Annotated in this window: 50 protein-coding genes, 2 tRNA genes, 2 other RNA genes and 4 pseudogenes (1 of these 58 running past the window's edge); 31 read left to right on the top strand and 27 right to left on the bottom strand. The window is 49.1% G+C overall.

What is annotated here, in order from left to right:
• The 4 genes from dauA to lolB form a co-directional block, all read right to left on the bottom strand.
• Positions 1-1,412, bottom strand: partial view of a C4-dicarboxylic acid transporter DauA gene (gene dauA, locus A7Z29_RS14390; protein ID WP_105290397.1) — the 5' portion only. It extends 268 nt beyond the left edge of the window; 1,412 of the gene's 1,680 nt are visible here — the first part of the coding sequence; the start codon lies at positions 1,410-1,412; its stop codon lies off the left edge, out of view.
• A gap of 124 nt (positions 1,413-1,536) precedes the next feature.
• The gene (prs, locus tag A7Z29_RS14380; protein WP_001298109.1) at positions 1,537-2,484 is read right to left on the bottom strand and encodes a ribose-phosphate diphosphokinase; all 948 of its coding nucleotides are present in this window, start codon (positions 2,482-2,484) and stop codon (positions 1,537-1,539) included.
• Positions 2,485-2,634: 150 nt separating this feature from the next.
• Positions 2,635-3,486 carry a 4-(cytidine 5'-diphospho)-2-C-methyl-D-erythritol kinase gene (gene ispE, locus A7Z29_RS14370; RefSeq protein WP_105290396.1) on the bottom strand — a complete coding sequence of 284 codons (852 nt, stop codon included), beginning with the start codon at positions 3,484-3,486 and terminating at the stop codon, positions 2,635-2,637.
• The gene (gene lolB / locus A7Z29_RS14365; protein WP_001130680.1) at positions 3,486-4,109 is read right to left on the bottom strand and encodes a lipoprotein insertase outer membrane protein LolB; all 624 of its coding nucleotides are present in this window, start codon (positions 4,107-4,109) and stop codon (positions 3,486-3,488) included. The genes ispE and lolB overlap by 1 nt, the downstream gene beginning before the upstream one ends.
• Positions 4,110-4,322: 213 nt before the next feature.
• Here lolB and hemA point away from each other — a divergent pair, with 213 nt between their 5' ends.
• Genes hemA through kdsA form a run of 6 tightly spaced genes read left to right on the top strand, consistent with a single transcriptional unit; the run spans position 4,323 to position 9,627 of the window.
• Positions 4,323-5,579, top strand: coding sequence for a glutamyl-tRNA reductase (gene hemA, locus A7Z29_RS14360; protein ID WP_010346781.1), 1,257 nt, complete (start codon positions 4,323-4,325; stop codon positions 5,577-5,579).
• Between the two features lie 40 nt (positions 5,580-5,619).
• A complete protein-coding gene (gene prfA / locus A7Z29_RS14355) occupies positions 5,620-6,702 on the top strand; it encodes a peptide chain release factor 1 (RefSeq protein ID WP_000804726.1) in 1,083 nt (360 codons plus the stop codon).
• The gene (gene prmC / locus A7Z29_RS14350) at positions 6,702-7,535 is read left to right on the top strand and encodes a peptide chain release factor N(5)-glutamine methyltransferase (RefSeq protein ID WP_000456438.1); all 834 of its coding nucleotides are present in this window, start codon (positions 6,702-6,704) and stop codon (positions 7,533-7,535) included. Before prfA ends, prmC begins: the two co-directional genes overlap by 1 nt.
• Positions 7,532-7,924, top strand: coding sequence for an invasion regulator SirB2 (sirB2, locus tag A7Z29_RS14345; protein ID WP_000200410.1), 393 nt, complete (start codon positions 7,532-7,534; stop codon positions 7,922-7,924). The genes prmC and sirB2 overlap by 4 nt, the downstream gene beginning before the upstream one ends.
• A gap of 3 nt (positions 7,925-7,927) precedes the next feature.
• Positions 7,928-8,737 carry an invasion regulator SirB1 gene (gene sirB1 / locus A7Z29_RS14340; RefSeq protein WP_001257033.1) on the top strand — a complete coding sequence of 270 codons (810 nt, stop codon included), beginning with the start codon at positions 7,928-7,930 and terminating at the stop codon, positions 8,735-8,737.
• Between the two features lie 35 nt (positions 8,738-8,772).
• Positions 8,773-9,627: a 3-deoxy-8-phosphooctulonate synthase gene (gene kdsA / locus A7Z29_RS14335; RefSeq protein ID WP_000811058.1), complete on the top strand. Its 855-nt coding sequence runs from the start codon at positions 8,773-8,775 to the stop codon at positions 9,625-9,627.
• 148 nt (positions 9,628-9,775) lie between these two features.
• On the opposite strand, the gene A7Z29_RS14330 is transcribed toward kdsA, so the two are convergent.
• Complete coding sequence (locus tag A7Z29_RS14330; protein WP_000170955.1) at positions 9,776-9,883, bottom strand: type I toxin-antitoxin system toxin Ldr family protein; 108 nt, start codon at positions 9,881-9,883, stop codon at positions 9,776-9,778.
• A gap of 406 nt (positions 9,884-10,289) precedes the next feature.
• Entirely contained in the window at positions 10,290-11,390 is a 1,101-nt protein-coding gene (chaA, locus tag A7Z29_RS14320) for a sodium-potassium/proton antiporter ChaA (protein ID WP_000180147.1), read from the bottom strand.
• 268 nt (positions 11,391-11,658) lie between these two features.
• On the opposite strand from chaA, the gene chaB reads away from it, so the two are divergent.
• Both chaB and chaC read left to right on the top strand, forming a co-directional pair.
• The gene (gene chaB / locus A7Z29_RS14315; protein WP_001146436.1) at positions 11,659-11,889 is read left to right on the top strand and encodes a putative cation transport regulator ChaB; all 231 of its coding nucleotides are present in this window, start codon (positions 11,659-11,661) and stop codon (positions 11,887-11,889) included.
• Between the two features lie 157 nt (positions 11,890-12,046).
• Positions 12,047-12,742 (top strand): glutathione-specific gamma-glutamylcyclotransferase, encoded by a 696-nt coding sequence (chaC, locus tag A7Z29_RS14310; RefSeq protein WP_010351803.1) that lies wholly within the window; start codon positions 12,047-12,049, stop codon positions 12,740-12,742.
• A gap of 55 nt (positions 12,743-12,797) precedes the next feature.
• Here the strand turns inward: chaC and ychN are convergent, their stop codons facing one another.
• Positions 12,798-13,151 carry a DsrE/F sulfur relay family protein YchN gene (gene ychN / locus A7Z29_RS14305; RefSeq protein WP_001169665.1) on the bottom strand — a complete coding sequence of 118 codons (354 nt, stop codon included), beginning with the start codon at positions 13,149-13,151 and terminating at the stop codon, positions 12,798-12,800.
• 183 nt (positions 13,152-13,334) lie between these two features.
• On the opposite strand from ychN, the gene A7Z29_RS14300 reads away from it, so the two are divergent.
• A complete protein-coding gene (locus tag A7Z29_RS14300; protein WP_105290395.1) occupies positions 13,335-14,729 on the top strand; it encodes a YchO/YchP family invasin in 1,395 nt (464 codons plus the stop codon).
• Here the strand turns inward: A7Z29_RS14300 and narL are convergent, their stop codons facing one another.
• Entirely contained in the window at positions 14,730-15,380 is a 651-nt protein-coding gene (narL, locus tag A7Z29_RS14295; protein ID WP_000070495.1) for a two-component system response regulator NarL, read from the bottom strand.
• Positions 15,373-17,169: a nitrate/nitrite two-component system sensor histidine kinase NarX gene (narX, locus tag A7Z29_RS14290; protein WP_000918092.1), complete on the bottom strand. Its 1,797-nt coding sequence runs from the start codon at positions 17,167-17,169 to the stop codon at positions 15,373-15,375. The genes narL and narX overlap by 8 nt, the downstream gene beginning before the upstream one ends.
• A gap of 338 nt (positions 17,170-17,507) precedes the next feature.
• Between narX and narK the strand changes: the two genes are divergently transcribed.
• The 5 genes from narK (at position 17,508) to narI (ending at position 25,954) form a co-directional block, all read left to right on the top strand.
• Positions 17,508-18,899 (top strand): nitrate transporter NarK, encoded by a 1,392-nt coding sequence (narK, locus tag A7Z29_RS14280; RefSeq protein WP_016158408.1) that lies wholly within the window; start codon positions 17,508-17,510, stop codon positions 18,897-18,899.
• Positions 18,900-19,291: 392 nt separating this feature from the next.
• Positions 19,292-23,035, top strand: a complete 3,744-nt coding sequence (locus A7Z29_RS14275) for a nitrate reductase subunit alpha (protein ID WP_105290394.1) — start codon at positions 19,292-19,294, stop codon at positions 23,033-23,035.
• A complete protein-coding gene (gene narH, locus A7Z29_RS14270; RefSeq protein ID WP_105279369.1) occupies positions 23,032-24,570 on the top strand; it encodes a nitrate reductase subunit beta in 1,539 nt (512 codons plus the stop codon). Before A7Z29_RS14275 ends, narH begins: the two co-directional genes overlap by 4 nt.
• A complete protein-coding gene (gene narJ / locus A7Z29_RS14265) occupies positions 24,567-25,277 on the top strand; it encodes a nitrate reductase molybdenum cofactor assembly chaperone (RefSeq protein ID WP_000571678.1) in 711 nt (236 codons plus the stop codon). Before narH ends, narJ begins: the two co-directional genes overlap by 4 nt.
• Positions 25,277-25,954 carry a respiratory nitrate reductase subunit gamma gene (gene narI, locus A7Z29_RS14260; protein ID WP_001160110.1) on the top strand — a complete coding sequence of 226 codons (678 nt, stop codon included), beginning with the start codon at positions 25,277-25,279 and terminating at the stop codon, positions 25,952-25,954. The genes narJ and narI overlap by 1 nt, the downstream gene beginning before the upstream one ends.
• Before the next feature lie 152 nt (positions 25,955-26,106).
• Here narI and A7Z29_RS14255 read toward each other — a convergent pair.
• The 6 genes from A7Z29_RS14255 to A7Z29_RS14230 form a co-directional block, all read right to left on the bottom strand.
• Positions 26,107-26,238: non-coding RNA, RtT sRNA (locus A7Z29_RS14255), on the bottom strand.
• A gap of 43 nt (positions 26,239-26,281) precedes the next feature.
• Positions 26,282-26,366 (bottom strand) — tRNA-Tyr (locus A7Z29_RS14250).
• Positions 26,367-26,399: 33 nt separating this feature from the next.
• Positions 26,400-26,531, bottom strand: a non-coding RNA gene (locus tag A7Z29_RS14245) — RtT sRNA.
• A 43-nt stretch (positions 26,532-26,574) separates the two neighbouring features.
• Positions 26,575-26,659 (bottom strand) — tRNA-Tyr (locus tag A7Z29_RS14240).
• Positions 26,660-26,818: 159 nt separating this feature from the next.
• Positions 26,819-27,661: a formyltetrahydrofolate deformylase gene (gene purU, locus A7Z29_RS14235; protein ID WP_000555850.1), complete on the bottom strand. Its 843-nt coding sequence runs from the start codon at positions 27,659-27,661 to the stop codon at positions 26,819-26,821.
• A gap of 49 nt (positions 27,662-27,710) precedes the next feature.
• Positions 27,711-28,169 (bottom strand): YchJ family protein, encoded by a 459-nt coding sequence (locus A7Z29_RS14230; RefSeq protein WP_016158404.1) that lies wholly within the window; start codon positions 28,167-28,169, stop codon positions 27,711-27,713.
• Between the two features lie 112 nt (positions 28,170-28,281).
• Between A7Z29_RS14230 and rssA the strand changes: the two genes are divergently transcribed.
• The 3 genes from rssA to galU all read left to right on the top strand — a co-directional run bounded on the left by rssA (position 28,282) and on the right by galU (position 31,403).
• Positions 28,282-29,193, top strand: a complete 912-nt coding sequence (gene rssA / locus A7Z29_RS14225) for a patatin-like phospholipase RssA (protein ID WP_010344798.1) — start codon at positions 28,282-28,284, stop codon at positions 29,191-29,193.
• Positions 29,194-29,279: 86 nt separating this feature from the next.
• Positions 29,280-30,293, top strand: a complete 1,014-nt coding sequence (rssB, locus tag A7Z29_RS14220; RefSeq protein WP_000193438.1) for a two-component system response regulator RssB — start codon at positions 29,280-29,282, stop codon at positions 30,291-30,293.
• 201 nt (positions 30,294-30,494) lie between these two features.
• A complete protein-coding gene (gene galU / locus A7Z29_RS14215; protein ID WP_000718987.1) occupies positions 30,495-31,403 on the top strand; it encodes a UTP--glucose-1-phosphate uridylyltransferase GalU in 909 nt (302 codons plus the stop codon).
• A gap of 146 nt (positions 31,404-31,549) precedes the next feature.
• On the opposite strand, the gene hns is transcribed toward galU, so the two are convergent.
• Positions 31,550-31,960, bottom strand: coding sequence for a histone-like nucleoid-structuring protein H-NS (hns, locus tag A7Z29_RS14210; RefSeq protein ID WP_001287384.1), 411 nt, complete (start codon positions 31,958-31,960; stop codon positions 31,550-31,552).
• A 602-nt stretch (positions 31,961-32,562) separates the two neighbouring features.
• Here hns and tdk point away from each other — a divergent pair.
• On the top strand, positions 32,563-33,180 hold the full coding sequence (gene tdk / locus A7Z29_RS14205; RefSeq protein ID WP_024165082.1) for a thymidine kinase: 618 nt from the start codon (positions 32,563-32,565) through the stop codon (positions 33,178-33,180).
• A 302-nt stretch (positions 33,181-33,482) separates the two neighbouring features.
• On the opposite strand, the gene adhE is transcribed toward tdk, so the two are convergent.
• Positions 33,483-36,155, bottom strand: coding sequence for a bifunctional acetaldehyde-CoA/alcohol dehydrogenase (gene adhE, locus A7Z29_RS14200; protein WP_000301666.1), 2,673 nt, complete (start codon positions 36,153-36,155; stop codon positions 33,483-33,485).
• Positions 36,156-36,634: 479 nt separating this feature from the next.
• Here adhE and ychE point away from each other — a divergent pair, with 479 nt between their 5' ends.
• The 7 genes from ychE (at position 36,635) to oppF (ending at position 43,603) form a co-directional block, all read left to right on the top strand.
• Positions 36,635-37,282 carry an NAAT family transporter YchE gene (gene ychE, locus A7Z29_RS14195; RefSeq protein ID WP_000616769.1) on the top strand — a complete coding sequence of 216 codons (648 nt, stop codon included), beginning with the start codon at positions 36,635-36,637 and terminating at the stop codon, positions 37,280-37,282.
• Positions 37,283-37,573: 291 nt separating this feature from the next.
• Entirely contained in the window at positions 37,574-37,789 is a 216-nt protein-coding gene (locus tag A7Z29_RS23405; protein WP_137325876.1) for a hypothetical protein, read from the top strand.
• 228 nt (positions 37,790-38,017) lie between these two features.
• Positions 38,018-39,649 (top strand): oligopeptide ABC transporter substrate-binding protein OppA, encoded by a 1,632-nt coding sequence (gene oppA / locus A7Z29_RS14185; protein ID WP_000182038.1) that lies wholly within the window; start codon positions 38,018-38,020, stop codon positions 39,647-39,649.
• An 84-nt stretch (positions 39,650-39,733) separates the two neighbouring features.
• Positions 39,734-40,654 carry an oligopeptide ABC transporter permease OppB gene (gene oppB / locus A7Z29_RS14180; RefSeq protein WP_000911117.1) on the top strand — a complete coding sequence of 307 codons (921 nt, stop codon included), beginning with the start codon at positions 39,734-39,736 and terminating at the stop codon, positions 40,652-40,654.
• Between the two features lie 14 nt (positions 40,655-40,668).
• The gene (gene oppC, locus A7Z29_RS14175; protein WP_000979659.1) at positions 40,669-41,577 is read left to right on the top strand and encodes an oligopeptide ABC transporter permease OppC; all 909 of its coding nucleotides are present in this window, start codon (positions 40,669-40,671) and stop codon (positions 41,575-41,577) included.
• Positions 41,578-41,588: 11 nt separating this feature from the next.
• On the top strand, positions 41,589-42,602 hold the full coding sequence (gene oppD, locus A7Z29_RS14170; RefSeq protein WP_000110959.1) for a murein tripeptide/oligopeptide ABC transporter ATP-binding protein OppD: 1,014 nt from the start codon (positions 41,589-41,591) through the stop codon (positions 42,600-42,602).
• Positions 42,599-43,603: a murein tripeptide/oligopeptide ABC transporter ATP-binding protein OppF gene (gene oppF / locus A7Z29_RS14165; RefSeq protein ID WP_000994883.1), complete on the top strand. Its 1,005-nt coding sequence runs from the start codon at positions 42,599-42,601 to the stop codon at positions 43,601-43,603. Before oppD ends, oppF begins: the two co-directional genes overlap by 4 nt.
• A gap of 51 nt (positions 43,604-43,654) precedes the next feature.
• Here the strand turns inward: oppF and A7Z29_RS14160 are convergent, their stop codons facing one another.
• Positions 43,655-43,984: an HI1450 family dsDNA-mimic protein gene (locus tag A7Z29_RS14160; protein WP_000366958.1), complete on the bottom strand. Its 330-nt coding sequence runs from the start codon at positions 43,982-43,984 to the stop codon at positions 43,655-43,657.
• Between the two features lie 34 nt (positions 43,985-44,018).
• Complete coding sequence (cls, locus tag A7Z29_RS14155; RefSeq protein WP_000214525.1) at positions 44,019-45,479, bottom strand: cardiolipin synthase; 1,461 nt, start codon at positions 45,477-45,479, stop codon at positions 44,019-44,021.
• A 142-nt stretch (positions 45,480-45,621) separates the two neighbouring features.
• Here cls and A7Z29_RS23270 point away from each other — a divergent pair, with 142 nt between their 5' ends.
• Complete coding sequence (locus A7Z29_RS23270) at positions 45,622-45,795, top strand: YciY family protein (RefSeq protein WP_001309467.1); 174 nt, start codon at positions 45,622-45,624, stop codon at positions 45,793-45,795.
• Between the two features lie 53 nt (positions 45,796-45,848).
• Here A7Z29_RS23270 and kch read toward each other — a convergent pair whose 3' ends face one another.
• Positions 45,849-47,096, bottom strand: a complete 1,248-nt coding sequence (gene kch, locus A7Z29_RS14145; protein ID WP_105290393.1) for a voltage-gated potassium channel protein — start codon at positions 47,094-47,096, stop codon at positions 45,849-45,851.
• Positions 47,097-47,396: 300 nt separating this feature from the next.
• On the bottom strand, positions 47,397-47,693 hold the full coding sequence (locus tag A7Z29_RS14140; protein ID WP_000967595.1) for a YciI family protein: 297 nt from the start codon (positions 47,691-47,693) through the stop codon (positions 47,397-47,399).
• A 223-nt stretch (positions 47,694-47,916) separates the two neighbouring features.
• On the opposite strand from A7Z29_RS14140, the gene tonB reads away from it, so the two are divergent.
• Complete coding sequence (gene tonB / locus A7Z29_RS14135; protein ID WP_105290416.1) at positions 47,917-48,636, top strand: TonB system transport protein TonB; 720 nt, start codon at positions 47,917-47,919, stop codon at positions 48,634-48,636.
• Between the two features lie 39 nt (positions 48,637-48,675).
• Here the strand turns inward: tonB and yciA are convergent, their stop codons facing one another.
• From yciA to A7Z29_RS14120, 3 genes are all read right to left on the bottom strand, one after another.
• The gene (gene yciA / locus A7Z29_RS14130) at positions 48,676-49,074 is read right to left on the bottom strand and encodes an acyl-CoA thioester hydrolase YciA (RefSeq protein ID WP_000108165.1); all 399 of its coding nucleotides are present in this window, start codon (positions 49,072-49,074) and stop codon (positions 48,676-48,678) included.
• Between the two features lie 104 nt (positions 49,075-49,178).
• Complete coding sequence (locus tag A7Z29_RS14125) at positions 49,179-49,718, bottom strand: septation protein A (RefSeq protein WP_000808667.1); 540 nt, start codon at positions 49,716-49,718, stop codon at positions 49,179-49,181.
• 29 nt (positions 49,719-49,747) lie between these two features.
• A complete protein-coding gene (locus A7Z29_RS14120) occupies positions 49,748-50,491 on the bottom strand; it encodes a YciC family protein (protein WP_000028528.1) in 744 nt (247 codons plus the stop codon).
• Positions 50,492-50,845: 354 nt separating this feature from the next.
• On the opposite strand from A7Z29_RS14120, the gene ompW reads away from it, so the two are divergent.
• A complete protein-coding gene (gene ompW / locus A7Z29_RS14115) occupies positions 50,846-51,484 on the top strand; it encodes an outer membrane protein OmpW (protein WP_000737249.1) in 639 nt (212 codons plus the stop codon).
• Positions 51,485-51,529: 45 nt separating this feature from the next.
• Here the strand turns inward: ompW and A7Z29_RS23500 are convergent.
• Positions 51,530-52,505: pseudogene (locus A7Z29_RS23500) on the bottom strand (tyrosine-type recombinase/integrase); the annotation flags it as partial.
• On the opposite strand from A7Z29_RS23500, the pseudogene A7Z29_RS14105 reads away from it, so the two are divergent.
• Both A7Z29_RS14105 and A7Z29_RS14100 read left to right on the top strand, forming a co-directional pair.
• Positions 52,458-53,168: pseudogene (locus A7Z29_RS14105) on the top strand (hypothetical protein). The pseudogenes A7Z29_RS23500 and A7Z29_RS14105 overlap by 48 nt on opposite strands.
• Positions 53,169-53,340: 172 nt before the next feature.
• Positions 53,341-53,557, top strand: a pseudogene (locus tag A7Z29_RS14100) (TrmB family transcriptional regulator).
• 502 nt (positions 53,558-54,059) lie between these two features.
• Here A7Z29_RS14100 and A7Z29_RS14090 read toward each other — a convergent pair.
• On the bottom strand, positions 54,060-55,019 hold the full coding sequence (locus A7Z29_RS14090; RefSeq protein ID WP_105290415.1) for a lipid A deacylase LpxR family protein: 960 nt from the start codon (positions 55,017-55,019) through the stop codon (positions 54,060-54,062).
• Positions 55,020-55,502: 483 nt separating this feature from the next.
• Positions 55,503-55,829 carry an anti-adapter protein IraM gene (iraM, locus tag A7Z29_RS14085; protein WP_105290391.1) on the bottom strand — a complete coding sequence of 109 codons (327 nt, stop codon included), beginning with the start codon at positions 55,827-55,829 and terminating at the stop codon, positions 55,503-55,505.
• 331 nt (positions 55,830-56,160) lie between these two features.
• Here iraM and A7Z29_RS23775 point away from each other — a divergent pair.
• A pseudogene (locus A7Z29_RS23775) lies at positions 56,161-57,671 on the top strand (DUF1737 domain-containing protein); the annotation flags it as partial.

Raw genomic sequence — 57,671 nt, 5'->3', positions numbered from 1 at the left:
GCAAAAAACAGCGGACCAATAACGCGCAGAACCAGTACATCCTCAGGAACATCTACCGCCACGGGTGCCAGACGAGTCATACGGGCGATACGGCGCATAAACAGCAGCGATGCCAGTACGATACCCACACTGATGGCAATAACCATATCAAACAGCACGGTCAGCGACATGCAAAGCAGCATGACGATGATGTCATCTTTCGGCGCATGGCGCAGCAAGTCGACCACTTTGTGCGCTTCACTCATGTTCCACGCCACCATCAATAGCAGGGCAGCCATGGCGGAAAGCGGCAGCCAGGAGAGCAGCGGTGCCAGTACCAGCAGAGCGAGAATAACCAGAATAGAGTGGATCACCGCCGAGATAGGGGAAGTTGCACCGGCACGGACGTTAGCGGCAGAACGCGCGATGGCAGCTGTAGCGGTAATACCACCAAAGAACGGAGCGATGATATTCCCCAGCCCCTGACCGACCAGTTCGCTGTTCGCCTTGTGTTTCGTCCCGGTCATGCCATCCAGTACCACCGCGCAGAGCAGAGATTCGATTGCGCCGAGCATTGCCATTGAGAATGCCGCAGGCAGCAGTGTGCGAATAGAATCCCAGGTTAGTGTGAATTCTGAATCGGGGAGATCCCACGGCAGTACCAGTTGCGGCAGCAGTTGCGGAATACCATTACCCTGGGAACCATCGGCCAGAACGTAGTGGAATTGCGAGCCGATGGTAGCAACGTGTCCACCGAGCAGGTTAACAATGCCCATCACCGCACAACCAGCCAGCAAGGCCGGAAGATGACCTGGTAAACGAATGCCCAGACGCGGCCAGAAAACCAGAATGCCAAGCGTCACAATGCCAATGGCAGCATCACCCACATTAATGGTGGGCAGCGCCATAAATAATGCGCCGACTTTTTGCAGATAATGTTCCGGGACATATGCCATTTGCAGACCGAGAAAATCTTTAATCTGCATCGTACCGATGGTGATCCCGATACCCGAAGTGAAGCCTAAGGTAACGGAAACCGGGATATACTCAATCAAGCGCCCGAAGCGCGCCAGCCCCATCAGGATCAAAAAGATCCCCGACAACAACGTCGCAACCAGCAGGCCTGCCAGTCCAAACTGTTGCGAAACGGGATAGAGAATTACCACAAATGCCGCAGTTGGACCGGAAACGCTAAAACGCGACCCCCCCGTCAGAGCAATGACAATCCCTGCAACAGCAGCGGTATATAAACCGTACTGTGGAGCCACGCCACTACCAATTGCCAACGCCATCGCCAGCGGAATAGCAATAATCCCGACGGTAATCCCGGCAATCAGGTCACGGGTAAACCGTGCGGCAGTGTATTTTTCTTTCCAGCAAGCGTCGATCAGAGCGCGGAAAGGCATCACATGTGAGGAGAATATTTTGTTCACAATAATGTTTCATCCGTGAGCGCATCATCTGTCAACTAAATGGCAGGTGAAGGAGGCATAGGTCATACAAATGGATATTACAGACAAAAAAACCCGCCGCAGCGGGTCTTTGAGCCGGGTTCGATTAATGTTCGAACATAGCAGAGATCGATTCTTCGTTGCTGATACGACGAATCGCTTCGGCCAGCATACCTGACAGAGTCAGAGTACGCACGTTCGGCAGTGATTTGATTTCATCGCTCAGCGGAATGGTATCGCAGACAACGACTTCATCAATTACAGAGTTACGCAGGTTGTTCGCCGCGTTGCCAGAGAAGATCGGGTGAGTCGCGTATGCAAATACACGTTTAGCACCACGTTCTTTCAGAGCTTCAGCAGCTTTACACAGCGTACCGCCAGTGTCGATCATATCATCGACCAGTACGCAGTCACGACCTGCAACGTCACCGATGATATGCATCACCTGGGAAACGTTCGCACGCGGACGACGTTTATCGATGATTGCCATATCGGTATCGTTCAGCAGCTTAGCGATAGCGCGGGCACGCACAACGCCGCCGATGTCCGGAGAAACCACAATTGGGTTATCCAGATTCAGCTGCAGCATGTCTTCCAGCAGGATCGGGCTACCAAATACGTTATCAACCGGAACGTCGAAGAAACCCTGAATCTGTTCAGCGTGCAGATCCACTGTCAGCACACGGTCAACACCGACGCTGGAGAGGAAATCTGCAACCACTTTCGCAGTGATTGGCACACGAGCGGAACGGACGCGACGGTCCTGGCGCGCATAGCCAAAGTAGGGGATAACAGCGGTGATACGACCTGCGGAAGCACGACGCAGGGCATCAACCATCACGACTAATTCCATCAGGTTGTCGTTAGTAGGGGCACAAGTGGACTGGATGATGAAAATATCACCACCGCGTACATTTTCATTGATTTGTACACTGACTTCGCCGTCGCTAAAGCGACCTACAGCGGCGTCGCCGAGTGAAGTGTACAGGCGGTTGGCAATACGTTGTGCTAGTTCCGGGGTGGCGTTACCAGCAAAAAGCTTCATATCAGGCACGAGAAGAACCTCAGGCATGCGTCCATTGGTGGAAAGAATCTGCCGAAAACTGTGCGGGCCAGGCAATATTCTTTCCAGGCGGTGTATTAAAGAGCGCGATGCAACGTCTGGAACAAGGTGACGTTGTCACCGAAACTCAGCTTGCCCGGCTTAAAGCATGGCTCTGTGCAATGGGGAAAGATTAACACCTTTCGCCACAAAGCCATTGAGCCATTCCGGGGCTTGCTCTAGCACCTGGCGGGCTTCAGACTCTGTATCAAATTCAGCAAAGACACAGGCTCCTGTCCCAGTCAGGCGCGACGGGGCGTATTCTAACAGCCAGGAAAGCACCGCATCAACCTCGCGAAAACGTTTTCTTGCGATAACCTCGCAATCATTACCGAATTCACATTTTAGCAACGTATCAATTGACCTGTTCGGCGTGTTGCGCGGGAGTTCAGGATCTTTAAAAATCACCGGTGTCGGAATACTTACACCAGGGTGTGCCACCAGATACCATTTCTCCGGTGGATTCACTGGCGTTAATATTTCGCCAACCCCTTCAGCAAACGCGGCATGACCGCGTACAAAGACAGGAACATCTGCGCCCAACGTCAGACCCAGTTCCGCCAGTTCATCAATACTTAGCCCGCATTGCCAGAGATGATTTAACGCCACCAGCACAGTCGCGGCATTCGATGAACCACCGCCCAGGCCGCCGCCCATCGGCAAACGCTTGCCAATGCTGATATTTGCACCGCTCCCCGCCGGAAGACGCCCGCTGTCTGCCGCTGTTTTCATCAACAACCGTGCTGCGCGAACGATCAGGTTATCTTCGTGCTCCACGCCTTCAACGGGCGTTAACAGACGAATATCCCCATCGTCACGAAGTTCAATGCTGATGGTGTCGCCGTAATCAAGAAACTGAAACAGCGTTTGCAGCGTGTGGTAACCGTCCGCTCGCTGACCGGTAATGTATAAGAACAGATTAAGTTTTGCCGGAGAGGGCCACTGTGTCCGCATTATTTCACTATCCAGTTATCCATTTTTAACTTGATGCGCTGACCACCGTCGGTGAGTTCCATATTGGCTGGCATCGCAGGTTGCGTTTTGGTGTCATAACCACCGTATACGACTTTCCAGTTTTTGCCGTTCTGGCTGTAGGTGATTTCGCTCAGGCGGTACTGGTCGTCCAGTTTGTAGTCGGTTGCATCACCAGGCAAACCTAAAATCCACTGGCGCAAACTGTTGAGCGGAATCGGCATTCCTGTCAATTTGCCAATCATCTCTTCGGCGTCATCGGCGGTGTAACGCTGACCTTTGTTATCTACCAGCTGCACGTTACCCGGCTGAGCATTCAGCTCCAGTTCGGTGCTTCCCAATGGGTTGGTCAGCAGCAGACGGTAGCGATCCTGGCCAGTTTGCTGCCAGAAGAAGCGGGCATACACTTTCTGCTGGTCAGAAATATACGCAAATGCACCGCGTGTCTGATACTGGTTGAGGTTACGAACCTCTTGCTGATGCTGACGCCACTGCGGGGAGTCCGGGCTTTTGCCGGGGCCTTTTGGTGTGGTAACGGAACAGGCAGTGAGCACGAGGGCAGCCAGCGGTAGCAGGCGGATAAAGCGAAAATCGGGCAGGGGCATGATAATGACAAGTCCTTGAGATACGTTGCAGTTATAACCCTTAATGCTAGCGTTACCGTCCGCTATCGTCTATGTTCAAGTTGTCTTAATTGCCAGAATCTAACGGCTTTTGGCAATTACTCCAAAAGGGGGCGCTCTCTTTTATTGATCTCACGCATCCTGTATGATGCGAGCAGACTAACCATATCAACGTTGGTATTATTTCCCGCAGACATGACCCTTTTAGCACTCGGTATTAACCATAAAACGGCACCTGTATCGCTACGAGAACGTGTATCGTTTTCGCCGGACAAGCTCGATCAGGCGCTTGACAGCCTGCTCGCGCAGCCGATGGTGCAGGGCGGCGTGGTGCTGTCGACGTGTAACCGCACAGAACTTTATCTTAGCGTTGAAGAGCAGGATAACCTGCAAGAGGCGCTCATTCGCTGGTTGTGCGATTACCACAATCTCAACGAAGAAGATCTGCGTAATAGCCTCTACTGGCATCAGGATAACGACGCGGTTAGCCATTTAATGCGTGTTGCCAGTGGCCTGGATTCACTGGTTCTGGGGGAGCCGCAGATCCTCGGTCAGGTTAAAAAAGCGTTTGCCGATTCGCAAAAAGGCCATATGAAGGCCAGCGAACTGGAACGCATGTTCCAGAAATCTTTCTCTGTAGCGAAGCGCGTTCGCACTGAAACGGATATTGGCGCCAGTGCTGTGTCTGTCGCTTTTGCGGCTTGTACGCTGGCGCGGCAGATCTTTGAATCGCTTTCTACGGTGACGGTATTGCTGGTTGGTGCGGGCGAAACCATCGAACTGGTGGCGCGTCATCTGCGCGAACACAAAGTGCAGAAGATGATTATCGCCAATCGTACTCGCGAACGAGCCCAAATCCTGGCAGATGAAGTCGGCGCAGAAGTGATTGCATTGAGCGATATCGACGAACGTCTGCGCGAAGCCGATATCATCATTAGTTCCACTGCAAGCCCGTTACCGATTATCGGTAAAGGTATGGTGGAGCGCGCATTAAAAAGCCGTCGCAACCAACCGATGCTGTTGGTGGATATTGCCGTTCCGCGCGATGTCGAACCGGAAGTCGGAAAACTGGCGAATGCCTACCTTTATAGCGTTGACGATCTGCAAAGCATCATTTCGCATAACCTGGCGCAGCGTAAAGCCGCCGCAGTTGAAGCGGAAACTATCGTCGCTCAGGAAACCAGCGAATTTATGGCGTGGCTGCGCGCACAAAGCGCCAGCGAAACTATTCGCGATTATCGCAGTCAGGCAGAGCAGGTTCGCGATGAGTTAACCGCCAAAGCGTTAGCAGCCCTTGAACAGGGCGGCGACGCGCAAGCCATTATGCAGGATCTGGCATGGAAACTGACTAACCGCCTGATCCATGCGCCAACGAAATCACTTCAACAGGCTGCCCGTGACGGGGATAACGAACGCCTGAATATTCTGCGCGACAGCCTCGGGCTGGAGTAGCAGTACATCATTTTCTTTTTTACAGGGTGCATTTACGCCTATGAAGCCTTCTATCGTTGCCAAACTGGAAGCCCTGCATGAACGCCATGAAGAAGTTCAGGCGCTGCTGGGTGATGCGCAAACCATCGCTGACCAGGAACGTTTTCGCGCATTATCTCGTGAATATGCGCAGTTAAGTGATGTTTCGCGCTGTTTCACCGACTGGCAACAGGTTCAGGAAGATATCGAAACCGCACAGATGATGCTCGACGATCCTGAAATGCGTGAGATGGCGCAGGATGAACTGCGTGAAGCTAAAGAAAAAAGCGAACAACTGGAACAACAACTTCAGGTTCTCTTGCTGCCAAAAGATCCTGATGACGAACGCAACGCCTTTCTCGAAGTGCGTGCCGGAACTGGTGGTGATGAAGCCGCATTATTTGCAGGCGATCTGTTCCGTATGTATAGCCGTTACGCAGAAGCCCGTCGCTGGCGCGTGGAAATCATGAGCGCCAGCGAGGGCGAGCATGGTGGCTATAAAGAGATCATCGCCAAAATCAGTGGCGATGGTGTGTATGGTCGCCTGAAATTCGAATCTGGCGGTCATCGCGTGCAGCGTGTTCCTGCTACGGAATCGCAAGGTCGTATTCATACTTCTGCTTGTACCGTTGCGGTAATGCCAGAGCTGCCTGACGCAGAACTGCCGGACATCAACCCGGCAGATTTGCGCATTGATACTTTCCGCTCTTCAGGGGCAGGGGGGCAGCACGTTAACACCACCGATTCGGCAATCCGTATTACTCACTTACCAACCGGTATTGTTGTTGAATGTCAGGACGAACGTTCACAACATAAAAACAAAGCTAAAGCACTTTCTGTACTTGGTGCTCGCATCCACGCAGCAGAAATGGCAAAACGCCAGCAGGCGGAGGCGTCTACCCGTCGTAACCTGCTGGGCAGTGGCGATCGCAGCGATCGTAATCGTACCTACAACTTCCCGCAGGGGCGCGTCACTGACCACCGTATCAACCTGACGCTCTACCGTCTGGATGAAGTGATGGAAGGTAAGCTGGATATGCTAATTGAACCGATTATCCAGGAACATCAGGCTGACCAACTGGCGGCGTTGTCCGAGCAAGAATAATGGAATATCAACACTGGTTACGTGACGCAATAACCCAACTTCAGGCGAGCGAAAGCCCACGGCGCGATGCTGAAATCCTGCTGGAGCATGTTACCGGCAAGGGGCGTACTTTTATTCTCGCCTTTGGCGAAACGCAGCTGACTGACGCGCAGTGTGAGCAACTCGACGTACTGCTTGCGCGTCGTCGTGCAGGTGAACCTATTGCTCATTTAACCGGTGTGCGTGAATTTTGGTCGTTGCCGTTATTTGTTTCGCCAGCGACCTTAATTCCCCGTCCTGACACGGAATGTCTGGTGGAGCAGGCACTGGCTCGGTTACCTGAACAGTCTTGCCGTATTCTCGATCTCGGTACGGGCACCGGGGCGATTGCGCTGGCGCTGGCCAGCGAGCGTCCAGATTGCGAGGTAACCGCCGTTGACCGAATGCCGGATGCCGTTGCCCTTGCGAAGCGTAATGCGCAGCATCTGGCGATTAAAAATATCCATATCCTGCAAAGCGACTGGTTTAGTGCGCTTGGCGAGCAGCAGTTTGCGATGATTGTCAGCAATCCGCCATATATCGACGAGCAGGATCCCCATCTTCAACAAGGCGATGTCCGCTTTGAGCCGCTGTCGGCATTGGTGGCGGCAGACAGCGGTATGGCGGATATCGTGCACATCATCCAAAAGTCACGTAACATGCTAATATCTGGCGGATTTCTGCTTCTGGAACATGGCTGGCAGCAAGGGGAAGTGGTTCGACAGGCATTTATTCAGGCGGGTTATCGTGATGTCGAAACCTGCCGGGACTACGGTGATAACGAGCGCGTGACGCTTGGTCGCTATTATCGATGACTAGTTTTACTACGCTGCTTAGCGTTCATCTCATTAGCGTTGCGCTTTCTGTTGGGCTATTAACCTTACGTTTCTGGCTACGTTATCAGGAGCATCCTCAGGCATTTGCTCGCTGGACGCGCATTGCGCCGCCGGTTATTGACACGGTGTTATTGTTAAGCGGCGTGGCGCTAATGGCTAAAGCGCACATCCTGCCATTTTCCGGGCAGGCACAATGGCTGACTGAAAAGCTGTTTGGAGTTATCATTTATATCGTTTTGGGTTTTATTGCTCTCGATTATCGTCGGGTGCACAGTCAGCAGGTGCGCATTATTGCCTTCCCGCTGGCGCTGGTGGTGCTGTACATCATCATTAAACTCGCCACCACAAAAGTACCGTTACTGGGGTAAGTCATGAGATCGTTAGCTGATTTCGAATTTAATAAAGCGCCGCTGTGCGAAGGCATGATCCTGGCTTGCGAAGCAATCCGCCGCGATTTTCCCTCGCAAGATGTATACGACGAACTGGAGCGTCTCGTTAATCTGGCGAAGGAAGAAATTAGCCAGCTTCTGCCTTTAGAAGAGCAGCTGGAAAAATTGATCGCGCTGTTTTACGGCGAATGGGGATTTAAAGCCTCACGCGGTGTTTATCGTCTTTCCGATGCACTATGGTTGGATCAGGTGTTAAAAAATCGGCAGGGCAGTGCGGTATCATTAGGCGCCGTTTTGGTGTGGGTCGCTAATCGTCTCGATTTGCCGCTGATGCCGGTGATTTTCCCGACGCAGCTTATATTGCGCATTGAATGTCCGGATGGCGAAATTTGGTTGATTAACCCTTTTAACGGTGAATCGTTAAGCGAACATATGCTGGATGTATGGTTAAAGGGAAATATCAGCCCGTCGGCGGAACTGTTTTATGAAGACCTGGATGAAGCCGATAACATTGAGGTTATCCGCAAACTATTGGATACGCTGAAAGCGTCGCTGATGGAAGAAAATCAGATGGAACTGGCATTACGCACCAGCGAGGCCTTATTACAGTTCAACCCTGAAGATCCGTATGAAATTCGCGATCGTGGGTTGATTTACGCGCAACTGGATTGCGAACACGTTGCGTTAAATGATTTAAGTTATTTCGTTGAACAGTGTCCGGAAGACCCGATCAGCGAAATGATTCGTGCGCAAATTAATAACATCGCGCATAAACATATTGTGCTGCATTAATTAATCGACATTTTACTTAAGATTAAGGCGATCCTATGAAACAAAAAGTGGTTAGCATTGGCGACATCAACGTAGCAAATGACCTGCCGTTCGTGCTGTTTGGCGGTATGAACGTGCTGGAATCTCGCGATCTGGCGATGCGCATTTGCGAACACTACGTAACCGTGACCCAGAAACTGGGTATCCCTTACGTGTTCAAAGCCTCTTTTGACAAAGCCAACCGCTCCTCTATCCACTCTTATCGTGGACCGGGCCTGGAAGAAGGGATGAAAATCTTCCAGGAATTGAAGCAAACTTTTGGCGTGAAAATTATCACCGACGTTCACGAACCAAGCCAGGCACAGCCAGTTGCTGATGTTGTGGATGTGATCCAGTTACCGGCATTTCTCGCTCGTCAGACTGACCTGGTGGAAGCCATGGCGAAAACCGGTGCGGTAATTAACGTCAAAAAACCGCAGTTTGTCAGCCCGGGTCAGATGGGTAACATCGTTGATAAATTCAAAGAAGGCGGCAACGATAAAGTGATTCTTTGCGATCGCGGCGCTAACTTTGGCTATGACAACCTGGTTGTCGATATGCTGGGTTTCAGCATTATGAAGAAAGTGTCTGGTAACTCGCCGGTGATTTTCGACGTGACCCACGCACTGCAATGCCGCGATCCGTTTGGCGCAGCTTCCGGCGGTCGTCGTGCTCAGGTGGCTGAGCTGGCACGAGCCGGTATGGCGGTAGGTCTGGCGGGGCTGTTTATTGAAGCTCATCCGGATCCGGAACATGCGAAATGTGATGGCCCATCCGCGCTGCCGCTGGCTAAACTGGAACCGTTCCTCAAGCAGATGAAAGCGATTGATGATCTGGTGAAAGGTTTCGAAGAACTGGATACCAGCAAGTAATCTTTTTTGCTTGAAAAATAAAGTCTTAGCGTTCTGCGTTAAGACTTTTTTCATGGGTGCCAGATACAAAAAAGGCCACAGGCTGTTACCCCTGCGGCCGGTTTCGGGCGCATATTGCCATCACGGCAGCCTGACGCCCGTATTCGCCTTACTTCCGGTTACGCCACCAGCTGACAATCGCTGCGGTAATAATTCCCGCCAGGATCGGTGCTGCCAGGTCGTGCCAGAAAATCATGGCAAACTGCGCGAGCGTCATATAGCCGCCTTGTTGTAATGACAACATTTTGCGGCTATTCTTGAATTGTTGATGGTTCAAGATTAGCCCCCGTTCTGTTGTCAGGTTTTACCTCTCAACGTGCGGGGGTTTTCTCTTTCCAGCAACCAATGCCACCAGGGATAAAGCCCCCGCAACATTGCGCCTCACCGGATAACGCCGGCTTGGTGTGGATACTACGTCTCAAGCCTTCTTTACTTCACCACTGAAACGTTCGTAATGAAGAGTACATTCCAGCTTTTCATCAACTGTTGCAGTGCTTTCTTGCATGTTGTGGTGCAGGCTCGCAATTATGTCTGACGAATTGTTCAGAATAACTGAAGAAAGGAACCGGGCAGGTATTTTTATTATCTCCCCCAGCTTCCGCCGCCAGGGGGAGATATCAATGTCAGGCAAATATTGTCATCAAATAGGCGGCAAAGAGAGCCAGATGTGCCGCGCCGTTGAGTACGTTAGTACGTCCGGTGGAGAAGGAGATATGGCACAGCACCAAAGAGGCTACCATTACCACCATTTCTGGCGCACCAAGCGCAAACTGCAATTCATTGCCTGTCATAAAGGCGATCAGCGTGACGACAGGTACGGTAAGTGAAATGGTTGCTAACACCGAACCAAAGAACAGATTCATCGCGCGCTGGACCTGGTTGTTTAATACCGCTTTTAACGCCCCTAAGCCTTCCGGCGAAAGAATCAATAGCGCCACCAGGAAACCGGTAAAGGCCACCGGAGCATTCATGCTGGTGAGCAGTGTTTCCAGCGGACTGGCGTTCATTTTGGTAACCGCTATCACCGCAATTAAATGGATAATCAACCAGACGGCATGCCACAGGCTGCTATGGGCAGACGGTTTACCATGGTGCGGATCGTCATCATCACTGTCATCTTCATGTTCATAGACAAACAGACTCTGATGCGTTTTGGTCTGAATTAGCAAAAATACGCCGTACATTGCTGCGGAAATTAATGCCACCAGCAACGCCTGACCAGTTGAAAAATTCGCTGCAGGCAGAGCCATCGGGAATACCAGCACAATAATTGCCAATGGAAACAGGGCGATTAAATACTGTTTAATACCAAACAGATTCATATATTGGGTGGCAAATTTGCGCCCGCCCAACAGTAATGAAAAACCAACCAGTCCACCAGTAACAATCATAATGATTGAATAGAGTGTATCTCGCATTAACGTCGGCGCCGCATCGCCGGTCGCCATTAAGGCTGATATCAAACTGACTTCAAGAATAACCACGGAAAGGCTAAGAATAAGAGAGCCATAAGGTTCCCCCAGTCGATGGGCTAATACGTCCGCATGACGGACAACACTAAAGGCGCTGCTTAAAATACCAATAAGCGCAAGAAGATTGATGCCTATGACCACTGGTAGTGTTTGACTGCTTCCCCACAGGAACAGCACTACCAGCGCCAGAACCGGGAAAATAAGCGAGGTCTCCTTGTGGCGGGTTTTTACCGCCTCGTGAGCATTTGTCATTATGGTTATCCTTTGCAGATGAATTTGTCGAAAATGTAATAAATAGGCAGAAAAAATAACAGAAAGTGTCTGGATATCGGTAACATTTTACGAAATTTTACCCCGCTGTCGCTTTTTTACTCTTTGGGGTATAAAAATAATCAACGTGTTTAGACAATGTTTGTATTAGCACCTCTTAAGAAGAGTCTGACGTGAAAAGTCTTATATGCTGGCAAGCGTGGATATTGTTGACCACACTTAAAGTTCACCTTTAAAAAAGGAGTCAACAATGCCGTATAAAACAAAAAGCGATCTGCCGGAAAATGTAAAACACGTTCTACCGTCCCATGCCCAGGATATCTATAAAGAGGCATTCAACAGCGCCTGGGATCAATATAAAGATAAAGAAGATCGGCGTGATGATGCCAGTCGGGAGGAGACAGCGCATAAAGTGGCCTGGGCAGCAGTGAAACATGAATATGCTAAAGGAAGTGATGATAAATGGCATAAAAAGTTATAACTCCCGGTGATGAGTTAAAGCTATTCGTGCGGCGTCGCCTTGCAAGTGGTCTGCAGATTGCATATTGTCCCGGTAATGGTTCCAAAATGAGCAGTAAAAATGTCTGGAAGACACCAAAAAGTTGTCGCAGGGAAGTATGCAGTGGCGGAGGTATAAGGTGATAACGCGGGATTTCTTGATGAATGCCGATTGTAAAACGGCATTTGGCACTATTGAAGAATCACTCTTATGGTCGGCAGAACAGCGGGCAGCCTCGCTGGCAGCTACGCTGGCTTGTCGTCCTGATGAGGGGGCGGTGTGGATCTTCGGTTATGGATCGTTGATGTGGAATCCGGCGCTGGAGTTTATCGAGTCCTGTACCGGTACGCTGGTTGGGTGGCACCGGGCGTTCTGTCTGCGTCTGACCGCCGGAAGGGGGACGGCACACCAGCCGGGAAGAATGCTTGCTCTGAAAGAGGGCGGCCGCACCACGGGAGTGGCGTATCGCTTGCCGGAAGAGACGCTGGAGCAGGAACTGACCTTGCTGTGGAAGCGGGAGATGATTACCGGCTGCTACCTGCCAACCTGGTGTCAGCTTGATCTTGATGACGGGCGCACAGTCAACGCGCTGGTGTTTATTATGGACCCGCGCCATCCTGAATATGAGTCCGATACCCGAGCTCAGGTGATTGCTCCGTTGATTGCTGCGGCGAGTGGTCCGCTTGGAACCAATGCACAGTATTTATTTTCTCTGGAACAAGAGCTCAACAAACTGGGGATGCAGGATGACGGGCTGAATGATTTACTGGTGTCGGTGAAAAAACTGCTGGCGGAGAATTTCCCGGATGGTGTCTTACGGCCCGGTTTTGCCTGATGAAACTGTTATCACAGCGGGGCGTTTCTGTAACCTTGAGCGCCCCATACTGCAATTAAAACGTGAGCACTTTATCGGCAACCAGCGTCCATTGCGCCAGTTCGACCAGTGTGCCAATTTCAACTCCATCAATCAGCGGAAGTGGGCTGATACCGCGACCATCGGTGCAGGTTTTGCACAATTTCACAGGTACATTTTGCGCAGTGAGGATCTCGAGCATTTGCTGAATATTGTAGCCTTCCCCCGGTTTTTGTCCGCGTAATCCGGCAGTTACCGCATCAGACATCAGGAACAGACGCAGATCCAGGTTGCTCTCCTGCTCCCGTAGCGCAATGGCCAGCCGCAGGCTATTAAATAAGGATTCGCTCCCGTAGGGCGCGCCATTGGCAACGATCACGATTTTTTGCATTACTCACTCCAGTATTCAGATAATTAGATTTTCGACTTCTATCTTACTGCTTTTACGCTGTCTGACCAATTTGCCACATTTTTAGGATTTTCCATAAAGCATGAGAAAGTACGAGAAAAGTTACCAGTAATCGTTATTCTATAAAGTAATGGGTGTTCATTTTTATCGGAAATTACTGACGTTTTGAGCCGTATCGTCTCTCGTGTTACCCCACTTTATTTACTCTTGCTGCTGGCAGGCGGTATAGCTAGCGCACAGCCATCCGTTGAGCAGCAATCGGTAAATCCTTTTGATAACGATAAGGATGGTCTGCCGGACTTAGGAATGGCACCGGAAAATCATGACGGTGAAAAACACTTCGCCGAAATCGTGAAAGATTTTGGTGAAACCAGTATGACTGATAACGGTCAGGATACAGGTGAGCAGGCAAAAGCCTTTGCGCTGGGAAAAGTTCGTGATGCGCTCAGTCAGCAGGTTAATCAACATGTGGAGTCCTGGCTTTCGCCGTGGGGGAACGCCAGTGTTGACGTCAAAGTGGATAACGAAGGGCATTTCACCGGCAGCCGGGGGAGCTGGTTTGTACCGTTGCAGGATAACGAGCGTTATCTCACATGGAGCCAACTTGGACTCACCCAGCAGGACGATGGCCTGGTAAGTAACCTTGGCGTTGGTCAACGCTGGAGGCATGGCACATGGTTGATGGGATACAACACGTTTTATGACAACTTGTTAGATGAAAATCTTCAGCGGGCAGGGTTTGGCGCTGAAGCATGGGGAGAATATCTACGCTTGTCGGCAAATTATTACCAGCCTTTTGCCTCATGGCATGAACAGACTGCCTCGCTCGAGCAGCGTATGGCGCGTGGTTATGATCTGACTGCCCGGATGCGAATGCCGTTTTACCAGCATCTCAACACCAGTGTCAGCCTCGAACAATATTTTGGTCAGCGTGTCGATCTGTTTAATTCTGGCACGGGTTACCATAATCCTGTCGCCATGAGTCTGGGGCTTAATTACACCCCTGTTCCACTCGTTACTATGACCGCTCAGCATAAACAAGGCGAAAGTGGAGAAAGCCAAAATAATCTCGGGCTGAATATTAACTACCGCTTTGGGGTGCCACTAAACAAACAACTTTCTGCTGGCGAAGTTGCTGAGAGTCAGTCGTTGCGAGGCAGTCGCTATGACAATCCGCAGCGGAATAATCTGCCGGTCATTGAGTATCATCAGCGTAAAACCTTAACGGTATTTCTGGCGACGCCCCCCTGGGATCTTAAACCTGGTGAAACGGTGCCGCTGAAATTACAAATCCACAGTCGTTACGGTATTCGACAATTGATCTGGCAAGGGGATACACAGATGTTAAGTCTGACATCGGGAGCCACAGCCAATAGTGCGGATGGCTGGACGCTGATCGTGCCGGACTGGCAAAGTGGAGAAGAGGCGACCAATCGATGGCGCTTGTCGGTGGTGGTGGAAGATAACCAGGGACAGCGTGTCTCTTCCAATGAGATCACGCTAACGCTTGCCGAACCTTTCGATGAAATGGCAAAGGACGAACTGCGCTGGGAACCATAATCAGAAAATACGTTCCTGATGCACCCATACTGCGGCTTCCACACGAGATTTAAGCTTCATTTTTTTCAGCATGTGCTTCACGTGCACTTTGACCGTGCTTTCAGTGATGTCCAGGCGACGGGCGATCATCTTATTCGGTAAGCCCTGAGCAATCAGTTTCAGAATATCGCGCTCGCGCGGCGTTAACTGGTTGACGTCGCGTTCAGTCGTGGCGCGGTTAGCACGCAGGCTGGCGGCCAGAACAGGGGTTAACGCCTCGCTTAATACCATTTCGCCAGCTGCAGCCTGGTGCAACGCTTTTAACAGATCTTCCGGCTCCATATCTTTTAACAGATAGCCATCTGCGCCGCGTTTCAGCGCGGTGACGACGTCCTCTTCATGGTTCGAGACGCTGAATACCACAATGCGGCCGGATAAAGATTTTTCGCGCAGTTTATCCAGCGTTTCCAGACCGTTCATGCCGGGCATATTCAGATCAAGCAGAATCAGATCAGGATCGAGAGATTCCGCAAGTAAAATACCCTGCTCGCCATTGCTCGCTTCGCCAACCACAGTGATATCGGGGGCCATGCTGATAAGCTGTTTTACGCCAGTTCGCAGCATCGGGTGATCGTCGATCAGCAGGATAGTAGCCGGTTCCTGATTACTCATGGATATCTCCTTGGACGTCTGTGAAAGTTTTTTCGGGAATAAAAGTGACCACCACTTCGGTGCCACCTGATTCACGACGGCGGACGCGACAGTCGCCACGCAGACTTTGCGCACGGTCACGCATAATTATCATGCCGTAGTGATTGCTGCGGATGGCATTTTCAGGCACCCCGCAGCCGTTATCCTGGACGGTCAGTTTGACCTGATTATCGTTTTGCGCCACCGTCACAACGACCTCGCTCGCTTGCGAATGTTTGAGGGCGTTACTTAATGCCTCACGGGCAATTTGCAACAGATGGATTGCCTGATGCGAGGGCACCAGACGCGGTGGCAACTGGTAATCCAGCTTCACCGGGAAGCCAAATTTGGCGCTGTACTCTTCACAACTTGCCTCCAGTGCCGGGCGTAATCCCGGTTCTGTGAGCTGCAAACGGAATGTGGTGAGCAACTCACGCAACTGCGCCCATGACGCATTCAGTTCGTTACGGATCTGGCTTAACAGTTCGCGGCTGCTTTCTGGCAGTGCGTCGCCTTGCATCTGTAAACAACTCACCTGCATCTTCATACAAGAGAGAGATTGGGCAATAGAATCATGTAGTTCGCGCGCAATGGTGGCACGCTCTTCCATCACGATCAACTGCTGCTGGCGTTCCTGATGGCGATCCAGCGCCAGAGTGGCGGTTAATTGTTCAACCAGCGTATCCACCAGTTGCTGTTGATCATGGCTCAGATGGCGTCCCTGAGGCAGGGTCGCCAGCAAAATGCCGTACTGCATATGGGAATCTGCCAGTCGCCATTTCAGGGTAGTGCCGCGATCACCAACGGGTAATACCCCGCGTGGGCAGAGTTGGCAGCCTTTGTCGTCGCAGGTCATATCCGGCTGGCAGGTAAACTCCTGATGATTCTCTTCATCTTCAGTGTCATATACACGCAGTTCGATATCACGCAGCAGGGTTAAATTTTGCAATCCATTGAGTACAGGTGACAGGCGTTCACACAGTGGGGCGCGAGAATGCAAACGACGGTTAGCCTGCCACAAAAACGAGAGTATTTGATTTTTATGCTCCAGCCCGGCGGTTTTCTCCTGTACCCGATGCTCAAGTACGGCATAACTTTCGGCCAGTTCTGCAGACATATTGTTCAATGCCGTTCCAAGCATCGCCATTTCGTTGCGCCCGCTGATATTCGCCCGCTGGGTAAAATCGCGATGGCTGACGGCACTCGCCATCGCCAGCAATTGCCGCCACGGCTGTAGCAGCCGTGCCCGCAGCCATATGATGGTAAATACCAGCAGAAGTGCCATAAACACAGCCATCACCCGATGAACCAGTACGACCGTCTCAATGCGCATTTCTGTGGTGCGGTCAAAACCAGACACCAACTGATCAAGCCCGGCGACAAACTGGCTGACGTCAGCCGACACCGTTTCGCGGCTTTGTGCGTGTAGCAGCGCAGGAATCAGCTCATGGCGCCAGTAATCCTGCAACCCCTGTAATTGCGCCAGTTGCCCGTCTCGTTCTGCTGCTCGAGTTAATTCGGTGCTAAATGCCGTTTGTTCCATCTCTTTGATTAAGGGCTTGTCTTTCTCGCTTAATGGTACTGCCGCCAGTAGCCGGTAAGTTTGCATACGCAGCGATCCCGCTTTGTTAATAGCATGGGCGCTGCCCTGAACGCCTTGTACCAGCCAGCCAGAAACCGCCATCCCCGCCAGTCCAATAGCGGTAGAAAGCAAAACAATAAGCGCAACCTGATTAACCAGGGTGAGCGGAGAGAGACAACGTTTAAGCATGTAAACCTCTTCCTTCAGGCTTTGAATGAGCAATAACCTTAATGAATGTGACGATACATTCTGGAATGGCGTTATTCTCGGCTATTGGCTGAAGTATACCCATACCTGGAAAGAGTTACTCCTTATTTGCCGTGTGGTTAGTCGATTTACATCAGTAAGGGTAGGGATTTTACAGTACTGTGAAAAATCTCATAATTTTTATGAAATCTCCGTACTCACTATGGGTAATCATAAATATCAATGATAGATAAAGTTATCTTATCGTTTGATTTACATCAAATTACCTTTGGCTACAGACACTAAGGTGGCAGACATCGAAACGAGTATCAGAGGTGTCTATGAGTCACTCATCCGCCCCCGAAAGGGCTACTGGAGCTGTCATTACTGATTGGCGACCGGAAGATCCTGCGTTCTGGCAACAGCGCGGCCAGCGTATAGCCAGCCGCAATCTGTGGATTTCCGTTCCCTGTCTGCTACTGGCGTTTTGTGTATGGATGTTATTCAGTGCCGTCGCGGTAAATTTACCGAAAGTCGGCTTTAATTTTACGACCGATCAGCTGTTTCTTTTGACCGCACTACCTTCGGTTTCTGGCGCATTATTGCGTGTGCCATACTCCTTTATGGTTCCAATCTTCGGTGGTCGTCGCTGGACGGCGTTCAGCACCGGCATTCTCATTATTCCTTGCGTCTGGCTGGGTTTTGCCGTGCAGGACACCACTACGCCATACAGCGTATTCATCATTATTTCTCTGCTGTGCGGCTTTGCTGGCGCGAACTTCGCATCCAGTATGGCAAACATTAGCTTCTTCTTTCCCAAGCAGAAGCAGGGTGGTGCACTGGGGCTGAATGGTGGTCTGGGCAACATGGGCGTTAGCGTCATGCAGCTGGTTGCTCCGCTGGTGGTATCACTGTCAATTTTTGCTGCATTTGGCAGCCAGGGCGTAACACAGCCGGATGGCACCGAGTTGTATCTGGCTAACGCGTCCTGGGTATGGGTGCCGTTCCTCGCCATCTTCACCATTGCAGCGTGGTTTGGCATGAACGACCTTGCTACCTCGAAAGCCTCTATCAAGGAGCAGTTGCCAGTACTCAAACGGGGTCATCTGTGGATTATGAGCCTGCTGTATCTGGCAACCTTCGGTTCCTTCATCGGTTTCTCTGCGGGTTTTGCCATGCTGTCAAAAACGCAGTTCCCGGATGTACAGATCCTGCACTACGCCTTCTTTGGGCCGTTTATTGGCGCACTGGCGCGTTCTGCGGGGGGAGCATTGTCTGACCGTCTCGGCGGTACTCGGGTCACGCTGGTGAACTTCGTGCTGATGGCGATTTTCAGTGGCCTGCTGTTCCTCACCTTACCGACTGACGGGCAAGGCGGAAACTTCATGGCATTCTTTGCGGTCTTCCTGGCGCTGTTCCTGACGGCGGGGCTGGGTAGTGGTTCCACCTTCCAGATGATTTCCGTGATCTTCCGTAAACTGACGATGGATCGCGTGAAAGCAGAAGGCGGTTCTGACGAACGTGCCATGCGTGAAGCGGCAACCGACACTGCGGCGGCGCTGGGCTTCATCTCCGCGATTGGCGCTATCGGTGGCTTCTTTATCCCGAAAGCGTTCGGTAGCTCACTGGCATTAACAGGGTCGCCAGTCGGTGCAATGAAAGTATTTTTGATTTTCTATATCGCCTGCGTAGTAATTACCTGGGCGGTATATGGTCGGCATTCTAAAAAATAAATCGTAATATTTGATTATCCTTTGCGCGGCATAATGTCGCGCTTTTTTTATTTGTCATTTAGTTACAACATACTTATAGAGAGATGATTATTTCAACGGCGTCAATTAAGCACCATTAATATGTCATCCATGGGGGATACTCCTTAATACCCATCTGTATAAAAATCCGAAGTGATTAAATGACATTGGATGTAAAAAACATTAATTTACAATAAGTTGGATAATAAATATTAATTACCCCAAAGAGGTATATTAGGAATTTACTTTATTTTTCATCCCCACCACTCTTGATCGTTATCAATTCCCACGACGTTTCAGAGCGTTACCTTCGTTTTAAACATTAGCAATGTCGATTTATCAGAGAGCCGACAGGCTCCCACAGGAGAAAACCGATGAGTAAATTCCTGGACCGGTTTCGCTACTTCAAACAGAAGGGTGATACCTTTGCCGATGGGCATGGCCAGCTTCTCGATACCAACCGTGACTGGGAGGATGGATATCGCCAGCGTTGGCAGCATGACAAAATTGTCCGCTCTACCCACGGGGTAAACTGCACCGGCTCCTGCAGCTGGAAAATCTACGTTAAAAACGGTCTGGTGACCTGGGAAACCCAGCAGACTGACTATCCGCGTACTCGTCCGGATCTGCCAAACCATGAACCTCGCGGCTGCCCGCGCGGTGCCAGCTACTCCTGGTATCTCTATAGCGCCAACCGTCTGAAATACCCGATGATGCGCAAACGCCTGATGAAAATGTGGCGTGAAGCGAAGGCGCAGCATAGCGATCCGGTTGAGGCATGGGCTTCTATTATCGAAGACGCCGATAAAGCGAAAAGCTTTAAGCAGGCGCGTGGACGCGGTGGTTTTGTTCGTTCTTCCTGGCAGGAAGTGAACGAACTGATCGCCGCGTCTAACGTTTACACCATCAAAAACTACGGCCCGGATCGTGTCGCTGGCTTCTCGCCAATTCCGGCAATGTCGATGGTTTCTTACGCATCAGGTGCTCGCTATCTTTCGCTGATTGGCGGTACTTGCTTAAGCTTCTACGACTGGTACTGCGACCTGCCTCCTGCGTCTCCGCAAACCTGGGGCGAGCAAACTGACGTACCGGAATCCGCTGACTGGTACAACTCCAGCTATATCATCGCCTGGGGCTCTAACGTTCCGCAGACCCGTACCCCGGACGCTCACTTCTTTACCGAAGTGCGTTACAAAGGCACCAAAACCGTTGCCGTCACGCCGGACTACGCTGAAATCGCCAAACTGTGCGATCTGTGGCTGGCACCGAAACAGGGCACCGACGCAGCAATGGCGCTGGCAATGGGTCACGTGATGCTGCGTGAATTCCATCTCGATAACCCAAGCCAGTATTTCACCGATTATGTGCGTCGCTACACCGACATGCCGATGCTGGTAATGCTGGAAGAGCGCGACGGTTATTACGCTGCGGGTCGTATGCTGCGTGCCGCCGATCTGGTTGATTCGCTGGGTCAGGAAAACAACCCGGAATGGAAAACCGTCGCCTTTAATACGCAAGGTGAAATGGTTGCGCCGAACGGTTCTATTGGCTTCCGTTGGGGCGAGAAGGGCAAATGGAATCTTGAGCAGCGCGATGGCAAAACCGGCGAAGAAACCGAACTGCAACTGAGTCTGCTGGGTAGTCAGGATGAGATTGCCGAAGTGGGCTTCCCGTACTTTGGCGGCGACGGCACGGAACACTTCAACAAAGTGGAGCTGGAAAACATTCTGCTGCACAAGCTGCCGGTAAAACGCCTGCAACTGGCTGATGGCAGCACCGCACTGGTGACCACCGTTTATGATTTGACGCTGGCAAACTACGGCCTGGAGCGTGGTCTGAACGACGTTAACTGCGCAACCAGCTATGACGACGTGAAAGCCTACACCCCGGCCTGGGCCGAGCAGATCACCGGTGTTTCTCGTAGCCAGATTATCCGCATTGCCCGTGAATTTGCCGACAACGCTGATAAGACGCACGGTCGTTCAATGATCATTGTTGGTGCCGGTCTGAACCACTGGTATCACCTCGATATGAACTATCGCGGTCTGATCAACATGCTGATTTTCTGCGGCTGCGTTGGTCAGAGCGGTGGCGGTTGGGCACACTACGTAGGTCAGGAAAAACTGCGTCCGCAAACCGGCTGGCAGCCGCTGGCGTTTGCCCTTGACTGGCAGCGTCCGGCGCGTCACATGAACAGCACTTCTTATTTCTATAACCACTCCAGCCAGTGGCGTTATGAAACCGTGACTGCGGAAGAACTGCTGTCGCCGATGGCGGATAAATCCCGTTATACCGGACACCTGATCGACTTTAACGTCCGTGCAGAACGCATGGGCTGGCTGCCGTCTGCACCGCAGTTAGGCACTAACCCGCTGACTATTGCTCGCGAAGCAGAAAAAGCGGGCATGAATCCGGTGGACTATACGGTGAAATCCCTGAAAGAGGGTTCAATCCGTTTTGCTGCGGAACAGCCGGAAAACGGCAAAAACCATCCGCGTAACCTGTTTATCTGGCGTTCTAACCTGCTGGGCTCTTCCGGTAAAGGTCATGAGTTTATGCTCAAGTACCTGCTGGGGACGGAACACGGTATCCAGGGTAAAGATCTGGGGCAGCAGGGCGGCGTGAAGCCGGAAGAAGTGGACTGGCAGGATAACGGTCTGGAAGGCAAGCTGGATCTGGTGGTGACGCTGGACTTCCGTCTGTCGAGCACCTGTCTCTATTCCGACATCATTTTGCCGACGGCGACCTGGTACGAAAAAGACGACATGAATACTTCGGATATGCATCCGTTTATTCACCCGCTGTCTGCGGCGGTCGATCCGGCCTGGGAAGCGAAAAGCGACTGGGAAATCTACAAAGCTATCGCGAAGAAATTCTCCGAAGTGTGCGTTGGTCATCTGGGTAAAGAAACCGACATCGTTACGCTGCCAATCCAGCACGACTCCGCCGCCGAACTGGCGCAGCCGCTGGATGTGAAAGACTGGAAAAAAGGCGAATGCGATCTGATCCCAGGTAAAACCGCACCGCATATTATGGTGGTTGAGCGTGATTATCCGGCCACTTACGAACGCTTTACCTCTATCGGCCCGCTGATGGAGAAAATCGGTAACGGCGGTAAAGGGATTGCCTGGAACACCCAGAGTGAGATGGATCTGCTGCGTAAGCTCAACTACACCAAGGCTGAAGGCCCGGCGAAAGGCCAGCCAATGCTCAACACCGCAATTGATGCGGCAGAGATGATCCTGACGCTGGCACCGGAAACCAACGGTCAGGTAGCCGTGAAAGCCTGGGCGGCACTGAGCGAGTTTACCGGTCGTGACCATACGCATCTGGCGCTGAATAAAGAAGACGAGAAGATCCGCTTCCGTGATATTCAGGCACAGCCGCGCAAAATTATCTCCAGCCCGACCTGGTCTGGTCTGGAAGATGAACACGTTTCTTACAACGCCGGTTACACCAACGTTCACGAGCTAATTCCGTGGCGCACGCTCTCTGGTCGTCAGCAGCTGTATCAGGATCATCAGTGGATGCGTGATTTCGGTGAAAGCCTGCTGGTTTATCGTCCGCCGATCGATACCCGTTCGGTGAAAGAAGTGATGGGACAGAAATCTAACGGTAACCCGGAAAAAGCTCTGAACTTCCTGACGCCGCACCAGAAGTGGGGGATCCATTCCACTTACAGCGACAACCTGCTGATGCTGACTTTAGGTCGTGGTGGTCCGGTGGTCTGGCTGAGCGAAGCCGATGCTAAAGATTTGGGTATTGGCGACAACGACTGGATTGAAGTCTTCAACAGCAATGGTGCGCTGACTGCCCGTGCGGTTGTCAGCCAGCGTGTTCCGGCAGGGATGACCATGATGTACCACGCGCAGGAACGTATCGTTAACCTGCCGGGTTCGGAAATCACGCAGCAGCGTGGGGGGATTCATAACTCGGTCACCCGTATCACGCCGAAACCGACGCATATGATCGGTGGCTATGCCCATCTGGCATACGGCTTTAACTACTACGGCACCGTAGGTTCTAACCGCGATGAGTTTGTTGTAGTGCGTAAGATGAAGAACATTGACTGGTTAGATGGCGAAGGCAATGACCAGGTACAGGAGAGCGTAAAATGAAAATTCGTTCACAAGTCGGCATGGTGCTGAATCTCGATAAGTGCATCGGCTGCCACACCTGTTCAGTTACCTGTAAAAACGTCTGGACCAGCCGCGAAGGCGTTGAGTACGCGTGGTTCAACAACGTGGAAACCAAGCCGGGTCAGGGGTTCCCGACCGACTGGGAAAACCAGGAAAAATACAAAGGCGGTTGGATCCGTAAAATCAACGGCAAACTGCAACCGCGTATGGGTAACCGCGCGATGCTGCTGGGTAAAATCTTCGCCAACCCGCATTTGCCGGGGATCGACGATTATTACGAGCCGTTCGATTTTGATTATCAGAATCTGCATACCGCGCCGGAAGGCAGCAAATCGCAGCCGATTGCCCGTCCGCGTTCGCTGATTACTGGCGAACGGATGGCGAAAATCGAAAAAGGGCCGAACTGGGAAGATGACCTGGGCGGCGAGTTTGACAAACTGGCGAAAGACAAGAACTTCGACAACATCCAGAAGGCGATGTATAGCCAGTTCGAAAACACCTTCATGATGTATTTGCCGCGTCTGTGCGAACACTGCCTCAACCCGGCATGTGTGGCGACCTGTCCGAGCGGGGCTATCTACAAACGTGAAGAAGATGGCATCGTACTGATCGATCAGGATAAATGCCGTGGCTGGCGTATGTGCATCACCGGATGCCCGTACAAAAAAATCTACTTCAACTGGAAGAGCGGTAAATCTGAGAAGTGCATCTTCTGCTATCCGCGTATTGAAGCCGGTCAGCCGACGGTGTGCTCAGAAACCTGTGTGGGTCGTATCCGTTATCTTGGCGTGCTGTTGTACGATGCCGACGCCATTGAACGTGCAGCCAGCACCGAGAACGAGAAAGATCTCTACCAGCGTCAGCTGGAAGTGTTCCTCGACCCGAACGATCCGAAAGTCATCGAGCAAGCGATTAAAGACGGTATTCCGCTAAGCGTTATTGAAGCCGCACAACAGTCGCCGGTGTATAAAATGGCGATGGACTGGAAACTGGCGCTGCCGCTGCATCCGGAATATCGCACATTGCCGATGGTCTGGTACGTGCCGCCTCTGTCACCGATTCAGTCTGCGGCAGACGCGGGCGAACTGGGCAACAACGGCATTTTGCCAGACGTAGAAAGCCTGCGTATCCCGGTTCAGTACCTGGCGAATCTGCTGACCGCCGGTGATACCCAACCGGTACTGCTCGCGTTGAAACGTATGCTGGCAATGCGTCATTACAAACGAGCTGAAACCGTTGACGGTAAAGTTGATACCCGTGCGCTGGAAGAGGTCGGCCTGACCGAAGCCCAGGCACAGGAGATGTACCGTTATCTGGCGATTGCAAACTATGAAGATCGCTTTGTGGTGCCGAGCAGCCATCGTGAACTGGCGCGGGAAGCCTTCCCGGAGAAAAATGGTTGCGGCTTTACCTTTGGTGACGGCTGCCACGGTTCAGATACCAAATTCAATCTGTTCAACAGCCGTCGTATCGATGCCATCGACGTGACCAGTAAAACGGAGCCGCATCCATGATCGAACTCGTGATTGTATCGCGTCTCCTTGAATATCCGGATGCTGCCTTATGGCAGCATCAACAAGAGATGTTTGAGGCGATTGCCGCGTCGGAAAATCTGTCAAAAGAGGATGCCCATGCGCTGGGCATTTTCCTGCGCGATTTAACTGCGATGGATCCGCTGGACGCTCAGGCGCAGTACAGCGAACTGTTCGACCGTGGTCGTGCCACGTCGCTGTTACTGTTTGAACATGTGCACGGCGAATCCCGCGATCGTGGTCAGGCGATGGTGGATTTGCTGGCGCAGTACGAGCAGCACGGCTTGCAGTTAAACAGTCGTGAACTGCCGGATCATCTGCCGCTGTATCTGGAGTACCTGGCGCAGCTGCCGCAAAGCGAAGCCGTGGAAGGTTTGAAAGATATCGCGCCGATTCTGGCGTTGCTAAGTGCTCGTCTGCAACAGCGTGAAAGCCGTTATGCAGTGCTGTTTGATCTGCTGCTGAAACTGGCGAATACCGCTATCGACAGCGACAAAGTGGCGGAAAAAATTGCCGATGAAGCGCGCGATGATACGCCGCAGGCGCTGGATGCTGTCTGGGAAGAAGAGCAGGTTAAATTCTTTGCTGACAAAGGCTGCGGTGATTCGGCAATCACTGCTCATCAGCGTCGCTTTGCCGGTGCCGTCGCGCCGCAATATCTGAATATCACCACCGGAGGACAGCACTAATGCAATTCCTGAATATGTTCTTCTTTGATATCTACCCGTACATTGCCGGGGCGGTCTTCCTGATTGGTAGCTGGCTGCGCTATGACTACGGGCAGTACACCTGGCGCGCGGCGTCCAGCCAGATGCTGGATCGCAAAGGGATGAACCTTGCGTCTAACCTGTTCCATATCGGAATTCTGGGGATTTTTGTCGGTCACTTCTTCGGTATGCTGACGCCGCACTGGATGTATGAAGCGTGGTTGCCGATTGAAGTGAAACAGAAAATGGCGATGTTTGCTGGTGGTGCCAGCGGCGTGCTGTGCCTGATTGGCGGTGTGCTGTTGCTAAAACGCCGCCTGTTCAGCCCGCGCGTGCGTGCAACGACTACCGGAGCGGATATCCTGATCTTGTCGCTGCTCGTTATCCAGTGTGCGCTGGGGCTGCTGACCATTCCGTTCTCCGCCCAGCATATGGACGGTAGCGAGATGATGAAACTGGTTGGCTGGGCGCAGTCGGTAGTGACCTTCCACGGTGGCGCTTCTCAGCACCTTGATGGTGTCGCGTTTATTTTCCGTTTGCACCTGGTGCTGGGGATGACGTTATTCCTGCTGTTCCCGTTCTCGCGTCTGGTGCACATCTGGAGCGTACCGGTGGAGTATCTGACACGGAAATATCAGCTGGTGCGTGCTCGTCACTAAGCGAAATTTAGTTCACATAGACCCTGCTTCGGCGGGGTTTTTTTGTTTTGTGTAAAAGTGTGCAGACCTAAAAACAGGCATGACGAATTCTGTGTGACAACAAGAAATAAATGGTTAGTAAATTGGTTTAGAAGAGTATTTTCAGGAAGTAATGGTGGTGGGGGAAGGATTATTCGTCGCTTCGCTCCTCACCCTTCGGGCCGTTGCCTGCGGCAACGTTCTCTCGCTTTCGCTCGAGTCGAACCTTAATCGAAGGTTCTCACCCTTCCTCGATGAGTGCAAAGATTAACAATCTCACCGAAGTTACCACATCGCTGTGGTGAATAATGGTGGTGGGGGAAGGATTCGAACCTTCGAAGTCGATGACGGCAGATTTACAGTCTGCTCCCTTTGGCCGCTCGGGAACCCCACCAGGGGAAAATCAAATTGTAGGTAATGCTGAAGATGGTGGTGGGGGAAGGATTATTCGTCGCTTCGCTCCTCACCCTTCGGGCCGTTGCCTGCGGCAACGTTCTCTCGCTTTCGCTCGAGTCGAACCTTAATCGAAGGTTCTCACCCTTCCTCGATGAGTGCAAAGATTAACAATCTCACCGAAGTTACCACATCGCTGTGGTGAATAATGGTGGTGGGGGAAGGATTCGAACCTTCGAAGTCGATGACGGCAGATTTACAGTCTGCTCCCTTTGGCCGCTCGGGAACCCCACCACGGGGCAATACTTTTTACTGGCCTGCTCCCTCATTGGGAAGCGGGGCGCATCATACCAAATGACACGCCGCTGTAAAGCGTTACGTTGAGAAAAATGAACTGGTTGCGTAATTTTCATCCGTAACGGATTAAAGGCAACCAGTTCTTTTTGCTGGCGATTAAAGAATAATCGTCCGGTTACCGTAAACAAACACACGTTGCGCCAAAACCTGGTAAAGGGCGCGGCTTAATACGTTTTTCTCGACGTCACGACCTGCCCGCATCATATCTTCGGCTGTATAAGTGTGATCCACATGAATAACGTCCTGCATAATGATTGGACCTTCATCCAGATTGTCATTTACATAGTGTGCCGTTGCGCCAATTATCTTCACGCCGCGTTCATAGGCCTGATGATACGGACGTGCCCCAATAAACGCCGGCAGGAATGAGTGGTGAATATTGATAATTTTATTCGGGAAGCGCGCCACAAATTCCGGCGTTAATACGCGCATATACTTCGCCAGCACAACGTAATCAGGCTGATAAGCATCAATGGCATCCGCCATCTTTTGATCGTGCTCGTTGCGACTTAATCCTTCATGGCTGACCAGTTCAAATGGAATATCAAAACGTTCAACCAGCGAACGCAAGGTATCGTGGTTGCCGATGACTGCCGCGATTTCCACATCCAGTCCACCGTAATTGGCTTTCATCAGCAGATCGCCAAGGCAATGCGCTTCTTTAGTGACCAGAATGACTATCCGGCGACGACCGGCGGGATTTAGTTCGCGCACAGAGCCTTCCGGCAATGCGCTATCGAGATCCGCCAGCAGGGTCGAATCATTAAAAATGCCTTCCAGTTCCGTGCGCATAAAAAAGCGTCCGGTACGATGATCAACAAATTCATTGTTCTGCACGATATTTAACTCGTGCTTGTAGCAAATATTCGTAATGCGCGCGATCAGACCTTTTTGATCCGGACAAATAGTACGCAGAACTTTTCGTTGGAGTGAGTGCATTGCTGGAAAAACCTTGTTGAGAGTGTTTGCTAAACCGTACCGTCAACCATTATTGGCCGCAGCACTTTTTAAATTTTTTACCTGAACCACAAGGGCAGGGATCGTTGCGGCCAAACTGTGGACGTGTACCGTCAATATAGTACCACTGACCGTTTTCTTTCAAAAATCGCGAACGTTCAATTATCGCTCCTGTTTTACCCTGTTCGGCAAATCGAGCAACGAAGCTAACATAACCTACGTTATCTCCTTCGTGATATGAACGCTCAAATACGGTCAGCCCTAACCATTCGGTATGCGCAAATCCGGCAATCAATTCGGCACGTAACGCCGCTGCGCCACAGGACGGATGCCAGGTCTTAATTAAATAATCTGCGTCCTGCATCACAAAAGCGCAGTAACGCGAACGCATGAGATGTTCTGGATCAGGTGCGACCTTTTCACCAGACACATAACGGTGGCAACATAGGCTATACTCGACAGCACTACCACAGGGACAAAGCTCAGACACAAATAATCTCCCTGGAAACAATAACGGCGTATTAATCGCCTGCGTAGCACTATGTTAACCGAGCAGTAGCGATGTGGCTACGGCTGCATTCCAGGGGAAGCCTTCAGGAACAATGAGAAAGATAAAAATAGGGCTGGCGCTAGGATCTGGCGCGGCGCGAGGATGGTCGCATATTGGCGTCATTAACGCGCTTAAAAAAATGGGCATTGAAATAGATATCGTCGCTGGATGTTCAATCGGTTCGCTGGTGGGCGCTGCTTTTGCATGCGATCGCCTGACCGCGCTTGAACAGTGGGTTACCTCTTTTAGCTATTGGGATGTTTTACGGCTGATGGATCTTTCCTGGCAGCGTGGTGGATTGTTGCGCGGTGAGCGTGTGTTCAACCAGTACCGCGAAATAATGCCGGAAACAGAGATCGAAAATTGTTCACGCCGTTTCGCTGCGGTTGCCACTAATTTAAGCACGGGGCGAGAACTCTGGTTTACCGAAGGCGACCTCCATCTTGCTATTCGTGCATCATGCAGCATCCCCGGCCTGATGGCGCCGGTCGCTCATAACGGCTATTGGCTGGTTGATGGCGCAGTTGTTAATCCGATTCCTATTTCCCTCACGCGTGCGATGGGCGCTGATATTGTGATTGCGGTCGATCTGCAGCACGATGCTCATTTAATGCAACAAGATCTCCTTTCATTTAATGTCAGTGAAGATAATGGCGAGAACGACGATCCTCTCCCGTGGCATGCGCGTCTGAAAGAACGATTAGGCAGTATAACGGCACGTCGGGCAGTGACTGCGCCAACCGCAACAGAGATTATGACCACGTCTATCCAGGTGCTGGAAAACCGTCTTAAACGAAACCGTATGGCTGGGGATCCGCCTGATATTCTGATTCAACCTTTATGCCCGCAGATATCCACTCTGGATTTTCATCGTGCAAATGCTGCCATTGCGGCAGGACAATTAGCGGTAGAGAAGAAAATGGATGAACTTTTACCGCTGGTTCGAACCAACGTTTTGACCTGATTTTTTATCTACACTTAAGTTAATTCTGACAGGCACTGATGGCAATAGCATGTCACTATTGAATAAAGCCAGTCAGGGGAGAGAACATGACGCAGCCATTGGTCGGAAAACAGATTCTCATAGTTGAAGATGAGCCAGTCTTTCGCTCGCTTCTGGATTCATGGTTTTCCTCATTGGGAGCAACAACAGTACTGGCGGCTGATGGGGTGGATGCCCTTGAGCTACTGGGAGGTTTTACACCCGATCTGATGATATGTGATATTGCAATGCCAAGAATGAACGGCTTAAAACTGCTGGAACATATACGCAACCGGGGAGACCAAACCCCGGTTCTGGTGATTTCTGCTACAGAAAATATGGCAGATATTGCGAAAGCATTACGGCTGGGTGTGGAAGATGTTTTGCTGAAACCAGTTAAAGATCTTAATCGCTTGCGTGAGATGGTTTTTGCTTGCCTGTATCCCAGCATGTTTAACTCCAGGGTTGAGGAAGAAGAAAGGCTTTTTCGCGATTGGGATGCAATGGTCGATAATCCGACAGCTGCCGCGAAATTATTGCAAGAATTACAACCACCGGTTCAGCAGGAGATTTCCCATTGCCGGGTTAATTATCGCCAACTCGTTGCTGTTGATAAACCTGGTCTGGTACTTGATATTGCTGCACTTTCGGAAAACGATCTGGCTTTTTATTGCCTTGATGTAACCCGTGCTGGACATAATGGCGTCCTTGCAGCCTTGTTATTACGTGCGTTGTTTAATGGCTTATTACAGGAACAGCTTGCGCACCAGAATCAACCTTTGCCTGAGTTAGGCGCGTTATTGAAGCAGGTAAACCATTTACTACGCCAGGCCAATCTGCCCGGTCAATTTCCTCTATTAGTCGGCTATTATCATCGTGAATTAAAAAATCTCATTCTGGTATCCGCAGGCTTGAATGCGACGTTGAATGCGGGTGAACACCAGATTCAAATCAGTAATGGCGTTCCGTTAGGAACATTAGGCAACACTTATTTGAATCAATTGAGTCAGAGATGTGATGCCTGGCAATGCCAAATTTGGGGCGCTGGTGGAAGGCTACGTTTGATGCTGTCTGCGAATTGAGCAAACGATAATTTGGGATAAAATTGCATTACCTGCTAATGTCTGCTGGTGGTACTATCGTCGCCATTCGTATAAGTAATTGTCTTAATTATGTTAACTCGCTTCCTTTTCGGAACCAGGCGTCGCCAGGGTACTGATATACTGGGATGTGATACAGAAATATGAACACGTTCAATACACGAACAGTCCAGGAGAATTTAAATGGCTGCCATTAACACGAAAGTCAAAAAAGCCGTTATCCCCGTAGCGGGATTAGGAACCAGGATGTTGCCGGCGACGAAAGCTATCCCGAAAGAGATGCTACCGCTTGTCGATAAGCCATTAATTCAATACGTCGTGAATGAATGTATTGCGGCGGGTATTACTGAAATTGTGCTGGTGACTCACTCATCGAAAAACTCTATTGAAAACCACTTTGATACCAGTTTTGAACTGGAAGCAATGCTGGAAAAACGTGTAAAACGTCAGCTGCTTGATGAAGTGCAGTCTATTTGCCCGCCGCACGTGACTATTATGCAAGTTCGTCAGGGGCTGGCGAAAGGTTTAGGGCACGCAGTATTGTGTGCTCACCCGGTAGTTGGTGATGAACCTGTGGCTGTTATTTTGCCTGACGTTATTCTGGATGAATATGAATCCGATTTGTCGCAGGATAACCTCGCAGAGATGATCCGCCGCTTTGATGAAACTGGCCATAGTCAGATCATGGTTGAGCCTGTTGCTGATGTGACTGCATACGGTGTTGTGGATTGCAAAGGTGTGGATTTAGCGCCTGGTGAAAGTGTACCGATGGTCGGTGTAGTAGAAAAACCGAAAGCAGATGTTGCACCGTCTAATCTCGCTATTGTTGGTCGTTACGTACTTAGCGCCGATATTTGGCCGCTGCTGGCAAAAACTCCTCCGGGAGCAGGCGATGAAATTCAACTTACCGATGCTATTGATATGCTGATCGAAAAAGAAACGGTTGAAGCCTATCACATGAAAGGGAAGAGCCATGACTGCGGTAATAAATTAGGTTACATGCAGGCTTTCGTTGAATACGGTATTCGTCACAACTCGCTGGGTGCTGAATTTAAAGCCTGGCTTGAAGAAGAGATGGGCATTAAGAAGTAACACCAATAGCGGTGTTTTCTACGAAACGGCATTGAGTTATCAATGCCGTTTTTTTATAGCTTATTCTTATTGGATAGTCTTAAAACGGACAATAAAAAATCCCGCCAATGGCGGGATTTTAAGCGAGCGTAATCTAAAAAAGATTATTACTTGATCAGGAAATCGTCGAGGGATTTACCTTGCTCATCCATTGCTTTTTTGATTACAGCCGGAGTACGACCCTGACCAGTCCAGGTTTTGGTTTCGCCGTTCTCGTCAACGTAGCTATATTTAGCTGGACGCTGTGCGCGTTTAGCTTTGGTGCCAGATTTAACAGCAGCCATGCTATTCAGCAGTTCGTTCGGGTCGATACCGTCAGCGATCAGCATTTCACGATATTGTTGCAGTTTACGAGTGCGTTCTTCAACTTCAGCAGCAGCCGCACTTTCTTCTTCGCGACGCTCGTTAACAACTACTTCTAATTTTTCCAGCATTTCTTCCAGCGTTTCAAGTGTACATTCTCTTGCTTGCGCACGAAGAGTACGGATGTTGTTCAGAATTTTAAGTGCTTCGCTCATTGTAGTAATCTCAAACTTATATTGGGGTGGTTTGTTGAGGTAATAATAGAGCCTTAAATTCAGTTGTGCAATAGCCAGGAATGTAAGGAATTCAAAATTGTTCTTTATTTTGTGCCACCAATAAATATCTTTTCATAAAATTAGCCAGAAAAGATGCGGCATATAGCCCTATTTGTACCGATGATTTCGCATCATCTAAGGTTAAAACTTCCTGATTCATGTCACATTTTATGTAGGGATTAACACGCGCTGACGTCTTTTACTCTTCGGTATTAGTCATGTTTACAAAAAATCCGCTATTAAGAGAATGATGAAAAGAAGAACAGTCGCAATAAGTGCAGGGACTTCGTATTGCCGTATCCTGGAGGTCAACAGAGGGTTATTACTTGTGCAACAAGTTAAAGATTGTGAATAGTTACCAGGAGTCATTTACGCGGTTATAACAAGCAATACAGACACAATGATAGCTCTGAAGGATTATGTCATCCTTCTTAAGGAATGATGTATATACGCTCTTCTGCGTGTACTGTTGCGCTGTAAAACTGGCGAATTATGATAAACTTCAGCCAACTTTATTTCATATCATTGAGGGCCTGTGGCTGATGGCACAGCTATATTTCTACTATTCCGCAATGAACGCGGGTAAGTCTACGGCATTGCTGCAATCTTCATACAATTACCAGGAACGCGGTATGCGGACTGTCGTATATACGGCGGAAATTGACGATCGTTTCGGGGCAGGGAAAGTCAGCTCGCGTATAGGTTTGTCATCTCCGGCAAAATTATTTAACCAAAATTCATCATTATTTGATGAGATTCGTGCGGAACATGAACAACAGGCAATTCATTGTGTACTGGTTGATGAATGCCAGTTTTTAACCAGACAACAAGTATATGAATTATCGGAGGTTGTCGATCAACTCGATATACCCGTACTTTGTTATGGCTTACGTACAGATTTTCGCGGTGAATTATTTACCGGCAGTCAATACTTACTGGCATGGTCAGACAAACTGGTCGAATTAAAAACTATTTGCTTTTGTGGTCGTAAAGCAAGCATGGTGCTACGTCTTGATCAAGCGGGTAGGCCTTATAACGAAGGCGAACAGGTGGTTATTGGTGGTAATGAGCGTTACGTCTCGGTTTGCCGTAAACACTATAAAGAAGCGTTAGAAGTCGGTTCTTTGACGGCTATTCAAGAAAGACATCAACACGATTAATAAGATTTTCTTTACTGACAGGATGAATCGAGGCCTTTATCCTGTCAGTTCGTTTTACTAACTTCTTCCGAACCATAATTCTTTCTCTGCTCCTAACCATCGCTAAAACGTAACAGAACGATTTAGTGCTTCGTCATCTACGATGTTGAGTCATTTTCAGGTTATCGCGGTTAGTGCGCATTAGATAACAGTATATATGAGCATACTAATGCAGTTGGGTTATTTGACTTTGTATAGCGTGTAGCGAAAACAAAAAAACGGCCCCAAAAGGGACCGTTTATGAGGATGTACAGAGTTACTGATTAAGCGGATTTCTTCGCTTTTTTCTCTGCTTTAGCTGGAGCTGCTTCCTTTGCTGCTGGTGCTCCTTCTACGTAATCACGACCATAGTAGGTATCCAGCAGAATCTGTTTCAGCTCGGAGATCAGCGGGTAACGCGGGTTAGCGCCGGTGCACTGGTCATCGAATGCATCTTCAGACAGTTTATCTACGTTCGCCAGGAAGTCAGCTTCCTGAACGCCAGCCTCACGGATAGATTTCGGAATACCCAGTTCTGCTTTCAGCGTTTCCAGCCATGCCAGCAGTTTCTCGATCTTCGCAGCAGTACGGTCACCCGGTGCGCTCAGACCCAGATGGTCTGCGATTTCAGCATAACGACGACGAGCCTGTGGACGATCGTACTGGCTGAATGCAGTCTGCTTGGTCGGGTTGTCATTCGCGTTGTAGCGGATAACGTTACAAATCAGCAGGGCGTTGGCCAGACCGTGCGGAATATGGAACTGGGAGCCCAGTTTGTGCGCCATTGAGTGACATACACCCAGGAAGGCGTTCGCAAACGCGATACCCGCGATAGTAGCTGCACTGTGAACACGTTCACGCGCTACCGGGTTTTTAGCCCCTTCGTGATAAGACGCTGGCAGATATTCTTTGAGCAGTTTCAGCGCCTGCAGAGCCTGACCATCAGAGAACTCAGATGCCAGTACAGAAACATAAGCTTCCATGGCGTGAGTGACTGCGTCCAGACCACCGAAAGCACACAGGGACTTCGGCATATCCATAACCAGGTTGGCGTCAACAATCGCCATATCCGGGGTCAGTGCATAGTCTGCCAGCGGATATTTCTGACCTGTTGCATCGTCGGTTACAACCGCAAACGGAGTCACTTCAGAACCCGTACCGGAAGTGGTGGTGACGGCGATCATTTTCGCTTTCACGCCCATTTTCGGGAACTTGTAGATACGTTTACGGATATCCATAAAGCGCAGCGCCAGTTCTTCAAAGTGGGTTTCCGGATGCTCGTACATAACCCACATGATTTTCGCGGCGTCCATCGGGGAACCACCACCCAGCGCGATGATCACGTCTGGCTTGAAGGAGTTTGCCAGTTCTGCACCTTTACGAACGATGCTCAGTGTCGGGTCAGCTTCAACTTCAAAGAAGACTTCAGTTTCAACGCCGGCAGCTTTCAGTACAGAAGTAATCTGGTCGGCATAACCGTTGTTGAACAGGAAGCGGTCAGTCACGATGAGCGCACGTTTGTGGCCATCAGTAATCACTTCATCCAGCGCGATTGGCAGTGAGCCACGGCGGAAGTAGATAGATTTCGGAAGTTTGTGCCACAACATGTTTTCAGCTCGCTTAGCAACGGTTTTCTTGTTGATCAAGTGTTTCGGACCAACGTTTTCAGAGATGGAGTTACCACCCCAGGAACCACAACCCAGAGTCAGGGAAGGTGCGAGTTTGAAGTTATACAGGTCACCGATACCACCCTGAGAAGCCGGGGTGTTGATCAGGATACGGGCAGTTTTCATTTTCTGACCGAAGTAGGCAACGCGTGCCGGTTGGTTATCCTGGTCGGTGTACAGGCAAGAGGTATGACCGATACCGCCCATGGCAACCAGTTTCTCTGCTTTCTCTACCGCGTCTTCGAAATCTTTTGCACGGTACATTGCCAGCGTCGGGGACAGTTTTTCATGTGCGAACGGTTCGCTTTCATCAACAACGGTCACTTCACCAATCAGAATCTTAGTGTTTTCTGGTACAGAGAAGCCCGCCAGTTCAGCAATTTTATAAGCCGGTTGACCAACGATAGCTGCGTTCAGTGCGCCGTTTTTCAGGATAACGTCCTGAACGGCTTTCAGCTCTTTACCCTGCAGCATGTAACCGCCGTGGGTAGCGAAACGTTCACGTACAGCGTCATAAACAGAGTCAACAACAACAACAGACTGTTCAGAAGCACAGATTACGCCGTTGTCGAAGGTTTTGGACATCAATACGGATGCAACTGCACGTTTGATATCTGCGGTTTCATCGATAACAACCGGAGTGTTACCAGCACCTACACCGATTGCCGGTTTACCGGAGCTGTATGCTGCTTTAACCATGCCCGGACCACCAGTCGCGAGGATCAGGTTAATGTCAGGGTGGTGCATCAGCGCGTTGGACAGTTCAACAGAAGGTTGATCGATCCAGCCAATCAGATCTTTCGGTGCACCAGCAGCGATAGCAGCCTGCAGAACGATATCAGCAGCTTTGTTAGTTGCATCTTTTGCACGCGGGTGCGGAGAGAAGATAATAGCGTTACGGGTCTTCAGGCTGATCAGCGATTTGAAGATTGCAGTTGAAGTCGGGTTAGTCGTTGGAACGATACCGCAGATAATACCGATTGGTTCAGCGATAGTGATAGTACCGAAAGTGTCGTCTTCAGACAGAACACCACAGGTTTTTTCATCTTTATAGGCGTTGTAGATATATTCAGAAGCAAAGTGGTTTTTAATTACTTTATCTTCGACGATACCCATGCCGGATTCGGCAACGGCCATTTTCGCGAGTGGGATTCGAGCATCTGCGGCAGCCAGAGCGGCGGCGCGGAAGATTTTATCAACTTGCTCTTGAGTGAAACTGGCATATTCACGCTGGGCTTTTTTTACACGCTCTACGAGTGCGTTAAGTTCAGCGACATTAGTAACAGCCATAATGCTCTCCTGATAATGTTAAACTTTTTTAGTAAATCATCTGCTCGAATACGAGAGTATAGTCAGTGTGGTGATGATTTGCTTAACCTATGAAAATCAAAAGCTTACTCGCGCTCACACTCACTGTGATTTACTAAAAGAGTTTAAACATTAGAGAGACTAATCTCTAATGCGTCACTTCCAGGTGGCGTAAGCAAGATTACTCACTTCTGGGTACTGATTACGTGATCTAGATCAAAATTCCGCAAAGCTGACACCTTTCAGCTCCGCTTTTAGCTATAAAAGCTAATAGTTAATAAATTGTAGTATTTATTGTTGGCTACATTAGCATGTTTTGCACGACTAGATAACAATAATGAATGATAGTAATTTTAAGCGGTTAGGAGGTGAAAAATGCTGCCAAAAGGCGTATTGTCAGCGCGTATTTTTTTACCTTTGCTTATGGCTAACATTATCCGGCTTTTGCTTCGGAGCTAACCGTGATTCAGACACTCTTTGATTTTCCCGTTTACTTTAAATTTTTCATCGGGTTATTTGCGCTGGTTAACCCGGTTGGGATTATCCCCGTGTTCATCAGTATGACCAGCTATCAGACTGCGGCAGCGAGAAACAAAACAAATCTGACTGCCAACCTGTCGGTAGCGATTATCTTGTGGATCTCGCTTTTTCTCGGCGACACGATTCTGCAACTTTTTGGAATATCGATTGATTCGTTCCGCATCGCGGGCGGCATACTGGTGGTTACAATTGCGATGTCGATGATCAGCGGTAAGCTTGGTGAGGATAAACAGAACAAACAAGAGAAATCAGAAACCGCAATTCGAGAAAGCATCGGCGTTGTACCGCTCGCATTGCCTTTGATGGCAGGGCCAGGGGCGATCAGTTCAACTATCGTTTGGGGAACGCGTTATCACAGCATTGGTTATCTGTTCGGCTTTTTTGTGGCAATTGCATTGTTTGCTTTATGTTGCTGGGGCTTATTCCGCATGGCACCCTGGCTGGTGCGAGTTCTGCGCCAGACCGGTATAAACGTGATTACTCGTATTATGGGGCTGCTGCTGATGGCATTAGGGATTGAATTTATTGTTAATGGAATCAAAGGGATTTTCCCTGGTCTGCTCAATTAATTTCTTTCATACGAAACGGAGCCATGGTGCTCCGTTTTTTCGTCATTATTTTTACTTTTGCCCAGCACAGTTATCAAAAGCAAACGAAATAGATAAATATTTTTCCTCATATTACAGCCAGTTATAAGAATATCCTTACCCCGCCATCCTCCTCATCATGTTATTTTCGCGACATCATAATCCTGGGTCTTGCTGAAGAATAATTGAAATGATATTAGTAATTCCACTGCATTTGGCAGAGGAATGTGCTAAATAATGACCTTTTGTTAAGTTATTGTATATTTCTCTATCGTGACAGCAACCAGAAAAAACAGACTTGCTTTACGAGGTTTTATCTTATTGTTTTTAAATGGTTTTATTGGCAATCTGATGAAGTCTTTAGATATTGGCGCGGTCAGTAAAAGAGAATTGCTTAACAATTTTGCAAAATGTATTGGCGGGCAAGAAGCGCATTTGATACTTTCCGGCCAACCGTCAGGCGATTTTTTTGGTAATGAGAATAATTAACAATAAAAATTGCTGCATTAAATAGTAAATGTGTCTCGACAGGGGAGACACAGTAGGAACCGACGTAAGGTGGTCGTTCGAATCGCCAGAATAAATAAAGTCGGTGATAGCAAAGCGTAACGATATATCAACCTGGCAGCAGAAAGTCTCCGAATCTGTCCAGGGTCCCAACCCGGGATTACACATGCTGGTTAAAGCCAGTAATTATAATGAGGGAGTCCAAAAACAATGACCAACATCACCAAGAGAAGTTTAGTAGCAGCAGGCGTTCTGGCTGCGCTTATGGCAGGGAATGTTGCGCTGGCGGCTGATGTACCCGCTGGTGTTCAGCTTGCAGAAAAACAAACGCTGGTGCGTAACAATGGTTCTGAAGTTCAGTCATTAGATCCGCACAAAATTGAAGGGGTTCCGGAGTCTAATATCAGTCGCGACCTGTTTGAAGGCTTGCTGGTCAGCGATCTCGATGGTCACCCGGCGCCTGGCGTCGCGGAGTCCTGGGATAATAAAGATGCCAAAGTCTGGACATTCCATCTGCGTAAAGATGCGAAATGGTCCGACGGCACGCCAGTCACTGCGCAGGACTTTGTATACAGTTGGCAACGTTCTGTTGATCCGAACACCGCTTCTCCCTATGCCAGTTATCTACAATATGGGCATATCGCCGGTATTGATGAAATTCTCGAAGGGAAAAAACCGATTACCGATCTCGGCGTGAAAGCCGTCGATGATCACACTTTAGAAGTCACATTAAGTGAGCCTGTTCCGTATTTCTATAAATTACTGGTTCACCCATCGACTTCTCCGGTGCCAAAAGCCGCTATTGAGAAATTCGGCGAGAAATGGACCCAGCCAGGAAATATTGTCACCAACGGTGCCTATACCTTAAAAGATTGGGTCGTTAACGAACGTATCGTTCTTGAGCGCAGCCCGACCTACTGGAACAACGCGAAAACCGTCATTAACCAAGTCACCTATTTGCCGATTGCTTCTGAAGTCACCGATGTTAACCGCTATCGCAGCGGCGAAATCGATATGACCTATAACAACATGCCGATCGAGCTGTTCCAGAAGCTTAAAAAAGAGATCCCGGACGAGGTTCACGTCGATCCGTATTTGTGCACCTACTATTACGAAATTAACAATCAGAAACCGCCATTCAACGACGTGCGTGTGCGTACCGCACTGAAACTGGGTATGGATCGCGATATCATCGTTAATAAAGTGAAAGCACAGGGCGATATGCCCGCCTATGGTTACACTCCTCCTTACACAGATGGTGCAAAATTAACTCAACCGGAATGGTTTGGCTGGAGTCAGGAAAAACGTAACGAAGAAGCGAAAAAGCTGCTGGCTGAAGCGGGCTATACCGCAGACAAACCGTTGACCATAAACCTGCTATATAACACGTCCGATCTGCATAAAAAGCTGGCGATTGCCGCCTCTTCACTGTGGAAGAAAAATATTGGTGTAAACGTCAAACTGGTTAACCAGGAGTGGAAAACCTTCCTCGATACCCGTCACCAGGGAACTTTTGATGTGGCTCGTGCAGGCTGGTGTGCTGACTATAACGAACCAACATCCTTCCTGAACACCATGCTGTCGAACAGTTCGATGAATACCGCGCATTATAAGAGTCCGGCCTTTGACAGCATTATGGCGGAAACGCTGAAAGCGACTGACGAGGCGCAACGCACTGCGCTGTACACCAAAGCAGAACAGCAGCTGGATAAAGATTCGGCCATTGTACCGGTTTATTACTATGTGAACGCGCGTCTGGTGAAACCGTGGGTTGGGGGGTATACCGGCAAAGATCCGCTGGATAATACCTACACCAGAAATATGTACATTGTGAAGCACTAATGGCAATACGTGGGGCAGGGGAACTTGCTCCACGGTGTCTGATTTTTATCGCATTATAGAAGGCACTGGCCAGAAGGTACGGCAATGTTAAAATTTATTCTACGTCGCTGTCTGGAAGCGATTCCGACGCTATTTATTCTGATTACTATTTCGTTCTTTATGATGCGTCTGGCGCCAGGAAGTCCGTTCACTGGTGAACGGACGTTACCGCCAGAAGTGATGGCCAATATCGAAGCGAAATATCATCTTAATGATCCGATCATGACACAGTATTTCAGCTACCTGAAACAACTGGCGCATGGCGATTTCGGTCCGTCTTTTAAATATAAAGATTATTCGGTCAATGACCTGGTAGCATCCAGTTTTCCTGTTTCTGCAAAATTGGGGGCAGCCGCGTTTATACTTGCGGTAGTGCTGGGTGTTAGTGCTGGCGTTATTGCCGCATTAAAACAAAACACCAAATGGGACTATACCGTGATGGGGCTGGCAATGACCGGGGTGGTTATCCCCAGTTTTGTGGTTGCGCCATTATTAGTCATGATATTTGCGATCATTTTGCATTGGCTACCAGGCGGTGGCTGGAATGGCGGGGCGCTGAAATTCATGATATTGCCGATGGTGGCATTGTCTCTCGCTTATATCGCCAGTATTGCGCGTATTACCCGTGGTTCGATGATTGAAGTTTTGCATTCTAACTTTATTCGTACTGCCCGCGCGAAAGGTTTACCTATGCGCAGGATCATCCTTCGCCACGCATTAAAACCTGCTCTGCTACCCGTGCTCTCCTATATGGGACCCGCATTTGTCGGCATTATTACCGGTTCTATGGTCATCGAAACCATTTATGGTTTGCCGGGGATCGGGCAATTGTTCGTTAATGGCGCATTGAACCGTGACTATTCATTGGTGTTAAGCCTGACCATTCTGGTTGGTGCATTAACCATTTTGTTTAATGCCATTGTCGATGTGCTATATGCGGTTATCGACCCGAAAATCCGTTACTGATACTGGAGCTCGCGATGATGTTAAGTAAGAAAAACAGCGAGACGCTGGAAAATTTCAGTGAGAAGCTGGAGGTCGAAGGGCGCAGCTTGTGGCAGGACGCACGTCGACGTTTTATGCATAACCGTGCGGCGGTCGCCAGTCTGATAGTGCTGGTACTGATCGCGTTATTTGTTATCCTGGCACCAATGCTTTCGCAGTTTGCCTATGACGATACCGACTGGGCGATGATGTCCAGCGCCCCGGATATGGAATCCGGTCACTACTTTGGTACTGACTCATCTGGCCGCGACTTGCTGGTACGCGTTGCTATTGGTGGACGTATCTCACTCATGGTCGGGGTTGCTGCGGCACTGGTCGCAGTGGTTGTGGGGACACTTTATGGTTCGCTTTCTGGTTATCTTGGCGGCAAAGTGGATTCGGTAATGATGCGTCTGCTGGAAATCCTCAACTCCTTCCCATTCATGTTCTTCGTCATTTTGCTGGTGACCTTTTTCGGTCAAAACATTCTGCTGATTTTTGTAGCGATTGGCATGGTTTCCTGGCTGGATATGGCGCGTATTGTGCGTGGACAAACCCTGAGTCTGAAGCGCAAAGAGTTTATTGAGGCGGCACAAGTTGGCGGTGTATCTACGCCCGGTATTGTTATTCGCCACATTGTGCCGAATGTGCTTGGTGTTGTAGTGGTCTATGCATCGCTACTGGTGCCCAGCATGATCCTCTTTGAATCCTTTTTAAGCTTCCTGGGGCTGGGTACACAAGAGCCGTTAAGCAGCTGGGGCGCATTGCTGAGCGATGGCGCGAACTCGATGGAAGTCTCTCCGTGGTTACTGCTGTTCCCTGCGGGATTCCTCGTGGTGACGCTGTTTTGTTTCAACTTTATCGGCGATGGCTTGCGTGATGCCCTCGACCCGAAAGATCGTTAAGGAGTGCAGCCATGAGCGTAATTGAAACTGCAACTGTGCCGCTCGCACAACAACAGGCTGACGCACTACTGAACGTGAAAGATTTGCGTGTCACCTTTAGTACCCCGGATGGCGACGTCACGGCGGTTAACGATTTGAATTTTTCCCTGCGTGCCGGGGAAACGCTGGGTATCGTTGGTGAATCTGGTTCGGGTAAATCGCAAACCGCGTTTGCCTTAATGGGGCTTCTGGCTGCCAACGGACGTATTGGCGGATCGGCAACCTTCAATGGGCGAGAAATCCTCAATCTTCCAGAGCGAGAACTCAATAAACTGCGCGCTGAACAAATCTCGATGATTTTTCAGGATCCGATGACCTCGTTAAACCCTTATATGCGCGTTGGTGAGCAGTTGATGGAAGTGCTGATGCTGCATAAAAGCATGAGCAAGGCTGAGGCGTTTGAAGAGTCAGTGCGGATGCTCGATGCGGTAAAAATGCCGGAAGCGCGTAAACGCATGAAGATGTTCCCGCATGAATTTTCTGGTGGGATGCGTCAGCGCGTCATGATTGCGATGGCGTTGCTGTGTCGGCCTAAACTGCTGATTGCCGATGAGCCGACAACTGCGCTGGACGTGACCGTACAGGCGCAAATCATGACGCTATTGAATGAACTGAAGCGGGAATTTAATACCGCCATCATTATGATCACCCACGATCTGGGTGTGGTGGCGGGGATCTGTGACAAAGTTCTGGTGATGTACGCCGGGCGCACGATGGAATATGGCAATGCGCGCGATGTCTTTTATCAACCCGTTCATCCTTATTCTATCGGTTTGCTCAATGCGGTGCCGCGTCTCGATGCGGAAGGTGAAACCATGTTGACCATTCCCGGTAATCCGCCAAACCTGCTGCGATTACCAAAAGGTTGCCCGTTCCAGCCACGTTGTCCACATGCGATGGAAATTTGTAGTAGCGCACCGCCGCTGGAAGAGTTTACCCCTGGCCGTCTGCGTGCATGCTTTAAACCGGTGGAGGAACTGTTATGAATGCTGTAACTGAAGGAAGAAAAGTCCTCCTCGAAATCGCTGACCTGAAAGTGCACTTTGAAATCAAAGATGGCAAACAGTGGTTCTGGCAACCCGCAAAAACACTGAAAGCGGTCGATGGTGTCACGCTTCGCTTGTATGAAGGGGAAACATTGGGTGTGGTAGGAGAATCGGGATGCGGTAAGTCCACCTTTGCTCGTGCCATCATCGGTTTGGTCAAGGCTACTGACGGTCGTGTTGCCTGGTTAGGCAAAGAGTTGTTGGGAATGAAGCCCGATGAATGGCGTGCCGTTCGTAGTGATATCCAGATGATTTTTCAGGATCCGCTGGCATCGCTGAACCCGCGTATGACCATCGGTGAGATCATCGCTGAACCGCTGCGCACCTACCATCCGAAAATGTCACGCCAGGAAGTTCGTGAGCGCGTGAAGGCGATGATGATGAAAGTCGGCTTGCTACCCAATCTGATTAACCGTTATCCGCATGAGTTCTCCGGCGGGCAGTGTCAGCGTATCGGGATTGCTCGTGCACTTATTCTTGAACCGAAGCTGATTATCTGCGATGAGCCGGTGTCGGCGCTGGATGTGTCAATTCAGGCGCAGGTAGTCAACCTGCTCCAGCAATTGCAGCGTGAGATGGGATTGTCATTAATCTTTATCGCCCACGATCTGGCCGTGGTAAAACACATTTCCGATCGCGTGCTGGTGATGTATCTCGGACATGCGGTAGAACTGGGGACGTATGATGAGGTCTACCATAATCCGCTGCATCCTTATACCAAAGCATTGATGTCGGCAGTGCCCATTCCTGACCCGGATCTGGAAAAGAATAAATCTATTCAGTTACTGGAAGGGGAATTACCGTCGCCGATTAACCCGCCTTCTGGTTGTGTTTTCCGTACCCGCTGCCCGATTGCCGGTCCTGAGTGTGCCAAAACGCGACCTGTGCTGGAGGGGAGTTTCAGACATGCCGTTTCTTGCCTGAAAGTCGATCCGCTTTAAAACAAAAAGGGCTGACAACTGTCAGCCCTTTATCACGCCAAAAGCGATTATTTATTCTCGCCAGATAATATGGCAAAGTTTGTGATCTTTTTCGCGACATAACAGAATGCGGGCGAAAATATCGTTAATTTCGCCATCTTCACTGTCCGCCAGACCAATCACCACTTCGGCAAAAAAGTCCGGGTTCAAATCGAAATCAACATGTTCCTGCCAGTCTTCCGCCGGGTCGAATAACTCCGCGCCGCCGCGCTCTTCAAACTGAAGATTGAACAGCAGAACATCAGCCGGATCGAGATTATCTGCGGCCAGTTCGAGAAAAATATCATAGGCCTGTTCAAGTGTTTCATCTTCGGTCAGGCGATTGTTTAAATCCATATCCATAGTCACTACCCGTTTAACATCTGTTGGCCACGTTTTACAGCAACGGGCTGAAGAAGTAAAACAGTCGCTCGGCAACGCGTTGCCAGAGTGGTCGTTTCGCCCACAACCGCGCATCAAGTAAACGTGAGCGCGAAATATAATCGTCCTGAACGGCGGCCAGGTCAGCACCAAAACCTTTATCGTCGATCGCCAGCGTGATTTCAAAGTTCAGCCAAAGACTACGCATATCGAGGTTAACGGTGCCCACCAGACTTAACTCGCCATCGACCAGCACGCTCTTGGTATGCAGCAATCCGCCTTCAAACTGATAAATTTTAACCCCAGCGGCCAGCAGCTCAGTAAAGAACGCGCGGCTGGCCCAGCCAACCAGCATTGAGTCATTTTTACGTGGCAGGATAATACTGACATCAACACCACGTTGCGCTGCCGTGCAAATTGCGTGAAGCAAATCATCGCTGGGCACGAAGTAGGGCGTCGTCATGATCAAATATTCACGCGCCGAATAAGCCGCAGTCAGTAATGCCTGGTGAATCAGGTCTTCCGGGAAGCCGGGGCCAGAAGCAATGGTATGGATCGTATGACCGCTGGCCTGCTCAAATGGCATAATATTGACATCTGGTGGCGGCGGCAGAATACGTTTCCCGGTTTCAATCTCCCAGTCGCAGGAATAAATAATCCCCATCGCGGTGGCGATGGGGCCTTCCATACGCGCCATCAGGTCAATCCATTGTCCTACACCTGCATCCTGTTTGAAGAAGCGCGGATCGACCATATTCATACTGCCGGTATAGGCAATGTAGTTATCGATCATGATCATCTTGCGGTGCTGGCGCAGATCCATACGGCGTAAAAATACGCGCATCAGATTAACTTTTAGGGACTCGACCACTTCGATACCGGCATTACGCATCAGTTCTGGCCACGGACTGCGGAAGAACGCGACGCTACCGGCGGAATCGAGCATCAGTCGGCAATGAATACCGCGTCGGGCTGCAGCCATCAGTGACTCAGCCACCTGATCCGCCATACCGCCGGGTTGCCAGATATAAAACACCATCTCAATATTATGCCGGGCGAGCTGGATGTCGCGGATTAACGCCTGCATCACATCATCAGACTCGGTCATCAGTTGTAGCTGATTTCCTTTGACCCCGGCGATCCCCTGACGACGCTCGCAAAGCTTGAATAACGGGCCGGCGACACTGCTGTTTTCTTCTGCGAAGATATGTTTACAGGCTTTAAGATCGTTAAGCCATTTAGCGGTAGAAGGCCACATCGCTCTGGCGCGTTCGGCACGGCGTTTACCTAAGTGGAGTTCGCCGACTGCAAGATAGGCAATAATTCCGACCAGAGGCAGAATATAAATGATTAACAGCCAGGCCATGGCGGAGGGAACTGCACGTCGTTTCATTAGAATGCGTAATGTTACGCCTGCAATGAGCAACCAGTATCCCAGAATGGCCAACCAACTCACCAACGTATAAACGGTTGTCATAGATTAGAAATCCTTTTGAAAGCGCATTGTTATGAGTTTACGCATATGGATTCATCTGGCAAATAAAAACGCGGGAAAAGCACTAGTCAGCGTCGGGGGCGAGGGTATAATGACCATTCTGTTATTGCATAGAGTAGTTAACATGAAGCGGAGTAGAACGGAAGTGGGACGCTGGCGTATGCAGCGTCAGGCTAGCCGGCGTAAATCGCGTTGGCTTGAGGGGCAGTCTCGCCGAAATATGCGTATCCACAGCATCAGGAAGTGCATTCTAAACAAACAGCGTAACTCGTTATTGTTTGCGATCTACAATATCTGAATGTTCCGGGCACCATTGCGGTGCCCAGCAAGTTTACCTTCAGCCTTTTAAATCTATTTTTGCGCCGATTCATTACTGTCAGTTTTCGTTTCATCGTCATCGCTGAAAATACCATGCCCGGAGTTCAGCAACATTGAGACGAGCATATCATTATTAATCTCTTCACCATTTAAAACCCGCGCCAGAATTTCGCTGCCAAAAAGCTGCGGCGAAAGAATGATGTCCGGATGTACCATTTTAATTTTATTCAGGTTTTTGCTATCGCTGACGGCCAGCACCGTTTTGACATCTTTGCTCATATCTTTGGCTGACAGGACGACAAAAGCGTTATCTGCATCGTTATCACTGAGCGCCAGAATAGCCCGACAGTGATCGATTCCCGCTTTTTTTAATACCGAACTGTCATTGCTGTCACCGGGAATAACATCAGCATTGTCGCCTAATCGTTGCTCAAGTTGTTTGATGTCATCTTCTGGCAAATTGCTGATAACAGTCACGTTTTGTCCGCGTTGATTCAGTTGCAGAATCGTGTTGATTGCCAGAATGGAGTGACCGCAAACAATAAAGTGATCTTTACGATTCATCGTATGCTTGTTTCCTTTCACAAGTTTATTGAATCCTCCTCGGATAAGAGGACCAAAAATAGAGGTCATGGAGGTGGCGAAAACGGTAATGCCGGAAATAATGACTGAAATAGTAAACAGGCGTGCCGATTCAGACACGGGAACGATATCGCCATAGCCCACGGTTGACATAGTTTCTATCGAAAAATAGAAAGCAGTCATCAGGCTCTCTATTCGCGGATTGAAACCCTCACTTAAATACAGAGCGCCGTAGGTGGAGTAAAACAGTAACGTCGTAAAACTAATAAAAGCAAAAATTGTCCCGGCGGCGGCACTACTGTGTGAGAAGTCTTTGCGCAGCACCAGCAGAATCACCAGCGTAAAGATGCAAAAACCAATACTAAATTTCAGCCAGGGATAAAAATGCAAGGTGTAGATCAGCGTAATCAACAACAAAATAATACTGATTGCCCATGCCAGTTTTGCTCGAAATAACAAGCCGATCGAATTCAGAACAAGAAAGACGCCGAGCATAAACAGCGGCGCATTGGCCAGCAAGGAGAGATCAAGTTCCGAAAATGCCTGGATATGGAAAATATCGAGCAGATTGACCGACATACCATAGATTGTTTTAAAAATAAGCAATCCATTTAAAAAGACGGCTAGCGCGATAATATCGTGCCGCAGGGTCACCCATAAATTTGCTGCTGTTTGCTTGAATGTAGCCCAGTGACTCACTGATACCTCTGTAACCACAATTTTGTTTAATTATCTCTACGCGTACATAATGTGAGCATACATGCGACGCGTGAATATGTTAAACAATAGTAGATGACTTTATCCGCAGTAATCAAAGGATTTGATTGAGCAATACCTTGTCAGGGAGGGGCATTTTTCCTGAATATGCTGACATCGTATAAAGAAATACAGATAAAGTTATTATCTGTTTGTCATAGCGGCTGCGATGGCATACCTACAAGGAAAGGCCAAACAAGAACACGGTTGCTAAAACCGTGTTCTAAGATGTTGAGCCTCTATTCAGAACACTTTCTTAAAGGGCTTGACTGAAACGTGTTCATACACTCCAGCCGCCACGTAAGGATCGGCATCAGCCCATGCTTGCGCTGCTTCCAGAGATTCAAATTCAGCAATCACCGTCGAACCTGTAAAACCTGCGGCACCCGGATCATTGCTATCAACTGCTGGCATTGGTCCCGCAGTCAGCAAACGACCTTCATCATGCAGTAACTGCAAACGCGCTAAATGTGCCGGACGAACGGAAAGACGTTTTTCGAGACTATCGGCTTTGTCTTGAGCGTAAATTACATACAACACGGGCACAACTCCTTGTTCGGAAAAGTTGTAAAGTACGTTATTTGAAAGGGCGAAGATCTGCAACGGAAAGATGATGTCTTTGTTAAGAGTCTGGATAAAGTCAGGCCAATTACGCCAAAAATTGCGTTTTCACTGATCCTGATCGTTTTGTGTTATTGAATATGATTGCTATTTGCATTTAAAATTGAGGCCTGGTTTTTCTACTGAAATGATTATGACTTCAATGACCCTTGATTTACCTCGCCGCTTCCCCTGGCCGACGTTACTTTCAGTCTGCATTCACGGTGCTGTCGTGGCGGGTCTACTCTATACCTCGGTACATCAGGTTATTGAACTACCTGCGCCCGCGCAGCCGATTTCTGTCACCATGGTTGCGCCAGCGGATCTCGAACCGCCACAAGCCGTTCAGCCGCCGCCGAAGCCGGTGGTAGAGCCAGAGCCGGAACCTGAGCCGATACCTGAACCGCCAAAAGAAGCGCCGGTGGTCATTGAAAAGCCGAAGCCAAAACCTAAGCCAAAACCTAAGCCAGTGAAAAAGGTGCAGGAACAGCCAAAGCGCGATGTTAAACCAGCGGAGTCGCGTCCGGCATCACCGTTTGAAAATACGGCACCAGCGCGCCCGACCACCAGCACGGCAACGGCTGCAACCAGCAAACCAGTCACTAGTGTGGCTTCAGGACCACGCGCATTAAGCCGCAATCAGCCGCAGTATCCAGCGCGTGCGCAGGCATTGCGCATTGAAGGGCAGGTTAAAGTTAAATTTGACGTTACACCGGATGGTCGCGTGGATAACGTACAAATTCTTTCCGCCAAACCCGCAAACATGTTTGAGCGCGAAGTGAAAAACGCGATGCGCAGATGGCGTTACGAGCCGGGTAAGCCAGGAAGTGGAATTGTGGTAAATATTCTGTTTAAAATTAACGGCACCACCGAAATTCAGTAAGTAAAAAGTCAAAAGCCTCCGACCGGAGGCTTTTGACTATTACTCAACGGGTAAGGCGCGAGGCTTTCCTTCAGGATCTACAGCGACATACTTAAATAATGCTTCCGTCGCTTTATAGCGTTGCCCAAGTGGTTCAGACGCCACCTTTTTCACCCACACTTCAATATTAATACTGACAGATGTTGTCCCTTTTTGGACACAGCGTGCATAGCAGCACACTACATCGCCGACCGCAACCGGCCGCAAGAAAGTCATTCCTTCAACCCGCACGGTTACTACGCGACCGTGTGCAATTTCTTTTGCCAGAATGGCACCACCAATATCCATCTGCGACATTAACCAACCACCAAAGATGTCACCATTGGCATTGGTATCGGCAGGCATGGCTAAAGTTCGTAAAACCAGATCGCCCTGGGGGACGTTATGTGTTGTTGACATGGTAAAACCGACTAAAAAGGAAAATCACAGGCGCGATGCTACTATGATTTTCCTGAGGAGAACAGAGGAGATACAGCGCCAGCCCCGAAGGACTGGCAGTCTGGTTATGATTTATCTTCCTGTGGCATGTGGCGGTAGATATAGATACCGCTTAACAGCGTGAAGATTAAGGTGAGGGCGGTCAGACCGAACACTTTGAAGTTGACCCAAATATTTTGTGGTAGCCAGAAAGCGATATAGATGTTTGCCAGCCCGCAAAGGATAAAAAAGACTGCCCAGGCCAGATTCAACTTCGACCATACTGGCTGCGGCAGGGTAAGCTCTTTACCCAACATACGTTGAATCAGCGGCTTTTTCATTACCCATTGGCTAACCAACAGAGCACCGGCAAACAGTGCGTAAATTACGGTGACCTTCCATTTAATAAACTCATCATTGTGGAAGAATAGCGTCAGACCACCGAAGACAACCACCAGAACAAAGGTGATCAGAGCCATCTTCTCAACCTTACGAAAGCGAACCCAGCTATAAATAAGCACAATCGCTGTGGCGACGATCAGCGCCGCAGTTGCCGCATAGATGTCATAAATCTTATAGAACGCGAAGAAGACAACCAGCGGTAGAAAATCAAGAAACTGCTTCATTTTACGATTCCGTAATCAAATGCTTAGGGTTATTGGCGAATCAACATGTACAGGCGGAACAAATAGATGAGCAATACGGCTGAAATCAGGTTGCTCAAGGTGTTCGCCAGTACAGCGCCAATTTCTGGGGTTAATGCGGCAAACGAAGAGGCAAACAGCAACAACAGAGTTTTTGCCAGTAACCAGCTCAATACCGCAGGTGCCACCAGACGCATATTCGCCCATGTCAGCCGCATACTGCTGCGCATGGAGGCGAAAACGCCCATTTTATCCTGGACCAGCATCACGGGAGCCAACGCCAGCAGGATGGCCATGATGATACCAGGAACGACCACCAGCATGATGCCTATTTGCACAATCAATGTTGTCAGGAGGATTAGCAAGAATAGCTTCGGTAATACCGGAGCGCTCGCGCCAATTGCCCGTAATGCGCTGACCCGCTGACCGGCGGACACTAGCTGGATCATTAATAATACGCCGCCCGCAAGAATGGCGTTACCGATTAATCCTGAAAAGGTAGAAGCAGCGGACGCACGCAGCAAAATCTGCTGTTGTTCCGGGGACATATTTTGTACCAGGTCGAACAACCCACCGCCGCCACTAACGGGTACACCGTCATTGAGCTGCGCAAGTTGAGCGTCACTGGGTGAGAAAACATGTCCTAACACCACTGTGATAAATGCACAAAGCAACGATACCAACAGAATGGTCATAAATTGATTACGGAAGAAATTTCCGGTGTCACGGTATACGGACTGCGCCGTGATAGACATGCACTCTCCTTGAGTTTTATGCAGGTGTTAATTAGCGGGCAATTGTACCCTGGTTAGCCTCTCAGTGGCAGCATCAGGTCATGTATGGAAAAGCATATCTTTGTAAAGCGGAGGTAATTGTTGGCATTTATGTGTGCAGACGGGAGCAAGTGGCGAGCGCGTTAATATTTGCGCAGCGTAAATATTCGAAAATTGATTTAAATCACATTAACCAGGATTTGTGATGCAACTTCTAAATTAATCCAGATCAATAAATGGTGATTTAGAGGATGTAGTGTGATCTGTGTAGGATCATTTGTTACCCCAATGTAGGTATATTTGTCACGTTTTTATAACCATAACGACGGAGCGGATATGAAAAAATTAACAGTGGCGGCTTTGGCAGTAACAACACTTCTCTCTGGCACAGCCTTTGCGCATGAAGCAGGCGAGTTTTTTATGCGTGCAGGTTCTGCGACTGTGCGTCCGACAGAAGGCGCTGGTGGTACGTTAGGAAGTCTGGGGGGATTTAGCGTGACTAATAACACTCAGTTGGGCCTGACGTTTACGTATATGGCGACTGACAATATCGGTGTTGAATTACTGGCAGCGACGCCTTTCCGCCATAAAATCGGTACTCGCGCGACCGGTGATATTGCAACAGTCCATCATCTGCCGCCAACACTGATGGCGCAGTGGTATTTTGGTGATGCCAGCAGCAAATTCCGTCCTTACGTTGGTGCCGGTATTAACTACACCACGTTCTTTGATAATGGATTTAACGATCATGGCAAAGAGGCCGGGCTTTCCGATCTCAGTCTGAAAGATTCCTGGGGCGCTGCCGGGCAGGTTGGGGTGGATTATCTGATTAACCGTGACTGGTTGGTTAACATGTCAGTCTGGTACATGGATATCGATACTACCGCAAATTATAAACTGGGCGGTGCACAGCAACACGACAGTGTACGCCTCGATCCGTGGGTGTTTATGTTCTCAGCAGGATATCGTTTTTAATTTTCTCTGCAAAACCTCTGCAAAACTCCTCTGCAAAACTGGTCATCAAATGACCAGTTTTTTCCATTCCTTACCGCGTGCGTTGTTGTAAATATCGGTCATTTTTTGATTCGAATGGTCCAGCAAAATTTTGGTATCAATTCCCTGTTCTCTGAACAATCGTTCTGATAGAGATCTCTGCTCATGGAAAGAGGGTGGGGTGCCATTAGCATGGCAGTTGTAATCCACAGAATCCCTGGCTTTTTTAAATGCAATTGTTAACGTTGCTGGCTTAACCATCCCGCCATGTTTACCTGTCCCTTTAGCGTGATGATGATGTAATAACCACGGACTTAGAACGCAGTCACGACAGGATGACACCACATCACCCAGAGTAAGACTTAATTTGTCGCAACGCAGGGCAAGAGGGATGGCGATCCGGGCTCCTGTTTTTTGTTGCTCGACATGGAGGTAGCCATCTCTGATATCCGAAAACTGCATTTTGCAAATATCGGAAAGATGCTGCTCCGTCATCAGAGCCAGTTGCATACCGCGTTGTAAAAAGTAACCATCCTTTTCCGCTGCATTATAGATCATCATCCACTCATCAAAGGTCAGTCGTTGCCTTGATATCCGTACCTGTGGTTTTTTTGCCGATTCTGCAGGGTTAAAGCCTGGCGGGACATCGCCAATTTGCTGAGTCTCCATCAGTACTTTCCTGAAAATTTGTCCCATTCTGTTATGTCCTTTTGCCTTGTAATCTTCCAGCACCGATACCACATCTTTTACGGTTATGGCATCTAATGGTCTGGTGCCAAAACGTTCATCAAATACCCTGAGTGGGGGCACTTTCTGTTTCAGTGTGTTGAGTGATCTCTCCGTTTTCATATCTTTCCTGTTGAATTTTTCTGTAACTATTCAGAAAAACGGAAACGGTTGATGAACCACCGGTATCATTAATAATTTTCTCCTGCAGGCTGAGCATTTGTTCCATTTGTTGCCTGGCAAGACGGCTGTTCGCTCCTGCTGCAATAGCTTCTGCCTGTGTCTTGGGTGGGGAAGTGCTTATTTCTATGGATGGGGTACTTCCTTTTACTATGGATTTCCATGGTGAGTTGTTGGGGCTGGCGTTGATGATGTGGCCCGCAGTTTGTTTTATGCTGTTACAGTTATCGTTATATTTCTTGTTGGATGGGGAGTTGGTATTGTTTTCTTTTTAGGCATAAAACAAAAAAATAATATACAGAATTTGAGTTTTATCAGGCTTTTTCTGGCAATATTGCTGCTTTTTGTTCCGCCTGTTTTGGAGTTTTCGGTAATTCATCAGCACCTTGCGTCAGATGCACTGGCTTTATGTGTTATTACAGTTTTAATAATCACACTTCTTGTCAGGTCAGGCAGGAGGCTTATCTCAGACAAATGTATTTTGGAAGTGTCTTTTATTCGTCATCACCGGATTGAATTCATGATGGTCGGATTTATGATTTATTTCTGGACATTCTCTCTTATTGCCGGTTGGTACAAACCCCAGTTTAACCAGGAATATCAGGCGCTCCACTATGAGAATGTCTGGTATTACGTTATTGCACGCTATGATGAGCGTCTGGTGTTATCGAAATCGTACAGGAGCGGGAGTATGAAGTTCGTCATACTTAATAGAGGGCATATTGATGACTTTGAAATTAATGAAATCAGAGTGCGTTAAAACTTCCTGAGTAACAAAGAATTTTTACTTCCCGCCATTGAGCGGTTTTTTGTGCCCGTAGGCTTGGTGTAGTACGGTAAAGACGCTGGTGGTCGTGAATAGTGCTTTTATCTTGCTGGCTTTTCAGACAAGACTTATTAGTGTGCCACGTTAACAGGAAAAGGGAAAAGACATGCTAAAACAGCAGGATATGACTGAAGCTGACAAAGTGGTGTTTAATGAATTAAGCTCCACCGAGCCGGCGATGTCGGGAAATTGCGCAGAATACTTACCTTTCACGCGAACGCAGCCGGTTTATACTGACCCAGCTTGTTATGGCGGCTCTCGCAGATTATCAGTTCGGTTGTTATAGATGCCTTACGCAGAGAAGACTCTTTAATTTGGGGTAATGGGCGGGGCTGGTGGGTGTTAGCAGCACCTACCAGCTATATTCTCATGCGTTGGGGTCATAAGCAAACCTCAGCTCTACTGCTTTGCGCAAAAGCAGTAGGTGTATCAGAGACAGGCTTAATGACCCATGCTTGACCTGTGAAAATATGCAGTTGTGAGTTTATCAACGCCGCCAGTCTGGAATTTATTGGGGAGGACGGAATATGTTAGAAAATACATTCAGTTGTTCCATCTGAAAATATACTTATAAGCTTACTAACTCTTCTGGACTGGTCTTTTTGACGATGTTGTCGATATTCTTAATAATCTTTTATAAAAATATTCTCCTGATATCTACCCCACTAGAGTAATGAAGTGCGAAGATGGGTGAGGATGTCAGGAATGGTGGGCTTTACGGTGTGCCTGATAAAATTGACTCTGAGTAATATCTCTGTATATGCCAGAAAGCACCCTCAGAGTCACATAATGAAATTATGGAAGGGGCGGTGGTAGAGTTGACAATCAGAAGATGAAAGTGATTGCGCCATTAATGTAAGAGTAATCTTTACCCGTTTTAAACTCTGGTGATACACGATTTAACGACAAGGTTAAAGCAACCGGAGAATAACCTACTGTTGCGCCGACACGATATTCATCAACAGTTCTGTTTAGCGAAACAGTTTCACTCCTTGTTTGAAGTGTTTTTCCTTGCAAAGTATAGTTGCGATCGACTTCGCGTCGTTCAATACCGGCAAATACTTTGTATATTAATCCACTATTCCCGGATGAGTGGATTAATCCCCTGTTCGCAAGCAGGCCAAAACCATTGTCTGAGTTAAATATTTTATCATTTCCAATGGCAAATGTTGCTCCATATCCAATATACTGAAACAAGTTACCACTTACTGCTGATAGTTCAGGGTAAACTCCAATGTTTGTGCCCATTAATTCAATATTGGGTGTAAGAGATACCATGCCTTTAACTGTATAACCGTAGCGATTTTCAATTTGATCATCCCAGGATTGATATTTTTCAGCATGAATAATTGTATGTGCTTTATTCTGAACTTTTTGTCCACCGGCATCAGGTCCTACTACGCCAAAATCCGTACCAAAACGATAGCGAAACCAGTTTGTAATGACATCGCTCCATTCAACTCCCGTATGAAGATATGCACTAAAGGCTCTGTCCCCGGTTACAGCTATTGGGTGCCTTTTATTTGTACCGGATGGCGAATAAATATCTTGTGCAAGATGAAACGATAGCTGACCTGACTCTGTAACATTATGGCTATAGCCAATGAAAAGCCCCTGAGTATAATCGTCGCGTTTTTCATCTTTATGGCTATAAATCTTGTTGAGCGTAGATTGAAAGAAGCCAGCATCATCATTAGCTAATGATAAGGAAATGCTGTCAGCATTGGCAGTAGGGATGCTGATATTTATTATTAGCAATGCAGGTATTGTAATGTATTTGTTCATGAATATTGCTCCAATGTTTATATTGTGTGTTTTCTTGTGGGCGTATATGTGTTGTGTTTTTAACATGATGGCTTTTTGTTTTTCAATGAGATATCTTTTATGTTGTATTTTTTTATCATATAAGAATAAATAGTGATTATTATCTGGTGGTGGTAAATGTTTTTATTTCTGTATTCGATAATAAAATATGAATATTGAGTTTTATTAATATCACAGTGTTGATCTTCCTTGGGTTTCTGTTATTCAAATAATAATCGCATGGTGAATCCCCCTGTGCAGATGGGAATAATGACATATGTTTGGTCGCGTTATCGCATAGGCAAGTTACGTATCCTGTCTGGTCATTGCAGGATTCACCGGGAGGCTCCCGGCGTCATACCGATGATGGAAGTAAATGCGGCCATCAGCCCCTCTTTGGAGGGGCTTTTTTTATGCGGATGAACCACAAGGTGGGTACATCATCTGAAATGCATCCATATGTCGTCACTTATGCAGGCCGTATGGGCATATTTCCAGCATACAGTTGTTATTAGGGCATTTGCTTTTTATTTTTACTGATTTTCCAGGGCACTCCTTGTTGCTTCTGATGATGAACCAGAAGTTTCTGTTAAACGGGGTAACGTTATAAATGGTTATGGGAAGCAGTTTGTTGTCCAGAATCACACCAGTGTTAACAGGAGTGAAAATACTTCCCGGTGGCAGGAATACGTCCGACTGATACCAGAGTATCAGTTTGATTTTACACCATACAGTTGAAAACGTTATTCCGCTTGATGAACATATCACTGTGTCAATAACTATCCATTCCATCTTTTTCAACCTTCTTGGTACACATCGCCTTTGATGTTTTTACAGACAAAGTATAGCCAGACTTTCTGTAACTCATTGAAAAAGATCGTTTTATTTGTATTTTTAGGGTGTTGTGTTTTTGTGTCATTTTGATTCGAATTATTTCGGTTTCCTTATTCCTGTGAGTCGGAATACTGACAGGCCGGCTGCATTTCAGCGTTTTTATAAAACCAGTAGTTGAATTGAAACAATATTTTACATTGTGAAAATTTTATTTTTTGCGCATTGATTTACGGGATAACGGGAGAAGTATGTTCATAAGAATTGTTCTTACAACAGGGGGGGAGGCTCCATGACATTTAAACATTATGATGTTGTCAGGGCGGCGTCGCCTTCAGACCTGGCGGAACAACTGACACAGAAAATCAAAGAAGGCTGGCAGCCATTTGGAAGCCCTGTGGCCATCACACCCTATACACTGATGCAGGCCATTGCGGCCGAAGGGGACGTCAGCACAGCGGTAGTGAGCCCGGGGGATGATAATGCATGGGGTGTTACTGCTGAACCGGAGTTTTACTATGTGCTCTCGCTTGCCGGACAGTCCAATGGCATGGCTTACGGTGAAGGGCTTCCGTTACCGGATTCATTTGACCGCCCTGAGCCGCGCATTAAGCAACTGGCCCGACGCAGTACGGTAACGCCGGGTGGCGAAGCCTGTTCTTATAATGATGTCATTCCGGCAGACCACTGCCTGCATGATGTGCAGGACATGAGCAGCTTTAACCATCCGAAAGCTGACCTGAGCAAAGGGCAGTATGGCTGCGTCGGTCAGGGGCTGCATATTGCCAAAAAACGGCTGCCTTACATTCCGCAGAATGCCGGGATACTTCTGGTTCCCTGCTGTCGTGGTGGTTCGGCATTCACCGCCGGGGATGAAGGCTCATTCAGTGAGGCCAGCGGTACTTTCGCCGATTCTTTACGCTGGGGGGGGGGGCGGTAATCCCTTGTATCAGGACCTGGTAAGTCGCACCAGAGCGGCGCTGGCGACGAACCCGAAAAACAGATTACTGGCCGTGGTATGGATGCAGGGAGAGGCAGACCTTGCTTCAGGAAGCCAGCAGCATAATGGTTTATTCACAGCCATGGTTCAGCAGTTCAGAACCGACCTGTCTTCGCTTGCTGCGCAGTGCGTAAGTGGAAATGCTGCCACGGTGCCGTGGATTTGTGGTGATACCACGTATTACTGGAAAAACACGTATGCCACGCAGTATGAAACAGTCTATGGCGCATATAAAAATCTGACCGCACAGAATATTTTCTTTGTGCCGTTCCTGACGGATGAGAATGGACAGAACACGCCAACGAATGCTCCGGCGGAAGACCCGGATATTGTGGCTGTCGGGTATTACGGTGCGGCATTCCGTACCCAGGGCTGTTTGTCTCCACACAGCGTGACAGCCATTTCAGCTCATGGGCACGCAGGGGCATCATTTCTGACCGTCTGGCCTCAGCCATTCTGCTCCATGCGGGACGCACGGCTGAAGTTATGGGCGGACAGGCCGTGCCACCGGATGAAAAGCCATCCCCTGACACGCCATCAACACCGTCAACGGACGGGAAATCAATGACGACGCTGCTTTCTTACCGGGCATCGGAGTCAGGCGGAGCACTGAAGTCACAGGGCTGGGCGGCTGCCGGTGGGAGTGCCATTATTGTTGATGATGCCGGTGGCAGTGAAGGTAAGGCACTGAAACTGACCAAACAGACCGGGAGGTCATGGGCTGTACAGCATGATGCCGGTAATGGTGCCGACCTGCTGGAAAAAGGTGGCCTTGTCAGCTGTCGTTTTAAACTTGATGGCGC

Source organism: Escherichia sp. MOD1-EC6842, from assembly GCF_002965705.1.
Lineage (GTDB): Bacteria > Pseudomonadota > Gammaproteobacteria > Enterobacterales > Enterobacteriaceae > Escherichia > Escherichia ruysiae.
The sequence above is the reverse complement of the archived record's forward strand: the minus strand, read 5'-3'. Positions and strand labels throughout refer to the sequence as shown.

Bases quoted from the DNA above. Each gene is read 5' to 3' on its own strand.
- chaB (WP_001146436.1), top strand. From the start codon at position 11,659: ATGCCGTATAAAACAAAAAGCGATCTGCCGGAAAATGTAAAACACGTT.
- hemA (WP_010346781.1), top strand. From the start codon at position 4,323: ATGACCCTTTTAGCACTCGGTATTAACCATAAAACGGCACCTGTATCG.
- narK (WP_016158408.1), top strand. From the start codon at position 17,508: ATGAGTCACTCATCCGCCCCCGAAAGGGCTACTGGAGCTGTCATTACT.
- iraM (WP_105290391.1), bottom strand. From the start codon at position 55,829: ATGGAATGGATAGTTATTGACACAGTGATATGTTCATCAAGCGGAATA.
- hns (WP_001287384.1), bottom strand. From the start codon at position 31,960: ATGAGCGAAGCACTTAAAATTCTGAACAACATCCGTACTCTTCGTGCG.
- galU (WP_000718987.1), top strand. From the start codon at position 30,495: ATGGCTGCCATTAACACGAAAGTCAAAAAAGCCGTTATCCCCGTAGCG.
- rssA (WP_010344798.1), top strand. From the start codon at position 28,282: ATGAGAAAGATAAAAATAGGGCTGGCGCTAGGATCTGGCGCGGCGCGA.
- sirB2 (WP_000200410.1), top strand. From the start codon at position 7,532: ATGACTAGTTTTACTACGCTGCTTAGCGTTCATCTCATTAGCGTTGCG.
- A7Z29_RS14160 (WP_000366958.1), bottom strand. From the start codon at position 43,984: ATGGATATGGATTTAAACAATCGCCTGACCGAAGATGAAACACTTGAA.
- prmC (WP_000456438.1), top strand. From the start codon at position 6,702: ATGGAATATCAACACTGGTTACGTGACGCAATAACCCAACTTCAGGCG.
- A7Z29_RS14330 (WP_000170955.1), bottom strand. From the start codon at position 9,883: ATGACGCTCGCGCAGTTTGCCATGATTTTCTGGCACGACCTGGCAGCA.
- yciA (WP_000108165.1), bottom strand. From the start codon at position 49,074: ATGTCAACAACACATAACGTCCCCCAGGGCGATCTGGTTTTACGAACT.
- A7Z29_RS14125 (WP_000808667.1), bottom strand. From the start codon at position 49,718: ATGAAGCAGTTTCTTGATTTTCTACCGCTGGTTGTCTTCTTCGCGTTC.
- chaA (WP_000180147.1), bottom strand. From the start codon at position 11,390: ATGACAAATGCTCACGAGGCGGTAAAAACCCGCCACAAGGAGACCTCG.
- A7Z29_RS14120 (WP_000028528.1), bottom strand. From the start codon at position 50,491: ATGTCTATCACGGCGCAGTCCGTATACCGTGACACCGGAAATTTCTTC.
- oppD (WP_000110959.1), top strand. From the start codon at position 41,589: ATGAGCGTAATTGAAACTGCAACTGTGCCGCTCGCACAACAACAGGCT.
- adhE (WP_000301666.1), bottom strand. From the start codon at position 36,155: ATGGCTGTTACTAATGTCGCTGAACTTAACGCACTCGTAGAGCGTGTA.
- kdsA (WP_000811058.1), top strand. From the start codon at position 8,773: ATGAAACAAAAAGTGGTTAGCATTGGCGACATCAACGTAGCAAATGAC.
- narJ (WP_000571678.1), top strand. From the start codon at position 24,567: ATGATCGAACTCGTGATTGTATCGCGTCTCCTTGAATATCCGGATGCT.
- cls (WP_000214525.1), bottom strand. From the start codon at position 45,479: ATGACAACCGTTTATACGTTGGTGAGTTGGTTGGCCATTCTGGGATAC.
- narX (WP_000918092.1), bottom strand. From the start codon at position 17,169: ATGCTTAAACGTTGTCTCTCTCCGCTCACCCTGGTTAATCAGGTTGCG.
- sirB1 (WP_001257033.1), top strand. From the start codon at position 7,928: ATGAGATCGTTAGCTGATTTCGAATTTAATAAAGCGCCGCTGTGCGAA.
- tonB (WP_105290416.1), top strand. From the start codon at position 47,917: ATGACCCTTGATTTACCTCGCCGCTTCCCCTGGCCGACGTTACTTTCA.
- purU (WP_000555850.1), bottom strand. From the start codon at position 27,661: ATGCACTCACTCCAACGAAAAGTTCTGCGTACTATTTGTCCGGATCAA.
- lolB (WP_001130680.1), bottom strand. From the start codon at position 4,109: ATGCCCCTGCCCGATTTTCGCTTTATCCGCCTGCTACCGCTGGCTGCC.
- narI (WP_001160110.1), top strand. From the start codon at position 25,277: ATGCAATTCCTGAATATGTTCTTCTTTGATATCTACCCGTACATTGCC.
- narL (WP_000070495.1), bottom strand. From the start codon at position 15,380: ATGAGTAATCAGGAACCGGCTACTATCCTGCTGATCGACGATCACCCG.
- A7Z29_RS23270 (WP_001309467.1), top strand. From the start codon at position 45,622: ATGAAGCGGAGTAGAACGGAAGTGGGACGCTGGCGTATGCAGCGTCAG.
- tdk (WP_024165082.1), top strand. From the start codon at position 32,563: ATGGCACAGCTATATTTCTACTATTCCGCAATGAACGCGGGTAAGTCT.
- prfA (WP_000804726.1), top strand. From the start codon at position 5,620: ATGAAGCCTTCTATCGTTGCCAAACTGGAAGCCCTGCATGAACGCCAT.
- A7Z29_RS14275 (WP_105290394.1), top strand. From the start codon at position 19,292: ATGAGTAAATTCCTGGACCGGTTTCGCTACTTCAAACAGAAGGGTGAT.
- ompW (WP_000737249.1), top strand. From the start codon at position 50,846: ATGAAAAAATTAACAGTGGCGGCTTTGGCAGTAACAACACTTCTCTCT.
- oppB (WP_000911117.1), top strand. From the start codon at position 39,734: ATGTTAAAATTTATTCTACGTCGCTGTCTGGAAGCGATTCCGACGCTA.
- oppC (WP_000979659.1), top strand. From the start codon at position 40,669: ATGATGTTAAGTAAGAAAAACAGCGAGACGCTGGAAAATTTCAGTGAG.
- ispE (WP_105290396.1), bottom strand. From the start codon at position 3,486: ATGCGGACACAGTGGCCCTCTCCGGCAAAACTTAATCTGTTCTTATAC.
- rssB (WP_000193438.1), top strand. From the start codon at position 29,280: ATGACGCAGCCATTGGTCGGAAAACAGATTCTCATAGTTGAAGATGAG.
- ychN (WP_001169665.1), bottom strand. From the start codon at position 13,151: ATGCAAAAAATCGTGATCGTTGCCAATGGCGCGCCCTACGGGAGCGAA.
- A7Z29_RS14090 (WP_105290415.1), bottom strand. From the start codon at position 55,019: ATGAACAAATACATTACAATACCTGCATTGCTAATAATAAATATCAGC.
- oppA (WP_000182038.1), top strand. From the start codon at position 38,018: ATGACCAACATCACCAAGAGAAGTTTAGTAGCAGCAGGCGTTCTGGCT.
- oppF (WP_000994883.1), top strand. From the start codon at position 42,599: ATGAATGCTGTAACTGAAGGAAGAAAAGTCCTCCTCGAAATCGCTGAC.
- narH (WP_105279369.1), top strand. From the start codon at position 23,032: ATGAAAATTCGTTCACAAGTCGGCATGGTGCTGAATCTCGATAAGTGC.